Annotated in this window: 47 protein-coding genes (2 of these 47 cut by a window edge); 31 read left to right on the top strand and 16 right to left on the bottom strand. The window is 61.4% G+C overall.

Annotation, left to right across the window (positions count from 1 at the left end; genetic code table 11):
- The 3 genes in view from mfd to JMN22_RS11050 are tightly spaced (at most 11 nt apart) and all read left to right on the top strand, a layout consistent with a single transcriptional unit that may run on beyond the window.
- Positions 1 to 2526, top strand: the 3' portion of a protein-coding gene (gene mfd / locus JMN22_RS11060; protein WP_198797743.1) for a transcription-repair coupling factor. The gene continues 924 nt to the left of window position 1, outside the view; only the last 2526 of its 3450 coding nucleotides appear in the window; its start codon lies beyond the left edge, outside the window; its stop codon occupies positions 2524 to 2526.
- A gap of 10 nt (positions 2527 to 2536) precedes the next feature.
- Entirely contained in the window at positions 2537 to 3103 is a 567-nt protein-coding gene (locus JMN22_RS11055; RefSeq protein WP_030139958.1) for a CsiV family protein, read from the top strand.
- An 11-nt stretch (positions 3104 to 3114) separates the two neighbouring features.
- Positions 3115 to 5808 (top strand): DEAD/DEAH box helicase, encoded by a 2694-nt coding sequence (locus tag JMN22_RS11050; RefSeq protein ID WP_198797744.1) that lies wholly within the window; start codon positions 3115 to 3117, stop codon positions 5806 to 5808.
- A 118-nt stretch (positions 5809 to 5926) separates the two neighbouring features.
- On the opposite strand, the gene JMN22_RS11045 is transcribed toward JMN22_RS11050, so the two are convergent.
- From JMN22_RS11045 to JMN22_RS11035, 3 genes are all read right to left on the bottom strand, one after another.
- Entirely contained in the window at positions 5927 to 6667 is a 741-nt protein-coding gene (locus JMN22_RS11045) for an S-methyl-5'-thioinosine phosphorylase (RefSeq protein WP_198797745.1), read from the bottom strand.
- A gap of 10 nt (positions 6668 to 6677) precedes the next feature.
- Complete coding sequence (gene nagZ / locus JMN22_RS11040; protein WP_187293324.1) at positions 6678 to 7676, bottom strand: beta-N-acetylhexosaminidase; 999 nt, start codon at positions 7674 to 7676, stop codon at positions 6678 to 6680.
- Positions 7677 to 7858: 182 nt separating this feature from the next.
- Complete coding sequence (locus JMN22_RS11035; RefSeq protein ID WP_198797746.1) at positions 7859 to 8566, bottom strand: TetR/AcrR family transcriptional regulator; 708 nt, start codon at positions 8564 to 8566, stop codon at positions 7859 to 7861.
- Between the two features lie 240 nt (positions 8567 to 8806).
- On the opposite strand from JMN22_RS11035, the gene lexA reads away from it, so the two are divergent.
- Together lexA and sulA are read left to right on the top strand one after the other, a co-directional pair.
- Positions 8807 to 9415: a transcriptional repressor LexA gene (lexA, locus tag JMN22_RS11030; protein WP_030139954.1), complete on the top strand. Its 609-nt coding sequence runs from the start codon at positions 8807 to 8809 to the stop codon at positions 9413 to 9415.
- A gap of 10 nt (positions 9416 to 9425) precedes the next feature.
- The gene (gene sulA, locus JMN22_RS11025) at positions 9426 to 9899 is read left to right on the top strand and encodes an SOS-induced cell division inhibitor SulA (RefSeq protein ID WP_030139953.1); all 474 of its coding nucleotides are present in this window, start codon (positions 9426 to 9428) and stop codon (positions 9897 to 9899) included.
- Between the two features lie 72 nt (positions 9900 to 9971).
- Here the strand turns inward: sulA and JMN22_RS11020 are convergent, their stop codons facing one another.
- The 7 genes from JMN22_RS11020 to JMN22_RS10990 all read right to left on the bottom strand — a co-directional run bounded on the left by JMN22_RS11020 (position 9972) and on the right by JMN22_RS10990 (position 18389).
- Positions 9972 to 10205: a hypothetical protein gene (locus JMN22_RS11020; protein WP_122568400.1), complete on the bottom strand. Its 234-nt coding sequence runs from the start codon at positions 10203 to 10205 to the stop codon at positions 9972 to 9974.
- A 106-nt stretch (positions 10206 to 10311) separates the two neighbouring features.
- Positions 10312 to 10836 carry a DUF6586 family protein gene (locus JMN22_RS11015; protein ID WP_030139951.1) on the bottom strand — a complete coding sequence of 175 codons (525 nt, stop codon included), beginning with the start codon at positions 10834 to 10836 and terminating at the stop codon, positions 10312 to 10314.
- A 208-nt stretch (positions 10837 to 11044) separates the two neighbouring features.
- Complete coding sequence (gene topA, locus JMN22_RS11010) at positions 11045 to 13657, bottom strand: type I DNA topoisomerase (RefSeq protein ID WP_030139950.1); 2613 nt, start codon at positions 13655 to 13657, stop codon at positions 11045 to 11047.
- Between the two features lie 115 nt (positions 13658 to 13772).
- Positions 13773 to 14009 (bottom strand): DUF1653 domain-containing protein, encoded by a 237-nt coding sequence (locus tag JMN22_RS11005; RefSeq protein ID WP_025212748.1) that lies wholly within the window; start codon positions 14007 to 14009, stop codon positions 13773 to 13775.
- Positions 14010 to 14116: 107 nt separating this feature from the next.
- Positions 14117 to 15292, bottom strand: a complete 1176-nt coding sequence (gene fadA, locus JMN22_RS11000) for an acetyl-CoA C-acyltransferase FadA (RefSeq protein ID WP_198797747.1) — start codon at positions 15290 to 15292, stop codon at positions 14117 to 14119.
- Positions 15293 to 15322: 30 nt separating this feature from the next.
- Complete coding sequence (gene fadB / locus JMN22_RS10995; protein WP_030139948.1) at positions 15323 to 17470, bottom strand: fatty acid oxidation complex subunit alpha FadB; 2148 nt, start codon at positions 17468 to 17470, stop codon at positions 15323 to 15325.
- Positions 17471 to 17951: 481 nt separating this feature from the next.
- Positions 17952 to 18389, bottom strand: a complete 438-nt coding sequence (locus JMN22_RS10990) for a hypothetical protein (protein ID WP_198797748.1) — start codon at positions 18387 to 18389, stop codon at positions 17952 to 17954.
- A gap of 102 nt (positions 18390 to 18491) precedes the next feature.
- Between JMN22_RS10990 and JMN22_RS10985 the strand changes: the two genes are divergently transcribed.
- The gene (locus JMN22_RS10985; RefSeq protein WP_030139946.1) at positions 18492 to 18932 is read left to right on the top strand and encodes a universal stress protein; all 441 of its coding nucleotides are present in this window, start codon (positions 18492 to 18494) and stop codon (positions 18930 to 18932) included.
- 132 nt (positions 18933 to 19064) lie between these two features.
- On the opposite strand, the gene JMN22_RS10980 is transcribed toward JMN22_RS10985, so the two are convergent.
- Positions 19065 to 20984, bottom strand: a complete 1920-nt coding sequence (locus tag JMN22_RS10980) for an ATP-binding cassette domain-containing protein (protein WP_030140919.1) — start codon at positions 20982 to 20984, stop codon at positions 19065 to 19067.
- Between the two features lie 214 nt (positions 20985 to 21198).
- Between JMN22_RS10980 and JMN22_RS10975 the strand changes: the two genes are divergently transcribed.
- A complete protein-coding gene (locus JMN22_RS10975; RefSeq protein WP_030140918.1) occupies positions 21199 to 23127 on the top strand; it encodes a transglycosylase SLT domain-containing protein in 1929 nt (642 codons plus the stop codon).
- A 204-nt stretch (positions 23128 to 23331) separates the two neighbouring features.
- Here the strand turns inward: JMN22_RS10975 and JMN22_RS10970 are convergent, their stop codons facing one another.
- Positions 23332 to 25104 (bottom strand): ABC transporter transmembrane domain-containing protein, encoded by a 1773-nt coding sequence (locus tag JMN22_RS10970; RefSeq protein WP_030140917.1) that lies wholly within the window; start codon positions 25102 to 25104, stop codon positions 23332 to 23334.
- 258 nt (positions 25105 to 25362) lie between these two features.
- Between JMN22_RS10970 and JMN22_RS10965 the strand changes: the two genes are divergently transcribed.
- Positions 25363 to 25542, top strand: a complete 180-nt coding sequence (locus tag JMN22_RS10965; RefSeq protein ID WP_003199629.1) for a PA1571 family protein — start codon at positions 25363 to 25365, stop codon at positions 25540 to 25542.
- A 210-nt stretch (positions 25543 to 25752) separates the two neighbouring features.
- Here JMN22_RS10965 and pdxB read toward each other — a convergent pair whose 3' ends face one another.
- Complete coding sequence (gene pdxB, locus JMN22_RS10960) at positions 25753 to 26895, bottom strand: 4-phosphoerythronate dehydrogenase PdxB (protein ID WP_198797749.1); 1143 nt, start codon at positions 26893 to 26895, stop codon at positions 25753 to 25755.
- A gap of 293 nt (positions 26896 to 27188) precedes the next feature.
- On the opposite strand from pdxB, the gene JMN22_RS10955 reads away from it, so the two are divergent.
- Positions 27189 to 28592 (top strand): MATE family efflux transporter, encoded by a 1404-nt coding sequence (locus tag JMN22_RS10955; RefSeq protein ID WP_198797750.1) that lies wholly within the window; start codon positions 27189 to 27191, stop codon positions 28590 to 28592.
- Here the strand turns inward: JMN22_RS10955 and tusA are convergent.
- Both tusA and rlmM read right to left on the bottom strand, forming a co-directional pair.
- Positions 28589 to 28840: a sulfurtransferase TusA gene (tusA, locus tag JMN22_RS10950; RefSeq protein ID WP_030140914.1), complete on the bottom strand. Its 252-nt coding sequence runs from the start codon at positions 28838 to 28840 to the stop codon at positions 28589 to 28591. The two genes, JMN22_RS10955 and tusA, sit on opposite strands and share 4 nt — an antisense overlap.
- 188 nt (positions 28841 to 29028) lie before the next feature.
- Positions 29029 to 30102: a 23S rRNA (cytidine(2498)-2'-O)-methyltransferase RlmM gene (rlmM, locus tag JMN22_RS10945; RefSeq protein ID WP_198797751.1), complete on the bottom strand. Its 1074-nt coding sequence runs from the start codon at positions 30100 to 30102 to the stop codon at positions 29029 to 29031.
- Between the two features lie 172 nt (positions 30103 to 30274).
- On the opposite strand from rlmM, the gene acnA reads away from it, so the two are divergent.
- The 3 genes from acnA to JMN22_RS10930 all read left to right on the top strand — a co-directional run bounded on the left by acnA (position 30275) and on the right by JMN22_RS10930 (position 35561).
- Positions 30275 to 33016 (top strand): aconitate hydratase AcnA, encoded by a 2742-nt coding sequence (gene acnA, locus JMN22_RS10940; RefSeq protein WP_198797752.1) that lies wholly within the window; start codon positions 30275 to 30277, stop codon positions 33014 to 33016.
- 115 nt (positions 33017 to 33131) lie between these two features.
- Positions 33132 to 33920 carry a CPBP family intramembrane glutamic endopeptidase gene (locus JMN22_RS10935; protein WP_030140911.1) on the top strand — a complete coding sequence of 263 codons (789 nt, stop codon included), beginning with the start codon at positions 33132 to 33134 and terminating at the stop codon, positions 33918 to 33920.
- A gap of 75 nt (positions 33921 to 33995) precedes the next feature.
- The gene (locus JMN22_RS10930; protein WP_030140910.1) at positions 33996 to 35561 is read left to right on the top strand and encodes a methyl-accepting chemotaxis protein; all 1566 of its coding nucleotides are present in this window, start codon (positions 33996 to 33998) and stop codon (positions 35559 to 35561) included.
- A gap of 170 nt (positions 35562 to 35731) precedes the next feature.
- Here the strand turns inward: JMN22_RS10930 and JMN22_RS10925 are convergent, their stop codons facing one another.
- A complete protein-coding gene (locus tag JMN22_RS10925; protein WP_198797753.1) occupies positions 35732 to 36424 on the bottom strand; it encodes an alpha/beta family hydrolase in 693 nt (230 codons plus the stop codon).
- Positions 36425 to 36520: 96 nt separating this feature from the next.
- Here JMN22_RS10925 and ccoN (JMN22_RS10920) point away from each other — a divergent pair, with 96 nt between their 5' ends.
- From ccoN (JMN22_RS10920) to hemN, 19 genes are all read left to right on the top strand, one after another.
- A complete protein-coding gene (ccoN, locus tag JMN22_RS10920; protein WP_030140908.1) occupies positions 36521 to 37945 on the top strand; it encodes a cytochrome-c oxidase, cbb3-type subunit I in 1425 nt (474 codons plus the stop codon).
- Positions 37946 to 37955: 10 nt separating this feature from the next.
- Complete coding sequence (gene ccoO / locus JMN22_RS10915) at positions 37956 to 38564, top strand: cytochrome-c oxidase, cbb3-type subunit II (protein ID WP_003183469.1); 609 nt, start codon at positions 37956 to 37958, stop codon at positions 38562 to 38564.
- 3 nt (positions 38565 to 38567) lie between these two features.
- A complete protein-coding gene (locus JMN22_RS10910) occupies positions 38568 to 38768 on the top strand; it encodes a cbb3-type cytochrome oxidase subunit 3 (RefSeq protein ID WP_030140907.1) in 201 nt (66 codons plus the stop codon).
- Positions 38765 to 39718 (top strand): cytochrome-c oxidase, cbb3-type subunit III, encoded by a 954-nt coding sequence (ccoP, locus tag JMN22_RS10905; RefSeq protein WP_198797754.1) that lies wholly within the window; start codon positions 38765 to 38767, stop codon positions 39716 to 39718. The genes JMN22_RS10910 and ccoP (JMN22_RS10905) overlap by 4 nt, the downstream gene beginning before the upstream one ends.
- Positions 39719 to 40200: 482 nt before the next feature.
- A complete protein-coding gene (ccoN, locus tag JMN22_RS10900; RefSeq protein ID WP_030140905.1) occupies positions 40201 to 41643 on the top strand; it encodes a cytochrome-c oxidase, cbb3-type subunit I in 1443 nt (480 codons plus the stop codon).
- Positions 41643 to 42251, top strand: a complete 609-nt coding sequence (gene ccoO, locus JMN22_RS10895; protein ID WP_003199605.1) for a cytochrome-c oxidase, cbb3-type subunit II — start codon at positions 41643 to 41645, stop codon at positions 42249 to 42251. The genes ccoN (JMN22_RS10900) and ccoO (JMN22_RS10895) overlap by 1 nt, the downstream gene beginning before the upstream one ends.
- A 5-nt stretch (positions 42252 to 42256) precedes the next feature.
- Positions 42257 to 42442, top strand: a complete 186-nt coding sequence (locus JMN22_RS10890; protein ID WP_003183474.1) for a CcoQ/FixQ family Cbb3-type cytochrome c oxidase assembly chaperone — start codon at positions 42257 to 42259, stop codon at positions 42440 to 42442.
- Positions 42439 to 43422 (top strand): cytochrome-c oxidase, cbb3-type subunit III, encoded by a 984-nt coding sequence (gene ccoP / locus JMN22_RS10885; protein ID WP_030140904.1) that lies wholly within the window; start codon positions 42439 to 42441, stop codon positions 43420 to 43422. Before JMN22_RS10890 ends, ccoP (JMN22_RS10885) begins: the two co-directional genes overlap by 4 nt.
- 151 nt (positions 43423 to 43573) lie before the next feature.
- Positions 43574 to 43828: a type II toxin-antitoxin system Phd/YefM family antitoxin gene (locus JMN22_RS10880; RefSeq protein ID WP_181286928.1), complete on the top strand. Its 255-nt coding sequence runs from the start codon at positions 43574 to 43576 to the stop codon at positions 43826 to 43828.
- The gene (locus tag JMN22_RS10875; RefSeq protein ID WP_198797755.1) at positions 43829 to 44239 is read left to right on the top strand and encodes a type II toxin-antitoxin system VapC family toxin; all 411 of its coding nucleotides are present in this window, start codon (positions 43829 to 43831) and stop codon (positions 44237 to 44239) included.
- A 95-nt stretch (positions 44240 to 44334) separates the two neighbouring features.
- The gene (locus JMN22_RS10870; RefSeq protein WP_198797756.1) at positions 44335 to 48693 is read left to right on the top strand and encodes an RHS repeat-associated core domain-containing protein; all 4359 of its coding nucleotides are present in this window, start codon (positions 44335 to 44337) and stop codon (positions 48691 to 48693) included.
- Complete coding sequence (locus JMN22_RS10865; RefSeq protein WP_198797757.1) at positions 48694 to 49842, top strand: ankyrin repeat domain-containing protein; 1149 nt, start codon at positions 48694 to 48696, stop codon at positions 49840 to 49842.
- 31 nt (positions 49843 to 49873) lie between these two features.
- Positions 49874 to 50350, top strand: a complete 477-nt coding sequence (locus JMN22_RS10860) for an SMI1/KNR4 family protein (RefSeq protein WP_198797758.1) — start codon at positions 49874 to 49876, stop codon at positions 50348 to 50350.
- Positions 50351 to 50651: 301 nt separating this feature from the next.
- The gene (gene ccoG / locus JMN22_RS10855; protein ID WP_030140898.1) at positions 50652 to 52067 is read left to right on the top strand and encodes a cytochrome c oxidase accessory protein CcoG; all 1416 of its coding nucleotides are present in this window, start codon (positions 50652 to 50654) and stop codon (positions 52065 to 52067) included.
- A gap of 11 nt (positions 52068 to 52078) precedes the next feature.
- Positions 52079 to 52618 carry a FixH family protein gene (locus JMN22_RS10850; protein WP_030140897.1) on the top strand — a complete coding sequence of 180 codons (540 nt, stop codon included), beginning with the start codon at positions 52079 to 52081 and terminating at the stop codon, positions 52616 to 52618.
- Positions 52619 to 52775: 157 nt separating this feature from the next.
- The gene (locus JMN22_RS10845; protein WP_198797759.1) at positions 52776 to 55220 is read left to right on the top strand and encodes a heavy metal translocating P-type ATPase; all 2445 of its coding nucleotides are present in this window, start codon (positions 52776 to 52778) and stop codon (positions 55218 to 55220) included.
- Positions 55221 to 55244: 24 nt separating this feature from the next.
- Positions 55245 to 55463 (top strand): cbb3-type cytochrome oxidase assembly protein CcoS, encoded by a 219-nt coding sequence (gene ccoS / locus JMN22_RS10840; protein ID WP_030140895.1) that lies wholly within the window; start codon positions 55245 to 55247, stop codon positions 55461 to 55463.
- Positions 55456 to 56139 (top strand): sulfite exporter TauE/SafE family protein, encoded by a 684-nt coding sequence (locus JMN22_RS10835; RefSeq protein WP_030140894.1) that lies wholly within the window; start codon positions 55456 to 55458, stop codon positions 56137 to 56139. Before ccoS ends, JMN22_RS10835 begins: the two co-directional genes overlap by 8 nt.
- Before the next feature lie 310 nt (positions 56140 to 56449).
- Positions 56450 to 57671: the 5' portion of an oxygen-independent coproporphyrinogen III oxidase gene (gene hemN, locus JMN22_RS10830; RefSeq protein WP_030140893.1), read on the top strand. Its footprint extends 161 nt past the window's final position; 1222 of the gene's 1383 nt are visible here — the first part of the coding sequence; the start codon lies at positions 56450 to 56452; its stop codon lies off the right edge, out of view.

The raw sequence follows: 57671 nt of genomic DNA, 5'->3' as shown, positions 1-57671 counted from the left end.
CCGTCCCGTCCTTTATTGCCGCCCGCCGAGCTGTTCCTGCCGGTGGAGGACTGCTTCGCCCGGCTCAAGAGCTGGCCGCGCGTGGTGGCGAGCCAGCAGGACGTGGAAACCGGCGTCGGTCGTGAACGCTTCCCCGCCAAGCCCTTGCCGGACCTGGCGATCGAAGCCAAGGCCACGCAACCGCTGGCGGCCCTGGCCGGTTTCCTCGACGGATTCCCTGGTCGCGTGCTGTTTACCGCCGAGTCCGCAGGCCGCCGCGAAGTACTGCTGGAACTGCTTGATCGCCTGAAGCTGCGCCCGAAGACCGTCGACAGCTGGCCTGACTTTGTCGCGGGCAAGGATCGCCTGGCGATCACCATCGCGCCGCTTAACGACGGCCTGGTCCTTGACGATCCCGCCCTGGCCCTGGTGGCCGAAAGCCCGTTGTTCGGCCAGCGCGTGATGCAGCGTCGCCGCCGCGAGAAACGCGCCGACGCCGCCAACGACGCGGTCATCAAGAACCTCACCGAACTGCGCGAAGGTGCGCCGGTGGTGCACATCGATCATGGCGTAGGCCGTTACCTGGGCCTGGCGACCCTTGAGATCGAAAACCAGGCCGCCGAATTCCTCACCCTGGAATACGCCGAGGGCGCCAAGCTCTACGTGCCTGTGGCGAACCTGCACCTGATCGCCCGCTACACCGGCAGCGACGACGCCTTGGCCCCGCTGCATCGCCTGGGTTCGGAAACCTGGCAGAAGGCCAAGCGCAAGGCCGCCGAACAGGTGCGCGATGTGGCGGCCGAGTTGCTGGATATCTATGCCCGCCGTGCCGCGCGCGAGGGCTATGCATTCGCCGACCCGAAAGCCGACTACGAAACCTTCAGCGCCGGTTTCCCGTTCGAAGAAACCGTCGACCAGCAGACCACCATCGAAGCCGTGCGCGCCGACATGCTTGCGCCCAAGCCCATGGACCGCCTGGTGTGCGGCGACGTAGGCTTCGGCAAGACCGAAGTGGCGATGCGCGCCGCGTTCATTGCCGTGCACGGCGGCAAGCAAGTGGCGATCCTGGTACCGACCACCCTGCTCGCCCAGCAGCACTACAACAGTTTCCGCGACCGCTTCGCCGACTGGCCCGTGACCGTGGAAGTGATGAGCCGCTTCAAGTCCGCCAAGGAAGTGAACGCCGCCGTCGCGGACCTGGCCGAGGGCAAGATCGACATCGTCATTGGCACGCACAAGCTGCTGCAGGACGATGTGAAGATCAAGAACCTGGGGCTGGTGATCATCGATGAGGAACACCGCTTTGGCGTGCGCCAGAAAGAACAGCTCAAGGCCCTGCGCAGCGAAGTCGACATCCTGACCCTGACCGCCACGCCGATCCCGCGCACCTTGAACATGGCGGTGTCGGGCATGCGCGACCTGTCGATCATCGCCACACCGCCAGCCCGCCGCCTGTCGGTGCGCACCTTCGTCATGGAGCAGAACAAAAGCACGGTCAAGGAAGCCCTGCTGCGTGAGCTGCTGCGCGGCGGCCAGGTTTATTACCTGCACAACGATGTGAAGACTATCGAGAAATGCGCCGCCGACCTGGCCGAGCTGGTACCGGAGGCCCGCATCGGCATCGGTCACGGGCAGATGCGCGAGCGCGAGCTCGAACAGGTGATGAGCGACTTCTATCACAAGCGCTTCAACGTGCTGATCGCCTCGACCATCATCGAGACCGGCATCGACGTGCCGAGCGCCAACACCATCATCATCGAGCGCGCCGACAAATTCGGCCTGGCCCAGTTGCACCAGTTGCGCGGCCGGGTCGGACGCAGTCACCACCAGGCCTACGCCTACCTGCTGACACCGCCGCGCCAGCAGATCACCCCGGACGCGGAAAAGCGCCTGGAAGCCATTGCCAATACCCAGGACCTGGGCGCCGGTTTCGTGCTGGCCACCAACGACCTGGAAATCCGTGGCGCCGGCGAATTGCTTGGCGACGGCCAGAGTGGCCAGATCCAGGCAGTGGGCTTCACCCTGTACATGGAAATGCTCGAACGGGCGGTCAAGTCGATCCGCAAGGGCGAACAACCAAACCTCGACCAACCACTGGGCGGCGGGCCGGAGATCAACCTGCGGGTGCCGGCGCTGATCCCGGAAGATTATCTGCCGGATGTCCACGCACGCCTGATCCTCTACAAGCGCATCGCCTCGGCCACTGACGAGGAAGGCTTGAAGGATCTGCAGGTGGAAATGATCGACCGCTTCGGCCTGCTGCCGGAGCCGACCAAGAATCTGGTGCGCACCACGCTGCTCAAGCTCAAGGCCGAGCAACTGGGCATCAAGAAAGTCGACGGCGGGCCCAACGGCGGCCGTATCGAGTTCGAAGCCCAGACCCCGGTCGATCCACTGGTGCTGATCAAGCTGATCCAGGGCCAGCCCAAACGCTACAAGTTCGAAGGCGCCACGATGTTCAAGTTCATGGTGCCCATGGAACGCCCGGAAGAGCGTTTCAATACCGTAGAGGCGCTGTTCGAGCGCCTCACTCCGACCACTGCTTGAAGGACGCCCAATGCGCCTGTTTCACTCCTTGATGTTGTTGATGACCCTGGTTGCCCCCCTGGCGTTGGCCGACGATCTGTATCAGGTGGAAATGATCCTGGTCCGGCAGAATGCCGAGCCCACCATCATCAGCCGCGCCGCACCGGAAGACTGGGACGCCGGCGCACGACGCTTGGGCGCGGACAGCCTGCGGACACCGGCAATGGGCAATATCGTCGAAAAACTCAACGCCAGCGGCCAGTACACCGTGCTGATGCACAAGGCCTGGCAACAGAACCTGGGCGAACAAGGCAGCAAGATCGCGGTCAGCGACGGCGCCGAACAGTTCGGCCAGTTTCCCATCGAGGGCACCCTGGAGCTCAAGCTCGGCCGCTTCACCGACGTGGACGCCGACTTCTGGATCAACCAGATCGACGCCAATGGCCTGGTCACCGCCAGCGAACGCCTGAAACAGGAGAGCCATACCAAGAACGGCCAGTTGAACTTCCTCGATAACGGCCATCTCGGCTTGCTGATCAAGATCACCTCGTTGACCGCGCCGGCACCACGCCAGGCACCTGATGTCATTCCGGACTGATCGGCGCGCCTATGCCCTCGCCCCTGAGCAAACCCCTGGCACCTTCCTGGGTCAATCGATTCAAGGAACAAAGCCTGGAGCGTGGGCGCCGATACGCGTTGGAAAACCGCGTCAGGATCGTCGAAGCCGGCGACAGCACGATCATTGCCAGTTGCGAAGGCTCCGGTGGCAGCGTTTATCGTCAGACCATTCGTCTCAAGGAGTCAGCCAAGGGCACGTTGGTCCTGCTTGAAGCGGCGTGCTCCTGTCCGGTGCGCATCAATTGCAAGCATTGCGCGGCGGTGCTGCTGCAAGTCCAGGAAACCCTGGCCTACCCTGCCGCTGAAAAAGACGCCCAGATGCTGGAAAAACTCCAGGCGGTGCTGGACAGCCGCAGCCCCAAGGCGCCGCCGCAGGTCTTGGTGGACAACGTGCAACCGGTGCCTCGCCTGTGGCTGGCGAGCATTGAATTCAGCGCCTTCGAGCCGCGCAACGGCAAGATGCAGCGCTACATCCAGCACCGCGCCGCGCTGTCGTTCAGTTACCTGGACGAATACGTCAGCGGCCAGCGCAACACCGACGTACTGATTCGCCAGGAAACCCAGACGCTGCGGATAAAACGCCACACCGATGTGGAACAGTCCTACCGCGAACAACTGCGAATCCTCGGTTTCAAAATCGCGACCCGACAAAGCAAAGCCTTGCCGGAGAGCGCAGGCGAACTGTACGAAATGGTCAACGACAGTGCCTGGCTGACCTTTACCCTCAACGACCTGCCGAAACTGCGCACCCAGGGCTGGGAATTGCAGATCGATGAGGATTTCGGCTTCGACCTGACGGCGGTGGACGAATGGTACGCAACGGTCGAGGAAACGCCTGAGCGGGACTGGTTCGACCTGGAGCTGGGGATCATCGTCAACGGCGAGCGACTGAGCCTGCTGCCGATCCTGTTGAACCTGATGCGCTCGCACATCGAGCTGTTCAACCCGGAACGCCTGGCCAGGCGCCGCGATGACGAACTCATCCTGGTCAACTTGCCGCACCGTCCCAACTCGGAATTCGGCCCGCAGCAAGTGGCCCTGCCCTACGGGCGGTTGAAACCGGTGCTGGCGACCCTCGGCGAGTTCTACCTGCAAGAGCCCGGCACCACTAAGCTTCGGCTCAACAGCGCCGACGCCCTGCGCCTGAACCCGTTGCAGGACATGCCGCTGCGCTGGGAAGGTGGCGAACACATACGCAGCCTCGCCCAACGCCTGCGCGACATCAAGGACTACACCGCCACCGCCCCGAAGGGCTTGAATGCAACGCTGCGCCCCTACCAGCTCGAAGGCCTGAGCTGGATGCAGTCGCTACGGCAATTGGAGGTGGGCGGCATCCTGGCGGACGACATGGGCCTGGGTAAAACCCTACAGACCCTGGCGCACATTCTCAGCGAAAAACACGCAGGCCGCCTGGACCGCCCGTGCATGGTGGTGATGCCGACAAGCCTGATTCCGAACTGGCTCGATGAAGCATCGCATTTCACCCCGCAGCTCAAGGTGCTGGCCCTGTACGGTGCCGGGCGCAAGAAACACTTCGAGCGCCTGGCCGATTACGATCTGATCCTGACCACTTATGCGCTGCTGCCAAAGGACGTCGAACGCCTCAAGGCACAGCCGCTGCACGTACTGATCCTCGACGAAGCCCAGTACATCAAGAACCCCACCAGCAAAGCCGCCCAGGCCGCTCGCGAACTGGATGCCCGGCAACGGCTGTGCCTGTCCGGAACGCCATTGGAAAACCACTTGGGTGAACTCTGGTCGTTGTTTCATTTCCTGTTGCCGGGCTGGCTCGGCGACATCAAAAGCTTCAACCGCGACTACCGCGTGCCGATCGAAAAGCGCGGCAGCGACGTACGATTGCAACACCTCAACGGTCGGATAAAACCTTTCTTGCTGCGCCGCACCAAGGAACAAGTCGCGACCGAACTGCCGCCCAAGACCGAGATCATCCATTGGGTCGAACTCAGCGACGCCCAGCGGGACGTCTACGAGACCATGCGCCTGGCCATGGACAAGAAAGTGCGCGACGAGATCACCCGCAAAGGCGTGGCGCGCAGCCAGATCATCATCCTCGAGGCACTGCTGAAGCTACGCCAGGTGTGCTGCGACCTGCGCCTGATCAGCGATGCCGCCCTGCCGGCCCGAGGCAGCAGCTCGGGCAAGCTCGACAGCCTGATGGAAATGCTCGAGGAATTGTTTGAAGAAGGCCGGCGGGTGCTGCTGTTTTCACAGTTCACCTCGATGCTGGCGCTGATCGAAGAAGAACTGAAAAAGCGCGGCGTGGAATACGCCATCCTGACCGGCCAGACCAGGGACCGTCGCACACCGGTGAAGGAATTCCAGAGCGGCAAGCGTCAGATCTTTCTGATCAGTCTGAAAGCCGGTGGCGTAGGCTTGAACCTGACAGAAGCCGACACGGTGATTCACTACGATCCGTGGTGGAACCCCGCCACCGAAAACCAGGCCACCGACCGCGCCTATCGCATTGGTCAGGAAAAACCTGTTTTCGTGTACAAACTGATTGCCCGCGGCACGGTGGAAGAAAAGATCCAACTGCTGCAGAAAGAGAAATCCGACCTGGCGGCTGGCGTGCTGGACGGACGCGTGGCGGGAGATTGGAAATTGCAGAATGAAGACATCGAGGCGCTATTCGCGCCGTTGCCGGACAAGCTGGAGAAGCGCTAAAACCGTTTTCGTGTGGGAGCGAGCCTGCTCGCGAAGAGGCCGCCAGCCTTCAACATTCTCGCGAGCTGAGCCGCCGCCTTCGCGAGCAGGCTCGCTCCCAACTATTCCCCGGACTGTTTTAGCCCGCCATCAACACCCGCGCCAAGGTCGACTTCACTTTGCCCATTCCGTCATGCAAAGCCTGCTCGATCTCAGCCATGGTGATCACCGCAGTGGACTTGCCCGCCGCCGGATTCACTACTAGCGCCAGACAGGCGTAGTCCAACTCCAGCTCACGCGCCAGCGCCGCCTCCGGCATGCCTGTCATGCCGACGATATCGCAGCCATCGCGTTCCAGACGGGCAATCTCGGCCACGGTTTCCAGGCGCGGCCCCTGGGTGCAGGCGTAGACGCCGTGGCTGCTATAAGCGCAGCCTTCGGCGGCCAGGGCCGCAATCAATTGCTGGCGCAGCGATTCGCTGTAGGGATAGCTGAAGTCGATGTGGGTCACCGCCTCCAGGTCATCGGCGAAATACGTATGCTCGCGACCGCTGGTGTAATCGATCAACTGGTGGGGCACGCAAAAATGCCCAGTGCCCATCGCGGCGTGGATCCCGCCCACCGCGTTGACCGCCAGGATGGCTTCGGCACCGGCCTGCTTCAGGGCCCAGAGGTTGGCGCGATAGTTCACCTGGTGCGGCGGAAAACGGTGAGGATGACCATGACGCGCCAGGAACAGCACCTCGCGCCCGGCGTACTCGCCAATCTGCACGTCGGCCGATGGCGCGCCGTAGGGCGTCTCTACCGCGAGGGACTGGCGGATGGTCAAGCCTTCCAGCTGGGTCAGGCCGGTGCCGCCGATAATTGCGTAAACGGTCATACAAACGTCCTTAATCAATCAGTTGGGCGGCTTTCAACGCGCCGATGGCTGTCAACCAGCGTGGATCCTGGCGGTACTCGGTACTCGCATAGGCCTGGCCACGCATGCGGGCGATCCGCGCCGATGGCTTGACCTTCAAGCGCTGGGCAGCGCCCAAGGCCAATTCGGCCGCCGCGCGGTCGTTGCACACCAGGCCCATGTCACAACCGGCCGTCAGCGCGGCCTCGATGCGGTTGGCGGCATCGCCGACCACATGGGCGCCGGCCATGGAAAGATCATCACTGAAGATCACGCCATCGAACCGCAACTCGCCCCGCAGGATGTCTTGCAGCCAACGGCGGGAGAAGCCTGCCGGGCTGGCGTCCACCTGAGGATAAATGACGTGGGCCGGCATCACGGCCGCCAGTTGCTTGCCCAGCTTGGCAAACGGCACCAGGTCATGGGCGCGGATCTGTTCGAGACTGCGCTCGTCAGTAGGAATGGCAACGTGGGAGTCTGCCTCGGCCCAGCCGTGCCCAGGAAAATGCTTGCCTGTAGCCGCCATCCCCGCTGCGTTCATGCCACGAATGAAGGCTCCGGCCAACAATGCGGCACGCTCGGGATCACCTTCAAAGGAGCGGCTGCCGACCACGGCACTGCGCTGGTAATCGAGGTCCAGCACCGGGGCGAAACTCAAATCGAGACCGACCGCCAGCACTTCGGTCGCCATGATCCAGCCGCACTGTTCGGCGAGATATTCGGCGTTCGGGTTGTCGGCGATGGCCCGCATTGCCGGCAGGCGCACGAAACCCTGGCGCAGCCGCTGGACCCGCCCGCCTTCCTGGTCAACCGCCAGCAACAGGTCTGGGCGAATGGCGCGGATCGCCGCGCTCAGCTCGCGCACCTGGCGCGGGTGTTCGATGTTGCGAGCAAAAATGATCAAGCCACCCACTTCGGGTTGGCGCAACAGATGGCGATCCTCGGCCGTCAGCCAGGTACCGGCGACGTCGACCATCAACGAGCCTTGCAGGCCAGCGGTCATAGCAATTCCTTAATAACGATGGGCGCCCACGGCGACGCCTGCACGACGACACCGCCAGGCTGCATGCCCGGCAATTCGCGCATCGGCGATGAAAATTGAAACGAACTTGAAAGGAGAATCGGCATGGGCGGCTAGCTTAGCGGATGTAGCCAGCCACGCCCACCCGTCTGCTATGCCTTGGCGAGCGCCGGAGCCGACTTGCTGCGAGGACGCAATTGCGCTGCCGCCATTGCCTCGTCGGTGACACCGCTTTCGGCGCGCATGCCGGCGGCCAGGAAAGGCACCATCAGGCGCATCACTTGCTCGATCGACGTGTTCACACCGAAATCGGTTTCCGCGATGGCTCGCAGAGCCTTGATGCCGGACATGCTGAACGCCGCCGCACCGAGCATGAAATGCACGCGCCAGAACAACTCGATCGGTGGTATGCGCGGCGCAGCCTCATTGACCAGCAGCATGTAGCGGCGGAACACCTTGCCGTACATGTCTTCCAGGTAACGTCGCAGGTGGCCTTGGCTCTGGCTGAACGCCAAGCCCAGCAGGCGCATGAAAATAGACAGGTCGTTGCCGCTGCGTGGCTGAACCACGAGCGCCTGTTCGACCAGGATTTCAAGCAGTTCTTCCAGGGTTGGCTTGACGTCAGGCTTGGCCTGGCGTCGCTCCAGCTCGCGATCGAGACTCAGGCAGAACGGGCCGAGGAACCGAGAGAAAACGGCTTGGATCAGGGCTTTTTTCGAGCCGAAGTGATAATTGACCGCCGCCAGGTTTACCCCGGCCTTGCTGGTAATCAGACGCAAAGAGGTTTCAGCGAAACCTTTTTCCGCGAACAACTGCTCGGCAGCATCGAGAATGCGTTCAACGGTTTCCGACTGGGCCATGGCTACTCCGCCTGACAAACACTTGTTTGAAACATACGTTTCAGCCCTCGCGTTGTCAAGTCTGCCGGGACGTTTTGCGAACGACCGGTCAGCTATTTAACCACACCTTGCGCAGGCTGTAGCCATGCCTGTCCGAGCGGCCAAGCCAACCGTCTGGCGGCCTGCTGAAAAAGGATGATTGCCAAGCGCCGTTCACTGTATATAATCCCAGTCACTGTATAAAAAGACAGAGCGATCGATATGCTAAAGCTGACGCCACGCCAAGCAGAGATTCTGGCCTTCATCAAACGCTGCCTAGAAGACAACGGCTATCCGCCGACCCGTGCGGAAATCGCCCAGGAACTGGGCTTCAAGTCGCCCAACGCGGCCGAAGAGCACCTCAAGGCGTTGGCCCGCAAGGGTGCGATCGAAATGACGCCGGGAGCATCGCGCGGCATTCGCATCCCGGGCTTCGAAGCCAAGGCTGACGAAACCACACTGCCGATCATTGGTCGTGTAGCGGCCGGCGCTCCAATCCTCGCCCAGCAACACGTCGAGGAATCCTGCAACATCAATCCTTCCTTCTTCCATCCGAGAGCCGACTACCTCCTGCGCGTGCATGGCATGAGCATGAAGGACATCGGCATTTTTGACGGTGACCTGCTGGCTGTCCATACCACCCGCGAAGCCCGCAACGGCCAGGTCGTGGTAGCTCGAATCGGCGACGAAGTCACCGTCAAGCGCTTCAAGCGCGATGGCAGCAAGGTCTGGCTGATTGCCGAAAACCCGGAGTTCGCCCCCATCGAAGTGGACCTGAAAGATCAGGATCTTGTCATCGAAGGCTTGAGCGTTGGCGTCATTCGCCGCTAAAGGAGGCTTTATGCAATTTCCTCACACACCACAACACACACAACTTCCGCTGTTCGAGGCTTTCATGGCCCAACCGCTGGCTCCAGTCCTGAAAGAGGTCATCGAGTCGCCTTGGGGCGTCGAGCCCGAGGCGTTCAGCGAACTGTCGTTGCGTGGGGCGGCGGGGAATTGCCTGAACCTGCTGGCTCCGATCCTGAGGGAACTGAGCCAGGACCAGGATGCTCGCTGGTTGACGTTGATTGCGCCGCCTGCCAGCGTTACCCAGGCCTGGCTACGGGACGCGGGGCTTAATCGCGAGCGAATCCTGTTATTGCAACCTCGCGGCAGCCAGAGCGCGCAGCAATTAACCTGCGAAGCGTTACGCCTGGGTCGTAGCCATACGGTGGTTAGCTGGCTCAATCCACTGACTGCGACCGCTCGTCAGCAATTGATCAGCGCCGCTCGTACCGGGGACGCGCAGAGCCTGAACATTCGATTGGGCTAAGACAAACGCAGGGCTTCTCCAGGACAGAGAAGCCGGGTTGGTAAATCGACTTCAAAAAGCCGACAAACGGGGTCAATGAAGAACCCGTGGCCCCTCTTCCTTGCTGAATTCGCCTTCAACCAAGCGGCCCGCCATTTGCACGCCCACGCTAAGCATCGCCTTGGCGACTTCAACGTGCTGGCCTTGCAGGAACACCTTGGCATCTTCGGAAAAGTTCAGGGTAACCAGAGAACCCTCGTCTTCAGCCCTGCGCAGCTCGATGCGGCCGTCAGGAAGTTCGACGATTTCTAGAAAGGACGTTGGCATAAAAGTCTGTTCTCCACGAAAGGCGGGAATTATATAGTCATCGGTCAGGCTTCGCTCGGGATCTTGACCAAGTGTCGTTAGCGAACATTGCAAGCCGAGTGAAAACTCAGCATTCATTCAGCCCCTCTCGAAAGCGAATTGCCAGGCTTTTCAGGTTCTGGCGCCAGCTTTCCAGCTCCTCCCGGCTCAACGGCTGTTCGGACTCTTGTTCATCAAGATTGACCGCCATGATCAACGGCTGGGTCACGTCCCCCTTTGGCTGGCGAGGGGCCCGTGGTGGCTGGAACAGTGCCGCATGGGCCGCCAGCAGCTTGGCCAGCCAGGTTTCCGGGTTCTGGGCCAGCTCGACCATCTCAGCCAGTTCGGGGATCGCAACGGTTTCCAGCACCTCACGCGTCAACATCAGCTCGGCGCGCGAAGCACTTGCCTGGGGCAAGCGATAGAAACCGGCGATTTCATGGCAAAGACCCAACAGCGCGCCATACAGGTGAAACAGCACTGACTCACGCCCCGCCTGGATCAGCGCCGGGGAATTCATGGTGCGCCCCTCCTCGGCCCTGGCGAGCGCTTCAAGCGATAGGCCGGCGAAATAAATCTTCTGGTTGGTGCGGGTATAGAGTTCGTGGGCCATGGCGGCATTCTCCCCAACGAAATAAAAGCGTCACGCAGGTGCGACAGTGTCGTGGATGAACCAAAGCCACTGCAAGCCAAAAACAAGAAGGCCGCATGAAAACCTACGGGTTGTCATGCGGCCTTTTACTTGCCTGCAATTGCAAGGGACCGCTACGGCGTCCAACGGGAGCAAGCTCCCTCGCCATAAAACCCCTTACATCGCTCAGTCAGCGCTTGTCTTCAACGGTCCATTTACCGCCGTCGTAATACGCCTTCCAGCCGGTAGGCTTGCCGTCGACCTCGGTCTGCACATATTGCTCCTTGGTCTTGCGGCTGTAGCGAATCACTGCGGGGCGGCCGTCCGGATCCTTCTGCGGTGCGTCGCAGAGGAAATGATACTTCGGATCGATCTCGTCCTTGTGCGGCAGGATTTCAATCACCAACGGTGCCCGAGTCTCACGATTCTTCGGGAATTGGCTGGCGGCCAGGAACAGACCGGATGCACCGTCGCGCAGGATGTAGGTGTCGTTGACCTTCTCGCACTTGAGTTCGGGCATCTTCACCGGATCCATCTTCGGCGGCGCCGCGTCACCGCTCTTGAGCAGCTTGCGGGTGTTCTTGCAGGTCGGGTTGGTGCAGCCGAAGAACTTGCCGAAACGGCCGGTCTTAAGCTGCATCTCGCTGCCGCACTTATCACATTCCAGGCTCGGGCCTTCATAGCCCTTGATGCGATAAGTGCCCTCCTCGATCTCGTAGCCGGCGCAATCCGGATTGTTACCGCAGATGTGCAACTTGCGCTTTTCATCCAACAGGTAAGCATCCATCGCCGTGCTGCAGATCGGGCAACGGTGCTTGCCGCGCAGGACCAGGGATTCCGACTCACCCTCATCGTCCGCAGCGATTTCGTCACCCGGCACGAGGTTGACCGTCGCCTTGCAGCGCTCCTTCGGCGGCAGGCTGTAGCCCGAGCAACCGAGGAACACGCCGGTCGAGGCGGTACGGATCTGCATCGGGCGACCGCAGGTCAGGCACGGAATATCGGTCATGACCGGCTGGTTGGCACGCATGCCATCGTCCGGACTTTCGGCCACTTCGAGTTTTTTCTTGAAGTCGCCGTAGAACTCGTCGAGCACATTCTTCCAGTCCCGCTCGCCCTGGGCCACATCGTCCAGGTTCTCTTCCATGCCCGCGGTGAAACCGTAGTCCATCAGGTTCGAGAAGCTTTCGGAGAGACGCTCGGTAACGATGTCCCCCATCTTCTCCGAATAGAAACGACGGTTGTGCAACGTCACGTAGCCGCGATCCTGGATGGTGGAAATGATCGCAGCGTAGGTCGAAGGACGACCGATGCCACGTTTTTCCATTTCCTTGACCAGGCTGGCTTCCGAGTATCGTGCTGGCGGCTTGGTGAAGTGCTGCGTCGGATCCACCTTGATCAGCTTCATCACGTCGCCCTGGGCCATGTCCGGCAGGACATCGTCATCGCCTGGCTTGGTGATTTGCGGCATGACGCGGGTGTAACCGTCGAACTTCAGGATGCGGCCTTTGGCGCGCAGCTCGAAGTCGCCAGCACCGACGCTGACGGTGGTCGACAGGTATTGCGCTGGCAGCATCTGGCAGGCCAGGAACTGGCGCCAGATCAGCTCGTAGAGACGCTCGGCGTCGCGCTCCATGCCCGACAGCTTGCTTGGCTCGGTATTGGCATCGGATGGACGAATCGCTTCGTGAGCCTCCTGCGCGCCTTCCTTGCTGCTGTAGACGTTCGGCGTGTCCGGCAGGTATTTCTTGCCGAACTCGCTTTCTATATAAGTGCGCGCCATCGCCACGGCATCGGCCGAGAGGTTGGTCGAGTCGGTACGCATGTACGTGATGTAGCCCGCTTCGTACAGACGCTGGGCCATCATCATGGTTTTCTTCACACCGAAGCCCAGGCGGTTGCTAGCGGCCTGCTGCAAGGTGGAAGTAATGAACGGTGCGGAAGGCTTGCTGCTGGTCGGCTTGTCTTCGCGCTTGACGATGCTGTAGCTCGAAGCCTTGAGTTTCTCCAGCGCCGCCATGGCCTGGGCTTCGTTGAGCGGCTTGAAGGCTTCGCCTTTCTCGCGGGCCACTTCGAAGCGCACGGTAGCGCCCTTGGCGGTGCCGAGATCAGCGTGGACTTCCCAATACTCCTCTGGAATGAACGCGCGGATTTCCCGCTCGCGCTCCACCACCAGCTTCACCGCAACCGACTGCACGCGACCGGCCGACAGGCCGCGGGCGATCTTGGCCCACAACAAGGGCGAGACCATGTAGCCCACGACGCGGTCAAGGAAGCGACGCGCCTGTTGGGCGTTGACCCGATCGATGTCCAGCTCGCCGGGCTGGGAGAAGGCTTCCTGGATGGCCTTCTTGGTGATTTCGTTGAACACCACGCGCTTGTAGCGGCTGTCATCCCCACCGATGGCTTCGCGCAGGTGCCAGGCAATGGCTTCCCCTTCGCGGTCCAAGTCCGTCGCGAGATAGATGGTGTCGGCATCCTTGGCGAGCCGACGCAGTTCTTCGATGACCTTTTCCTTGCCTGGGAGGATCTCGTACTTGGCTTTCCAGCCATGTTCCGGATCGACCCCCATGCGCGAGACCAGCTGCTTGCGCGCCTTGTCTTTCGGCGACAGCGCCGGCGCTTCACCAGCGGCCGCCTTGCCGCGCTTGGCGGCAGGCTCCTTGCTGGCGCTAGCCGAACCGCTGGTGGGCAGGTCTCGGATATGGCCGATACTCGACTTCACCACGTATTGGTTGCCCAGATACTTGTTGATGGTCTTGGCCTTAGCCGGGGATTCCACAATGACCAGCGATTTGCCCATGGATCAGAAAATTCCTGAATTCTAAAAAGTGAAAGGCGGTTGGCGCCTGACGCGGCACCGCTATATATAGTGGCTGCAAGGTGAGGTCAAGGGCGGGGTCTCCCCCAGGTCGGCCTCAAGGCTTGGAAAAAATGCTCTCCTCGGCCTGCACCAAAGCAAAGCGTGGCACCTGTTCGCCGTCAACCTCGACCGACTCCTGGAACATGCTCAAGGGACGCACCCAAAAGCCGTAATCGCCATACAGGGCTTGATAGAAGACCACTTCTTCCTCGGTCTCGGAATGCCGCGCGATGCTGAAAACGCGGTACTGCGGACCTTTGTAATGTTGGTAGAGCCCAGGTTGTATCGGCATGCGTTGGCCCTCACTCAAATTTTTTCAAAATAAAAACAAAATCTTTTTTACTAAACCCGAAAAACAAAAACCGGGGCACTTGGCCCCGGCTTCCATCAACGCAACGCTTAGACGCGTTCGAAGACAGTGGCGATGCCCTGGCCGAGGCCAATGCACATGGTGGACACCCCAAGCGTGCCGCCGTTCTGCTTCATGACGTTGAGCAGCGTGCCGGAGATACGCGCGCCGGAGCAACCGAACGGGTGACCCAGGGCGATCGCGCCGCCGTGCAGGTTAACCTTCTCGTTCATCTTGTCGAGCACTTTCAAATCTTTCAGCACGGGCAAGGCCTGTGCGGCGAAAGCTTCGTTGAGCTCGAAGAAGTCGATATCGGTAATGCTCAGCCCCGCACGCTTCAAGGCTTTCTGCGTGGCCGGTACTGGACCATAGCCCATGATCGCTGGATCCACACCCGCGACAGCCATCGAACGAATCACTGCCATCGGCTGGATGCCCAGGTCCTGGGCACGCTGGGCCGACATCACGATCATGCACGAGGCACCGTCGGTGATCTGCGACGAAGTACCCGCCGTCACGGTGCCGCCCTTGGGGTTGAAGGCCGGCTTCAAGGTCGCCAGGCTTTCCAGGGTGGTCTCCGGACGAATGGTTTCGTCGTAGTCGAACAGCTTCAGGAAGCCGTTCTCGTCGTAACCCTGCATCGGGATGATTTCATCCTTGAACTTGCCTTCCACGGTCGCCTTGTGGGCGAGTTGGTGGGAGCGCACGCCAAAGGCGTCCTGCTGTTCGCGGGTAATGCCATGCATCTTGCCAAGCATTTCCGCGGTCAGGCCCATCATGCCCGAGGCTTTTGCCGCGTACAGCGACATGTGCGGGTTCGGATCGACACCGTGCATCATGCTCACGTGGCCCATGTGCTCGACACCGCCGACGACGAATACGTCGCCGTTGCCGGTCATGATCGCCTGGGCGGCAGTGTGCAGCGCGCTCATGGACGAACCGCACAGGCGGCTGACGGTCTGGCCAGCGGCGGTGTGAGGGATCTGGGTCATCAGCGAAGCCATGCGGGCGATGTTCCAGCCCTGCTCCAGGGTCTGGTTCACACAGCCCCAGATCACGTCCTCGACCTCGTTGGGGTCGACCTTGACGTTGCGTTCCAGCAGTTTGCTGATCAGGTGCGCCGACATGTCTTCGGCGCGGGTATTGCGGTGCATGCCGCCCTTGGAGCGGCCCATCGGCGTACGACCGAAGTCGACAATCACGACGTCTCTAGGATTCAAGCTCATAAATGTTCTCTCGCTCTAGTCGTTGGGCGCTTAACCGAAGAAGCTCTGGCCGTTCTTGGCCATTTCACGCAGCTTCGCGGTCGGGTGGTAGAGCGCGCCCAGATCAGCGTACTGGTCAGCCAGGGCAACGAACTCGGCCACACCGATCGAATCGATGTAGCGCAGCGCACCGCCACGGAATGGAGGGAAACCGATGCCGTAGACCAGACCCATGTCGGCCTCGGCGGCGGTTTCGACGATGCCATCTTCCAGGCAACGCACGGTTTCCAGGCACAGCGGGATCATCATCCAGTTGATGATGTCCTCGTCGGTGACTTCGCGCTGCTCGTAGACGATCGGCTTGAGCACTTCCAGCACCGACGAGTCGGCGACTTTCTTTTGCTTGCCGCGCTTGTCGGTCTCATAGGCGTAGAAGCCCTTGCCATTCTTCTGGCCCAGGCGCTTGGCTTCGTAGAGCACGTCGACGGCCGAACGGCGGTCGTCCTTCATGCGGTCCGGGAAGCCTTCGGCCATGACATCGCGACCGTGGTGGCCGGTGTCGATGCCGACCACGTCCATCAGGTACGCCGGGCCCATCGGCCAGCCGAATTTTTCCATGATCTTGTCGATGCGCACGAAGTCCACGCCGGCACTGACCAACTTGGCAAAACCGCCGAAATACGGGAACAGCACGCGGTTGACCAGGAAGCCCGGGCAGTCGTTGACGACGATCGGGTTCTTGCCCATTTTCTTGGCGTAGGCCACGGTGGTGGCGATCGCCAGTTCGCTCGATTTTTCGCCACGGATGACTTCCACCAGCGGCATCATGTGCACCGGGTTGAAGAAGTGCATGCCGACGAAGTTTTCCGGACGCTTGAGGGCCTTGGCCAACAGCGAAATGGAAATGGTCGAGGTGTTCGAGGCGAGGATGGTGTCCTCTTTGACTTTGTCTTCGACTTCAGCCAGTACCGCTTGCTTGACCTTCGGGTTCTCGACAACGGCTTCGACCACCAGGTCGACATGGCCGAAATCGCCGTAGGACAGCGTAGGACGAATGCCGTTGAGCACTTCAGCCATTTTCGCGGCGGTCATGCGGCCTTTGTCGACGCGGCCGACCAGCAGCTTGGCAGCTTCCGCCAGGCCTTGCTCGATGCCGTGTTCGTTGATGTCCTTCATCAGGATCGGCGTGCCTTTTGACGCCGACTGGTAGGCGATACCGCCACCCATGATGCCGGCGCCGAGCACGGCGGCCTGCTTCACGTCGCGGGCGATTTCGTCATAGGCCTTGGCCTTTTTCTTCAGTTCCTGGTCATTGAGGAACAGACCGATCAGGCTCTGCGCGGCGGAGGTCTTGGCCAGTTTCACGAAGCCGGCGGCTTCGACTTCCAAGGCCTTGTCGCGACCAAAGTTCGCGGCTTTCTGGATGGTCTTGATCGCTTCGACCGGCGCCGGGTAGTTCGGGCCCGCCTGACCGGCTACGAAACCCTTGGCGGTTTCGAAGGCCATCATTTGTTCAATGGCGTTGAGCTTGAGTTTTTCAAGCTTCGGCTGGCGCTTGGCCTTGTAGTCGAACTCACCGCTGATGGCGCGCTTGACAGTCTCAAGCGCCGCTTCCTGGAGCTTGCCTGGTTCAACCACGGCGTCTACGGCACCGACCTTCAGCGCGTCTTCGGCACGGTTTTCCTTGCCGGCGGCAATCCACTCGATGGCGTTGTCGGCACCAATCAGGCGCGGCAGGCGCACGGTACCGCCAAAGCCTGGGTAGATGCCCAGCTTGACTTCCGGCAGGCCGATCTTGGCCGTGGTGGACATGACACGGTAATCCGCCGCCAGGCACATTTCCAGGCCGCCACCCAGGGCGATGCCATTGATGGCCACGACGGTCGGTACGTTGAGGTCTTCGAAGTCGCTGAAGATACGGTTCGCTTCGAGGTTGCCAGCGATCAGTTCGGCATCGGGCAGCTTGAAGTTGTCGACGAATTCGGTGATGTCGGCGCCGACGATGAACACGTCCTTGCCACTGCTGACGATCACACCCTTGATCGAAGCATCTGCCTTGATAGTGTCCACGGCCTGACGCAATTCATTCAGGGTTAGACGGTTGAACTTGTTGACGGACTCACCCTTGAGGTCGAATTTCAATTCGACGATGCCACTTTCAAGAGCCTTAACCGTGATGGCTTTACCTTCGTAAATCATCAACTGATCTCCACGATATGGAAGCTGAACAGTACACGTTGGACGCTGACCACTGGTTGGGCATTGACATTACCGTCGATGCTACGCCAATCCGCCAGGCACACCCGTCAACGCGATAGTCGGGGTCTGTAGGAACGTTCCGATACAAACGCTCAATTCATACGCCCGTTTGATTTGGGTACGTCACCTTCACGGAATTTCCGACAATTGTCAATCGCCCTAAACAAGCGTTTGAACGGGACTCCCCGGTCATTTCCGTACCGCACGGATCCGCAACACGGCGCTGCATGAGCAACCATTCATAGAATCAATAATTAGAAAAGTCGCCCTAATTCCAACCGCAACGGATTCAACCGACTACGCTGGTGACAACACATTTGAGCGCTTTATGCGAAGGTCGTTTCGAATGAACGACCTGAAGAATTGTTTACCGGCCTGCCTGGCCATCCAGCCCGATGAGTCTGTCGGGCTTTTTTATGCGTCAAGCCAACGCCTTGAGCACCGCTGAAATGTCCTGCAAGACACTGGCGTCGCCTTTTTCGCCCCAGTACAGCGCAATCATCTGCCGGTCAGCCTCGACCTTGTAGACATTGGCCGGCAATGTCCTGAAATGACTGAGCAACGATTCATCCTGGCAGGTTTCCTGCCATTGATTCACCCACACACCAGGCGCCTTTTGCCAATAACTCCAACTGGCCGGCTGATTGCCCCGCCGGGCTCGGTGGTATTGCGCACACGGGTTTGGCGGCGGCTGGCCAAGCCAGTGAGGCCAGTCCTGTGGAGTCAATTGCATGGCCAGCCCGAGGCGTCGCGCCTCCATGCGAAGGGCCATGCGCCCGTTCTGTGCACGGGACGGCCGCAACCATGCCAGGGGGCTTAATACCACCAACAGGATTGACACCACTATCCAGACCGTCATATCTGTACTCCCGAATTCTGATGAGCCCGTTGACCTGCGTCGCCGTCAATGCGCTTGAAACCAGCCATACTTACCGTATCGCCATTCTCTGGAGTGCTTTCCATGTACTACGAACACATCCTGGTCGCCGTCGACCTTACTGAAGAATGCGATCCAGTCGTCAAGCGAGCTCTCGCCCTGTGCGAAGGCCGGGAAAACAAACTGTCGCTGGTGCATATCGTCGAACCGATGGCCATGGCCTTCGGCGGTGACGTTCCGATGGATCTTTCCCAGTTGCAGCAGCAACAGTTCGACCAAGCCAAGGAACGTCTTGACCGGCTGATCGTGAAATATCCTGCGTTGAAAAAGGAGAACAGCCACCTGACCTACGGCCAGCCGCGCCAGGAGATCCATCACCTGGCCAAGGAACAGGGCTGCGACCTGATCGTCGTCGGCAGCCATGGCCGCCACGGTTTGGCATTGTTGCTTGGCTCCACCGCCAACGATGTGCTGCATGGCGCGCCTTGCGATGTGCTGGCTGTGCACCTGATCAAGCGCACATAAACCCCAGACCCTGACCTTGTGGGAGCGAGCTTGCTCGCGATAGCGGTGTGACAGTCAGCATCAATGCTGCTGATCTACCGCTATCGCGAGCAAGCTCGCTCCCACAGGGACCGGGATTTCTATCTCAAGAGATCAAGCGTCCAGCTCGGCCCAGCGCTCGACCAATGCATCCAGCTCGGTCTGCAGCTGTTCCAACTGCGCGATAACCTTGGCGGTTTCGGCAGCAGGCCGCTGGTAGAATCCCGCGTCGGCCATCTCGGCCTCCACCGCGGCAATCTGCTGCTCCTTCGCGTCGATATCGCCTGGCAGGGCTTCCAGCTCACGCTGCAGCTTGTAGCTGAGCTTTTTCTTCGCCGGGACCGGCGCGGCAGCGGTGGCAACCGGCGCCGGCTCGGCCTTGACGACCGCCGAATTCAGGTCGGCCTTGCCCGACTTGCTCTCCGTCACGCCCAGCAGGCGCGGCGAGCCGCCCTGGCGCAGCCAATCCTGGTAGCCGCCGACATATTCGCGAACCAACCCTTCACCTTCGAACACCAGGGTGCTGGTGACCACGTTGTCGAGGAAGGCCCGGTCGTGACTGACCATCAGCACGGTGCCGTTGAAGGTCAACAGCACCTCTTCCAGCAGCTCGAGGGTTTCCACGTCGAGGTCGTTGGTCGGTTCGTCGAGTACCAGCAGGTTCGCTGGCTTGCTGAACAGCTTGGCCAGCAACAGACGGGCGCGCTCACCACCTGACAGTGCCTTGACCGGCGTACGGGCACGCTGGGGGCTGAACAGAAAATCGCCGAGATAACTCAATACGTGGCGGCTCTGGCCATCGATGTCGATGAAATCGCGACCTTCGGCCACGTTGTCGATCACGGTCTTTTCCAGGTCCAACTGATGGCGCAACTGGTCGAAGTAGGCGACATCGATCTTCGTCCCCTCTTCCACTTTGCCACTGGTCGGCACCAGGCCGCCGAGCATCAGCTTGAGCAACGTGGTCTTGCCGGTCCCGTTGGCACCAAGCAGGCCGATCCGGTCGCCGCGCTGCAGGACCATGGAGAAATCCTTGATCAGGAACGGGCCGTCCGGGTGAGCGAAGCTGACGTTCTCCAGCACCATGACCTGCTTGCCGGATTTATCTGCCGTTTCCAGCTGGATATTGGCCTTGCCGGTGCGCTCGCGACGTTCGCTGCGCTCCACACGCAACGCCTTGAGGGCACGCACGCGCCCTTCGTTACGGGTGCGTCGGGCCTTGATGCCCTGGCGGATCCAGACTTCTTCCTGGGCCAGGCGCTTGTCGAACAACGCATTGGCGGTTTCTTCCGCTGCCAGCGCCGCTTCCTTGTGCACCAGGAAACTGGCGTAGTCGCCATTCCAGTCGATCAGGCCGCCACGATCCAGTTCGAGGATGCGGGTTGCCAGGTTCTGCAGGAAAGAACGGTCGTGGGTGATGAACAGCACGGCCCCCTGGAAGTCTTTCAACGCTTCTTCAAGCCAGGCGATGGCGCCGATGTCCAGGTGGTTGGTCGGTTCGTCGAGCAGCAAAAGATCCGGCTCGGACACCAGGGCCTGCGCCAGCAGGACGCGACGACGCCAGCCACCGGACAGCTCCGCCAGGGTCTTGTCGGCGGGCAGTTGCAAACGGCTCAGCGTGCTGTCGACCAATTGCTGCAGGCGCCAGCCATCGCGGGCTTCGAGGTCGTGCTGGACATGCATCAATTTGTCCAGGTCGGCATCGGTGACGATGTTCTGGCTCAGGTGGTGATATTCGGCCAATAACGCGCCGACGCCATCCAGGCCCTCGGCGACCACGTCGAACACGGTCCGCTCGTCGGCCACCGGCAGTTCCTGGGGCAATTCGCCGATTTTCAGGCCGGGCGCGCGCCAGACAGAGCCGTCGTCAGGCTTCTGGTCGCCCTTGACCAGCTTCATCATGCTGGACTTGCCAGTGCCGTTGCGGCCGATGATGCACACCCGCTCTCCACGGGCGATCTGCCAGGACACCTTGTCCAACAACGGCATCGCGCCGAAAGCAAGGGACACATCGCTGAATTTGAGCAGGGTCATGAGCTTCTCCAAAAACTGGGCGCGCATTCTACCTGAGAAGAGACCTCAAAGGTCCGTCAATTTCGTCGCCGAAGCACTCTGTACAACAAATGTCGCGAAGTTTTGCCAACGGCCCCGCAAAGCTTTCGCCGGTTGCTGGCAAAAGGCTAAGCTACAGCCAGTTACCCTCGGTTTCCCCTTGGGCTTGTCATGTTTTTTTCTGCCCGGACGTATCATGCGCAGTCGCCTTTTCAGTGTCTTATCTTGTTTATTTGTGTGTGCCACTGCCGTTCAATCCGCCCAGGCGGTGGATATCTCTACCCAGCGCCAGTACTACGATGAGGCCAAGCGTGCCTTGGCCAAAGGTGATTCAGGCCCCTATTTTCGCTACAGCCAGGCCCTGCGCGATTATCCGCTGGAGCCGTACCTGGCCTATGACGAACTGACCGCTCGCCTCAAGAGCGCGAGCAATCCCGAAATCGAGAAATTTCTCGCCGAGCACGGCGACCTGCCCCAGGCCAACTGGATGAAGCTGCGCTGGTTGCGCTGGCTGGCGGAACGGGGCGACTGGGCGACCTTCGTCAAATACTACGACCCCAAGCTCAACTTCACCGAACTGGACTGCCTCAACGCCCAATACCAGCTCGAGCACGGGCAGAAGGCCGAAGGCTACGCCGCCACGGAAAAACTCTGGCTCAGCGGCAAATCCCAGCCAGCCACCTGCGATGCGCTGTTTGGCGTGTGGGCTGCACAAGGCCAACTGACCGAGCAGAAACGCTGGGAGCGAACCAAGCTGGCCGCCCAGGCGCGCAATTACCCCTTGGCCAACAGTCTGGTCAGCGGCCTGACCACCCTGGCTCCCCGGGGCAAATTGCTGGTCGACGTGGCGCAGAAGCCCGAGTTGCTCAACCAGCCTTCTCGCTTCACGCCCGCCGATGAGCCGATGTCCGACATCGTCAGCCTTGGCCTGCGTCGCCTGGCGCGCCAGGACCCGGAAAAAGCCATGACGCTGCTGGACGGCTACGCCAGCACCATGCGTTTCTCCCGGGATGAGAAAGTCGCCATTGCTCGGGAAATCGGCCTGACCCTGGCCAAGCGCTTCGACAGTCGCGCCTTGGACGTCATGACCAAATACGATCCGGAACTGCGGGACGACACCGTGTCGGAATGGCGCTTGCGCCTGTTGCTGCGCCTGGCCCGCTGGGACGATGCCTATCAACTGACCCGTCGCCTGCCCGAGTCGCTGGCCTCCACCAATCGCTGGCGCTACTGGCAGGCCCGCAGCCTGGAACTGGCGCAGCCGCAGAATCCCGAAGCGCTGACACTCTATAAACACCTGGCCCGCGAACGGGACTTCTATGGGTTCCTGGCCGCCGACCGCTCCCAATCACCCTACTCGCTGACCAACAAGCCACTGGTCATGAGCCAGGCGCTGATCAACAAGGTGCGCAATACGCCCGGCGTCCGCCGAGCGCTGGAGTTTCACGCCCGGGGCGACATCGTCGATGGGCGTCGCGAGTGGTATCACGTCAGCCGGCATTTCAACCGGGACGAAATGGTCGCCCAGGCAAAACTGGCCTACGACTTGAAATGGTATTTCCCGGCCATCCGCACCATCAGCCAGGCCAAGTACTGGGATGACTTGGACATCCGCTTCCCGATGGCGCACCGCGACACGCTGGTGCGCGAAGCCAAGATCCGCGGCTTGCATCCGAGCTGGGCGTTCGCCATCACCCGGCAGGAAAGCGCCTTCATGGACGACGCCCGCTCCGGTGTCGGTGCCAGCGGCCTCATGCAGTTGATGCCTGGCACCGCCAAGGAGACCGCACGCAAGTTCAACATCCCCCTGGCATCGCCCCAGCAAGTCCTGAACCCGGACAAGAACATCCAGCTTGGCGCGGCCTACCTGAGCCAGGTCCACAGCCAATTCAACGGCAACCGCGTCCTCGCCTCCGCCGCGTACAACGCCGGGCCTGGCCGCGTTCGCCAGTGGCTGCGCGGCGCGGACCACCTGAGCTTCGACGTCTGGGTCGAAAGCATTCCCTTCGACGAAACCCGCCAGTACGTGCAGAACGTACTGTCCTATTCGGTGATCTACGGCCAGAAACTCAACTCGCCGCAGCCGCTGGTGGACTGGCATGAGCGGTATTTTGATGATCAGTGAGTATTAGCGAGACGCTGTTCCTGAGAAGAAAAAATGCCCGCATCGAAAGATGCGGGCATTTTTGGTCGGTTACTTGGTCGGTTGCTGGACCTTGTGGGAGCGAGCTTGCTCGCGATGGCGTCGGCACCTTAAACATGGATGCAAGCTGACCCACCGCTATCGCGAGCAAGCTCGCTCCCACAGGGGATTCGTGTGGACGCGCGCTCAGTCGGCTGCCGAATCCAAGCCAACGTTGAACTGCAACGCCGCCAACCGCGCATACAACGCATTGCTGGCAACCAACTCCTGGTGGGTGCCCACGGCGACCACTTTGCCCTGGTCCATCACGGCGATCCGGTCGGCATTTTTCACCGTGGCCAAGCGGTGGGCGATGACCAGGGTGGTGCGGTTTTTCATCAGGCTGGGCAGGGCTTGCTGGATGAGATGTTCGCTTTGGGCATCGAGGGCACTGGTGGCCTCGTCCAGGAGCAGGATCGGCGCATCCACCAACAATGCCCGGGCGATAGCCAGGCGTTGGCGCTGGCCGCCGGACAATCCGAGGCCGCCATCGCCCAGGTGGGTCTGGTAGCCGTCAGGCATCTTTTCGATGAAGTCGTGGGCATGGGCGATCTGCGCCGCCTCGCGCACCTGCTCGGACGTCGCCTGCGGGTTGCCGTAGCGGATGTTCTCTTCCACCGTGCCGAAAAACAGCGCTGGATTTTGCGATACCAGGGCGAAATGACGGCGCAGGTCCAGCGGATCGACCAAGGTCAACGGCACGTCGTCGATGAGGATTTGCCCTTGCGCCGGATCGTAGAAGCGCAGCAGCAGGTCATACACCGTTGACTTGCCCGCGCCGGATGGTCCGACGAGGGCCAGGGTCTCGCCCGCCTTGATACTCAGGTCGAGACCATCGACCGCATAGCTGTCTGGCCGGGATGGATAGGAAAAACGCACGCCTTCGAGACGCAGGTCACCCCGGACCCGCTCGGGCAAGGTCACGAGACCGAAAGCCGGTGGCTGGATGATATTTTCCGAGCGCAGCAATTCGGCAATGCGCTCCGCCGCGCCGGCCGCCCGCTGCAGCTCGCCAATCACCTCGCTCAGGGTGCCGAAGGCGCTGCCGACGATGAGGCTGTAGAACACGAACGCCGCCAGCTCACCGCCGGAAATCCGCCCGGCGATCACATCCATGCCGCCGACCCAGAGCATCACCCCCACGGCCCCCAGCACGAGCACGATCACCAGCGTGATCAGCCAGGCACGCTGGGCGATGCGCTTGCGGGCCGTCTCGAAGGCCTGCTCCACGGTCACGGAAAATCGCTGCTCATCCTGGACTTGGTGGTTATAGGCCTGCACGGTCTTGATCTGGCCCAGGGTTTCGGAAACGTAGCTGCCGACGTCAGCAATGCGATCCTGGCTCTGGCGCGAAAGACTGCGCACTCGGCGGCCGAACACCAGGATCGGCGCCAGTACCAGTGGCAAGGCAATCACCACGATGCTGGTCAGCTTGGGGTTGGTGATGAACAGCAGCACGATGCCGCCAACCACCATCAAGGCGTTGCGCAAGAACAACGACAGCGAAGAACCGATCACCGATTGCAGCAAGGTCGTGTCGGCGGTCAGCCGTGACTGGATTTCCGAACTACGGTTGTTCTCGTAGAAGCCCGGGTGCAAATACACCAAGTGATTGAACACCTGCCGCCGGATATCGGCCACCACGCGCTCGCCAATCCATGACACCAGGTAGAAACGTGCAAACGTACCGATCGCCAGGCCAAGCACCAGCACCATGAACAAGCCGATGGACTGATTGAGCAGGTGCGGTGAACGGGTCATGAAGCCTTGGTCCACCAACAGACGGATCCCTTGACCCATGGACAATGTAATACCGGCCGTGACGATCAGGGCCAGTAACGCTCCGGCGACCTGCTTGCGATAGGGAGCGATGAAGCCGCTGGCCAGGCGTATGGCGCGGCGATGTCGGGAAGAAAGCATCAAGATCGTCCGATAATGGAGCACAAAGGAGGTCGGCCGAAAGCACCGAAGCGCAGCGGAACCAACGTGAAACGAAATGAGTCAGGTTAAATATGACCACCGATACTAATGCCTAGATGTTATCGGTCTAACGTCTGGCTGGAAACGCATGCGTGTTTCTGGTTGAGTGGGGCTGTCGTCATGAACCTTCAAGGAGTGTCATGGCTCGGTCACCTGGCGACACTACGATAGGCACGCAACCTGATGAGGAGACAGGCCATGTCCTTGCAACACAGCAGCGACGACAAGATTCAAGTGATCCGCACGCAACCGGACCAGTCCCTGGGCTGCTCGTTCATCGATGCCCAAGGGCGCGAGGTTCCGATCACCGAAGACATGATCCAGAAAGCCTGCAGCGAGCTGGAAAAACGACTGGTCAAACCTGCCGAACAAAAGTGATACAGCCCGTCTTCAATTGAACCCGACCTTGATGTCGGGTTTTTTATACCTGCTGATGTTGCAGATTCTTGTGGCGAGGGAGCTTGCTCCCGCTGGGACGGTCCGACGCTTCGGGCGAAGCAACCCCATTGCCTGGACGAGCGCCGAAAAGCGACGACTGCTTCGCAGCCGAACGGGAGCAAGCTCCCTCGCCACAAGAGCGCTCCACGCTTAAATGGCAGTAGCGCCCAGCGCCGTCGCGATCTGCTGCAAGGCCGCCGATTGCCCTTCGATACGCACCTTCAAGCTGTCGATCTCCCGACGTGGTGGGTAATGCTTGCGCAACGCATCAAAAGCACTGCGCTGTTCGGCCACCGTACCGATCAGGCTGCGGCGAAAATCTGCATCGTCACGGCGTGGGTCGTACACGCTCCGGCACAGCGCCGCCAGCGCCCAGGCCGGGTCGGTGTCGGCGTCAAGGGTGATGCCTCCAAGCCAGGGCCTGGGCAGCAGATCGGCCAGGCTGACTTCGACTGGCTGCCCAAGAAAATCGCACAAGGCCTGGTAGATCTGCGCCGTGCCGCGCTGGCGACCGTCAAGGCTGTAGCCGGCGATGTGCGGGGTGGCGATCACGCAGAGGTCGGCCAGGTCGACATCCACCGTCGGCTCCTGCTCCCACACGTCCAACACGGCCTGCAGGTCTTCACGCTCCAGCAGCACCTCGCGCAACGCGCTGTTGTCGATGACCGGCCCGCGCGCGGCATTGATCAGCCAAGTGCCCGGCTTGAGGCGGTTCAATCGTTGCTCGTCAAAAAGGTGCCAGGTCGGTTGCTCGCCATCGCGGGTCAAGGGCGTATGCAAGCTGATGACATCACATTGCTCGACGATCTGCTCCAGGCTCACATAATCACCGCCCTCCGCGGCCTGGCGAGGCGGATCGCAGACTTTCACAGTCCAGCCCAGGCCCTTGAGCACTTCGATCAACCGCCCACCCACCTGCCCCGCGCCGATTACGCCAAAAGTTCGCTGCGCAAGATCCGCGCCTTCGATTTCCGCCAGGGTCATGAGGCTGCCCAGCACATAGTCCACCACCCCACGGGCGTTGCAGCCCGGGGCACTGGCCCAGCGAATACCAGCCTCGGCCAGATAATCCAGGTCCAGATGATCAGTGCCGATCGTGCAGGTGCCAACGAAACGCACCTGGCTGCCTTCCAGCAGCGCCCGATTGACCTGGCTGACCGAACGCACCAGTAACACATCGGCGTGCTCGACCATCGACCGATCGATCCCTCGGCCCGGCACCCGGCGGATCTCACCGAAGCCTTGGAAAAACGCATCGAGCAAGGGAATATTTTCGTCGGCAACGATCAGCATGGCGGAGCTCCTTTGGCGGGATGGGCAGTGTAGGCGTTCCTCGCCTCGATGGGCCAGCCCATTGCTTCATTGTGGCGAGGGAGCTTGCTCCCGTTCGGCTGCACAGCAGTCGTCAAGGTAATCGGGCCTGCTTCGCAGTCCAGCGGGAGCAAGCTCCCTCGCCACAAGGTATTCACCCGCCAAATCCTCCCAAGAGAGAGTGATTACAAATCCCCAACACAGGTTTTTTCCTGACCACTGCGTCAAGGCGTAGAATTCGCCGCCTTGTGTTCAATCTTTCGGACGCTGCGCCTGTGAATCCCGTCATCGAAACCCCCAACGCCCTCTCCCGCCCGGCCCGGGTTCGCCTGGAGCTCAAGACGCTGCTCGCCCTGGCCTTGCCGATCATGGTGGCGCAATTGGCGACCACCGCCATGGGTTTTGTCGATGCGGTGATGGCCGGCCGCGTCGGCCCACGGGACCTGGCGGCAGTGGCGCTGGGTAATTCGATCTGGGTGCCGGTGTTCCTGCTGATGACCGGCACGCTGCTGGCAACCACACCGAAAGTGGCCCAGCGCTTCGGCGCCGGTACGTTCGACGAGATCGGACCGCTGGTGCGCCAGGCGCTGTGGCTGGCGCTGGTGGTGGGATTGATCGCGACCCTGGCCCTGTTTAGCGCCGAGCCGATCCTGCACATCATGAAAGTCGATCCGGAACTGATCGGCCCTTGCATGGAATACCTGCGGGGCATCGGCACCGGTCTGCCGGCGGTGGCGCTCTATTACGTGCTGCGCTGTTTCAGCGACGGCTTGGGTCGTACGCGACCGGCAATGGTGCTGGGGCTATGCGGATTGGGCCTGAACATTCCGCTCAATTACATCTTCATCTATGGACACCTGGGCGTCCCGGCCATGGGCGGGGTCGGTTGTGGCTGGGCCACGGCCATCGTGATGTGGTTCATGGCGGCGGGCATGGCGGTCTGGACATTCCGGGCCCCGGCCTATCAATCGAGCCGCTTGTTCACTCGTTTCGACTGGCCGCAATGGTCGGTGATCAAGCGTCTGCTGGGCATCGGCCTGCCGATTGGCATCGCGGTGTTCGCCGAATCGAGCATTTTCGCTGTGATCGCCCTGCTGATCGGCAGCCTCGGCGCCACGGTGGTGGCCGGGCATCAGATCGCGCTGAACTTCAGCTCGCTGGTGTTCATGATCCCCTACTCCCTGGGCATGGCCGTGACAGTACGGGTAGGCCAGGCGCTGGGGCGCAGCCAGCCCCGGGAAGCGCGTTTCGCCGCAGGCGTCGGCATGGGCACGGCCCTGGCGTACGCCTGCCTGTCAGCGAGCCTGATGTTCGCGCTGCGTGAGCCTATCGCCGCGATCTACACCGCCGATCCGAGAGTGATCGAAGTGGCGTCGATGCTGATCGTGTATGCGGCGCTGTTCCAGTTTTCCGATGCGATCCAGGTCACGGCGGCGGGTGCATTGCGCGGCTACCAGGACACCCGGGTGACGATGATCCTGACCCTGTTCGCCTATTGGGGCATCGGCCTGCCGGTGGGTTACGCCCTGGGCCTGACCGACTGGCTCGGCGCCCCCAGCGGCCCGAGCGGATTGTGGCAAGGCTTGATTGCAGGCTTGAGCTGCGCGGCGCTGATGCTGTCGATCCGCCTGGCACGCAGCGCGCGCAAGCAGATCCGCTTTAGCCGCTCGACGGGTTAAGCGAGCTTCTTGCGGATCCAGTAGAGATAGGTGCCGGCGCTCTCCTGCTGGGCCACCAGTTCGTGGTCCAGGAACACGCAAAACTTGGGGATGTCGCGGCGCGTCGAGGGATCGGTGGCGATGACTTTCAGCAGGCCACCGGGGGCCAGGTCGCGGATGTGCTGGTGCAGCATCATCACCGGCTCCGGGCAATTGAGGCCCGTGGCATCCAGCGTACCGTCGACCGGCGTGTCGTTCATTTCACTCATGTTCTACTCCTGGAACTGGCCGGCATTGTCGCGCAATGTCGGCGCTCGGTCACCCCTGGTTCGACACTGCACCCTGTGGGAGCGAGCTTGCTCGCGATGGCGTCGACACATTTAACATTGATGCAAGCTGACCCACCGCTATCGCGAGCAAGCTCGCTCCCACAGAGGATTTCACTGGCTTCAAAGGATTAGCGGGACTTCGGCTTCTTGGTATCCAACCGCCGCAGATGGCACGTCACCTCTTCACGGTCGTGGTACAGCTGCTTGCAGCCGATTTCGACCTTGATGCCCCGGGCCTTGAAGCCCTCGGCGATGCGTTCGAGCAGGCGCTTGACCTCGGCGTAACGCTGTTTCATCGGCAGCTTGAGGTTGACCACGGCCTCGCGGCAATGCCCTTCGCCAATCCACTCCTCCAGCATCGCCGCGTTGCGCGCCGGCTTCTCGACGATGTCGCAGACCATCCAGTCCACCGGCTGCTTGGGCTTGAACGTGAAACCGTCCGCCATCAAGTGCTGCACCAGGCCGGTGTCCATCAGGCTTTCGGCCATCGGGCCGTTGTCGATGGCCGTGACCAACATGCCGCGATTGACCAATTGCCAGGTCCAGCCACCCGGCGCGGCGCCAAGGTCCACGCCCGTCATGTCGCTGTGCAAACGCTCGTCCCACTGGTCCCGAGGAATGAAATGATGCCAAGCCTCTTCGAGCTTGAGCGTCGAGCGGCTTGGCGCTTCCCGGGGGAACTTCAAACGCGGGATGCCCATCGGCCACATGGCCGAGTTATCCGCTTGCGCCAGGCCGAGGAACACTTCGCGACCGCTCTTGAAAGTCAGCAGCAGACGCGGCTTATGCGGGTCGTCCACCAGCTTGCCGGCCCCGATCAAGGCCTTGCGCAGCGGGCCTTCGAATTTCTTGCAGAAGTTCGACAGCTCCTTGCCGTCGTTGGTGTCAACCACTTCCAGCCACAGGCTGCCGCACGTCGGGAATGCCGCCATGTTGGCCAGGATGACACTGATGCGGTCGGTTTCCGGCAACTCGATGAACGTGCCGCGGGCCCACTGGCGCGGGAAAATCAGCTCGGCAAAACGCTGTCCCCGCATCAGCCGCTCGGCGCCATCCTCTTCCGTGCAGACAAATTCGGCGCAGGCACTGGCCGGCTTGGCCTTGGCGTAGCCTGCCACGTTGAGCCGCGCGGCATGTTCGGCGATCTCGGAACAGACCTCGCCTTCGAAGCCGGGCCGGCAGTGCATAAAAAGCGTATTCATTGAAACCCCGTAGCAAAGCCTGTCACGAAAACCGGCGCATGATAGCGGAGTTCGGAACCGCGAACCTTCCAATAGAGTCCAGTGATTAGTCATACGCTCAAAACAGGGCTAGGTTAAAGGCTCTGTCCGTTCCGTCAGTCCGTAGCCGTGCGGACTCAAAGGAGTGATTTCAATGCCGTCCCTCGATAGCCTGAAAACCCTTAAGACACTGCAAGTCGATGCCAGGACCTACCATTATTTCAGCCTGCCGGATGCAGCGCGAAACCTGGGCGACCTGGACAAATTACCCATGTCCCTCAAGGTGCTGCTGGAAAACCTGCTGCGCTGGGAAGATGAAAAAACCGTCACCGGCACCGACCTCAAGGCCCTGGCGGGCTGGCTCAAAGAGCGTCGTTCCGACCGCGAGATCCAATACCGCCCGGCGCGGGTGCTGATGCAGGACTTTACCGGCGTCCCCGCGGTGGTCGACCTGGCCGCCATGCGCGCCGCCGTGGAAAAGGCCGGCGGCGATCCCCAGCGGATCAACCCGCTGTCACCGGTTGACCTGGTGATCGACCACTCGGTGATGGTGGACAAGTTCGCCAGCCGACAGGCATTCGAGCAGAACGTCGACATCGAAATGCAGCGCAACGGTGAACGCTACGCGTTCCTGCGCTGGGGCCAGAGCGCCTTCGACAATTTCAGCGTGGTGCCACCTGGCACCGGTATCTGCCACCAGGTCAATCTCGAATACCTGGGCCGCACCGTCTGGACCAAAGAAGAAGACGGCCGCACCTACGCCTTCCCCGACACCCTGGTAGGCACCGACTCCCACACCACCATGATCAACGGCCTCGGCGTGCTGGGCTGGGGTGTCGGCGGGATCGAGGCGGAAGCGGCGATGCTCGGCCAGCCGGTGTCGATGCTGATCCCCGAAGTCATCGGCTTCAAACTGGTCGGCAAGCTGCGCGAAGGCATCACCGCCACCGACCTGGTGCTGACCGTCACGCAGATGCTGCGCAAGAAAGGCGTGGTGGGCAAATTCGTCGAGTTCTATGGCGATGGCCTGGCCGACCTGCCCCTGGCCGACCGCGCCACCATTGCCAACATGGCCCCGGAATACGGTGCCACTTGCGGCTTTTTCCCGGTGGACGATGTGACATTGGACTACTTGCGCCTGTCCGGCCGTCCGACGGAAACCGTGAAGCTGGTGGAAGCCTATTGCAAGGCCCAGGGGCTGTGGCGCCTGCCCGGTCAGGAACCGGTGTTCACCGACACGCTGGAATTGGACATGGGCAGCGTCGAAGCCAGCCTCGCCGGCCCCAAGCGTCCACAGGACCGAGTGGCACTGCCGAATGTCGGCCAGGCCTTCAGCGACTTCCTCGGGTTGCAAGTCAAACCCACCAGCAAGGAAGAAGGTCGCCTGGAAAGCGAGGGCGGCGGAGGCGTCGCGGTGGGCAACGCCGATCAGGTGGGTGAAGCGGAGTATGAATTCGAAGGCCAGACCCATCGGCTGAAAAACGGCGCGGTGGTCATCGCGGCGATTACGTCCTGCACCAACACCTCTAACCCCAGCGTGATGATGGCCGCCGGGTTGCTGGCGAAAAAAGCCGTGGAAAAAGGCCTGGTCCGCAAGCCTTGGGTCAAGAGTTCCTTGGCGCCGGGCTCGAAGGTGGTCACCGATTACTACAACGCCGCGGGCCTGACCGAATACCTCGACAAGCTCGGTTTCGACCTGGTGGGTTACGGTTGCACGACCTGTATCGGCAACTCAGGGCCCCTGCCCGACCCGATTGAGAAAGCCATCCAGAAAGCAGACCTGACCGTGGCGTCGGTGCTGTCGGGCAACCGCAACTTCGAAGGCCGTGTGCATCCGCTGGTGAAAACCAACTGGCTGGCTTCACCGCCGCTGGTCGTCGCCTACGCCCTGGCCGGCACCGTGCGCATCGACATCAGCAGCGAACCGCTGGGCAATGATCGCGACGGCAACCCTGTCTACCTTCGGGACATCTGGCCGAGCAGCAAGGAAGTCGCCGACGCCGTGGCCAAGGTCGACACCGGCATGTTCCACAAGGAATATGCCGCCGTGTTCGCCGGCGACGAACAATGGCAAGCGATTGAAGTGCCACAAGCCGCCACGTACGTCTGGCAAGCCGACTCGACCTATATTCAACACCCACCGTTTTTTGATGACATTGGCGGCCCACCACCCGCCGTCAAGAATGTCGAAGGCGCGCGGGTGCTCGCGCTGCTGGGAGACTCGGTGACTACCGACCATATCTCCCCGGCCGGCAATATCAAGGCGGACAGCCCGGCCGGCCGCTACCTGCGTGAACAGGGCGTGGAGCCTCGGGACTTCAACTCCTACGGCTCGCGACGGGGCAACCACCAGGTGATGATGCGAGGTACCTTTGCCAATATCCGTATCCGCAACGAGATGCTCGGCGGGGAAGAAGGCGGCAACACGGTCTATATCCCCAACGGCGAACGCATGTCGATCTATGATGCCGCAATGTTGTACCAGGCGACCGGCACGCCATTGGTGGTGATCGCCGGACAGGAATACGGCACCGGCTCGAGCCGGGACTGGGCCGCCAAAGGCACTAACCTGCTCGGGGTCAAGGCGGTGATCGCCGAGAGTTTCGAGCGCATCCACCGTTCCAACCTGGTGGGCATGGGCGTATTGCCACTGCAGTTCAAGCTTGATCAGAATCGCAAGAGCCTGAACCTCACCGGCAAGGAAACCCTGGACATCCTCGGCCTGAGCGACACCGAGCTGACGCCGCGCATGAACCTGCCCGTGGTCATTACCCGCGAAGACGGCAGCCAGGAGCGGATCGAAGTGCTGTGCCGGATTGATACTTTGAACGAGGTGGAATATTTCAAGGCCGGCGGGATCCTGCACTTTGTCCTACGGCAATTAATTACAGGATAAAAAGAAGCGTCTTACGAAAACACCGTCTCATTTGGGCGGTGTTTTCGTATGGGTCTGCCTATAATCCCGCCGGCGTCGACAAGCCTCGACAGTTTTCCGCCTCAAAGGATTTGATATGCCCGCCCTACCTTGGCCGTACCTGGCCCTTCTCTCGGCCGGCTATGCCATGGCCCTGGCCTATGGTCATCTCACCTGGACTGCAGCCATCTCAATCGCGCTGTTGCTGTTCGCCGGGTATGCGGTTCGCCAACAAAAGATGCCCGTCGGGCAGTTTCTCGGGCATTGTTTGTTCCTGGTGTTGGCGATCGCGCTGGCGCTGCACTGGATGCCGGGTTTTTTCAACGGGCGGGCCATCGCAGCACAACGTTTGACCGATGACGCCACACGGTTTGCCATGTATTTGAACCAGGACAAGCCGCTGATCGGCTTCTGGCTGCTGCTGGCCTGCCCGTGGATCGTCGGCCGGCGGCCGTTTCGCGGGTTCGTCTACGCCACGGTGCTCGGGCTATGCTTGAGCACCACGCTGGCCTTGGGTGGGGCCCTGCTGCTGGGCATGATCGAATGGGCGCCGAAGTGGCCGGACCAGGCCTGGCTCTGGGTACTCAATAATCTTTTATTGGTGACCTTGGTGGAGGAGGCGCTGTTTCGTGGCTACATTCAAGGAGGCCTGAGCCGGTGCTTCAAGCTTCTACGTCATGGCGAATCCCTGGCGCTGATCCTGTCCTCGTTGTTGTTCGGCCTGGTGCATGCTGGCGCGGGATGGCACTGGGTGTTGTTGTCGGGCCTGGCCGGGATCGGTTATGGACTGGCCTACCGATTCGGCGGCCTGGGCGCCGCGATTGCCACGCACTTTGGCTTGAACCTGCTTCATTTCGCCCTATTTACCTACCCGATGCTGGCGTGATACCGCCGGGCAGAATTATTTCAATTAAAAGCTGACGGTGCCGACAACCTCTCAAAGCCTTGCGGACTACATACCATGCGTAACAACCAGCCTGTCACACAACGCGAAAGGACTTTCGCGGCCCAGCAGCGATTGATTTCCACCACCAATGCCAAGGGTGTGATTACCTACTGCAACGACGCGTTCGTTGAAATCAGTGGGTTTTCCAAGGAAGAGCTGATCCATGCACCGCACAATCTGGTGCGCCACCCCGACGTCCCGTCAGCCGTGTTCGCACACATGTGGAACACCCTGAAACAGGGATTACCCTGGATGGGCATCGTCAAGAATCGCTGCAAGAATGGCGATCATTACTGGGTCAACGCCTACGTCACGCCGATTTTCGAGGGCAACCAGGTGGTCGGCTACGAGTCGGTACGGGTCAAGCCGACGGCCGAGCAGATCACCCGGGCCGAAGCACTCTATCGACGCATCAACCAGGGCAAGTCCGCGGTTCCGAGCAGCGATAAATGGGTACCGATGCTGCAAGACTGGCTGCCATTCATCCTCGTCAGCCAGTTGAGCTTCGTCGTCGGTGCTTTCCTTGACTCTTCCTGGGGCTTTGCCCTGGCCGCCCTGCTATCCGTGCCGCTGGGGCTGTTGGGCTTGCAATGGCAGCAACGTGGGATCAAGCGCCTGTTGCGCCTGGCCGAGCAAACCACTTCCGATCCGCTGATCGCGCAGATGTACACCGACAGCCGCGGCGCCCAGGCACGCCTGGAAATGTCGATCCTCAGCCAGGAAGCCCGTCTGAAAACCTGCCTCACCCGCTTGCAGGACACCGCCGAGCATCTCAATGCGCAAGCCCGGCAATCCAATACCCTGGCCCACGACAGCTCCAGCGGCCTGGAACGCCAGCGCGTGGAAACCGAACAGGTCGCCACTGCCGTCAACCAGATGGCCGCCACCACCCAGGAAGTCGCCAGCCATGTGCAGCGCACCGCCGATGCCACCCAGGAGGCCAATCGCCTCACGGGGCGTGGTCGCGACATCGCCGGGGAAACCCGCGAGGCCATCGAGCGCCTGTCGGTCGTGGTAGGCGAGACTGGACAGACCGTGACCCAACTGGCCAAGGACAGCGATGAAATCGGTGGCGTGGTTGATGTGATCAAGGGCATCGCCGACCAGACCAACCTGCTGGCCCTCAACGCCGCCATCGAAGCGGCCCGGGCCGGCGAGATGGGACGCGGTTTTGCCGTAGTCGCCGATGAAGTGCGTCAACTGGCCCAACGCACCAGCGAGTCCACCGGGCAGATCCATGCCTTGATCGCCAAGCTGCAACAGACCGCCAACAATGCCGTGCAGACCATGGACGCCGGTCACCGCCAGGCTGAAGAAGGCGTGGCGCGGGTCATGGAAGCCGACCAGGCGCTGGTGGGCATCAGCGAAGCGGTGGCGCATATCACCGACATGACCACTCAGATTGCTGCAGCGACCGAGGAGCAGAGTTCGGTGGCCGAGGAGATCAGCCGCAACATCAGCAACATCTCGGAACTGGCCGACCAGACCTCAGGCCAGGCCCACAGCTCGGCGCTGCTCAGCGAGGAGCTGACCCGCACGGCCAACACGCAGTATTCGTTGGTGGAGCGGTTCAACCGCTGATTTCAATTGGCAACTGAAAACCCGGATAGCGAAAGCTTCCGGGTTTTTTGTCGTCTGGCAGGCCGCTATCGCGAGCAAGCTCGCTCCCACAGGGGTTCTAGGCGGCTCATTGAAATGCATTCCAATTGTGGGGAGCGAGCCTGCTCGCGAAGAGGCCCGCACGAGCGCCATCAATCTTGAGACAAGAACCCAGCCACTCCCTGCGCCGCCGCGTCCAAATGCTGCTCATGGCTAACCCCCGAAACCTTCAGCGGTTTCAGATCATGATCCCCCGCCACGAGCCACATCACCTCGATGCTCGGTGACAAGGGATAGCCCTGCACCGCCTCTCGATTCCCCAACGCATCCCGCTCGCCCTGGACGATCAAGGTTCGCGTCTTCAATGCCGCCAAATGCTCGACCCGTGGTTTTTCCGGCTTGCCCACCGCATAGAAGGGATAGCCCAGGCAGACCAGCGCCTCGGCGCCCAGCTCATCGGCCAGCAGGCTCGCCATGCGCCCGCCCATGGACTTGCCACCAATGGCCAGCCGCCCAGCGACATAAGGCCGCACCGTGGCGTACACCTCTCGCCAGCATTCGAGCAGTTTGGGGGCCGGATTGGGTGGGCGCTTGCCGCCGTCCAGGCGCCGCTGGGCCATGTAGGGAAACTCGAAGCGCAACACACTGACGCCATGTACGGCAAGGCGCGCGGCCATTTCCTCCATGAAACCGCTGTCCATCGGTGCACCGGCACCATGGGCTAGGATCAGGGTCGGCGACTCGGTGCCAGCGCCCGGTTTCGCCGCCGTCCACAACCAGCCACGTTCCGCCACGCATCGCGCCCATTGATCCCCGTCAATACTGGCCTTGTGCTGTTTGTCCATGCTTGCCTCGCTTTTAGTCTGCCTATAACTCCAGGCGAAGAACGCCGCCTTGCCTTGCGCAGGCGCTCACTTCGGCTGAACCGTGGATGGGGAACCATGAACACTTCTATCAGTACCGCCTACAACTACAAGGTGGTCCGCCAATTCGCCATTATGACGGTGGTGTGGGGCATCGTCGGCATGGGGCTCGGGGTTTTTCTCGCGGCCCAATTGGTCTGGCCACAGCTCAACTTCGATTTGCCCTGGACCAGCTTCGGCCGCCTGCGCCCGCTGCACACCAACGCGGTGATCTTCGCCTTCGGTGGCTGCGCCCTGTTCGCCAGTTCGTTCTACTCAGTGCAACGCACCTGCCAGACCCAGCTGTTCGCGCCGAAACTCGCTGCGTTCTGCTTCTGGGGCTGGCAACTGGTGATCCTGCTGGCGGCCATCAGCCTGCCGCTGGGCTACACCAGTTCCAAGGAATACGCCGAGCTCGAATGGCCGATCGACATCCTGATCACCATCGTCTGGGTCGCCTACGCCATCGTGTTCTTCGGCACCGTGGCCAAGCGCAACACCAAGCACATCTACGTCGGCAACTGGTTCTTCGGCGGGTTCATCCTGACCGTGGCGATTCTGCACATTGTGAACAACCTGGAACTGCCGGTGAGCTTCACCAAGTCCTACTCGGTGTACGCCGGGGCCACGGATGCAATGGTGCAATGGTGGTACGGCCACAACGCCGTGGGCTTTTTCCTCACCGCCGGCTTCCTGGGGATGATGTACTACTTCGTGCCGAAACAGGCCGAACGCCCGGTGTACTCCTATCGCCTGTCCATCGTCCACTTCTGGGCGCTGATCACCCTGTACATCTGGGCCGGCCCACACCACCTGCACTACACCGCGCTGCCGGACTGGGCACAGTCGCTGGGCATGGTGATGTCGCTGATCCTGCTGGCGCCAAGCTGGGGCGGCATGATCAACGGCATGATGACCCTCTCGGGCGCCTGGCATAAGTTGCGCAGCGACCCGATCCTGCGGTTCCTGGTGGTGTCCCTGGCGTTCTACGGCATGTCGACCTTCGAAGGTCCGATGATGGCGATCAAGACCGTCAACGCCCTCTCCCACTACACCGACTGGACCATCGGCCACGTACACGCCGGCGCGCTCGGCTGGGTGGCGATGATTTCCATTGGTGCGCTGTATCACATGATTCCGAAGGTCTTCGGTCGGGCGCAGATGCACAGCATTGGCCTGATCAACGCGCATTTCTGGCTCGCGACCATCGGCACCGTGCTCTACATCGCCTCGATGTGGGTCAACGGCATCGCCCAAGGCCTGATGTGGCGTGCGGTGAACGAGGACGGCACGCTCACCTACTCCTTCGTCGAAACCCTGGTGGCCAGCCACCCTGGCTTCATCGTGCGACTGGTAGGCGGGGCGATCTTCCTCAGCGGCATGCTGCTGATGGCCTACAACACCTGGCGCACCGTGCGGGCCTACCAGCCTGCCGAAGCCGCCGCTGCCGCGCAGATGGCTTGAGGAGTCCGCCATGAAACACGAAACAATCGAAAAAAACGTCGGCCTGCTGATGCTGTTGATGGTGCTGGCCGTGAGCATCGGCGGCCTGACCCAGATCGTGCCGCTGTTCTTCCAGGACGTGACCAACAAACCGGTGGACGGCATGAAGCCCTACACCGCCCTGCAATTGGAAGGCCGCGATATCTACATCCGCGAAGGCTGCGTCGGCTGCCACTCGCAGATGATTCGTCCGTTCCGCGCCGAAACCGAGCGCTACGGCCACTACTCCGTGGCTGGCGAAAGCGTCTGGGACCACCCGTTCCTGTGGGGCTCCAAGCGCACCGGACCGGACCTGGCCCGCGTCGGCGCGCGTTACTCCGATGACTGGCACCGCGCGCACTTGTACAACCCACGTAACGTCGTGCCCGAGTCGAAAATGCCGGCCTACCCATGGCTGGTGACACAGGCAGTCGACAGCAGCCACACCGAAGGCAAGCTGCGCGCCATGCGCACCCTCGGCGTGCCGTACACCGATGACGATATCGCGGGCAGTGTCGCCTCGCTCAAAGGCAAGACCGAAATGGACGCGCTGGTCGCCTACCTGCAAGTGCTCGGCACTGCCATCAAGAGCAAGAGGTGAGCCATGGTGCTTGAAATGAGTACTGGCATGATCCGCGGCCTGGGCACCGTCGTGGTGTTCATCGCCTTCATCGGCCTGATCCTGTGGGTGTACAGCAGCAAGCGCGGGCCGGAATTCGCCCAGGCGCGCCTGCTGCCGTTCGCCGACGAACCGCCCGCCGACATTACCCCCCAAGACCCCGCACCAAGGAGTACCCGGTCATGACCACTTTCTGGAGTACGTGGATCTGCGTACTGACCATTGGCAGCCTGATCGGCCTGACGTGGCTGCTGATCGGCACCCGCAAGGGCGAGACCAAGGGCAGCGTCGACCAGACCATGGGCCACAGCTTCGACGGCATCGAGGAATACGACAACCCGCTGCCGCAATGGTGGTTCCTGTTGTTCGCCGGCACGTTGGTGTTTTCCGTTGGCTACCTGGTCCTTTACCCGGGCCTGGGCAATTGGAAAGGCATCCTGCCCGGCTACGACAACGGCTGGACCGGCGCCCATGAATGGGAAAAGGAAATGGCCAAGGCCGACGCCAAGTTCGGGCCGATCTTCGCCAAGTTCTCGGCGATGCCTGTAGAGGAAGTCGCCAAGGACCCACAAGCCTTGAAGATGGGAGGTCGCCTGTTCGCCTCCAACTGCTCGGTCTGCCACGGCTCGGACGCCAAGGGTGCCTTCGGCTTCCCGAACCTGGCCGACAGCAACTGGCGCTGGGGCGGCGCGGCCGACACCATCAAGACGACCATCATGGGTGGCCGCATGGCGGCGATGCCGGCCTGGGGCGAAGTGCTGGGGGACGCCGGGGTCAAGAACGTGGCCGCGTATGTGCGCCACGACTTGGCGGGCCTGCCCTTGCCGGCGGACAGCGGTGCCGACCTGCAAGCCGGCCAGCAAGCGTTCAACACCACCTGCGTCGCTTGCCATGGCGCCAATGGCCAGGGCACCGAAGCCATGGGCGCGCCGAACCTGACGCAACCGGCCGGTTTCATCTACGGCACCAGCCTGGCCCAGTTGCAGCAGACCATTCGCCATGGACGCCAAGGCCACATGCCGGCGCAAAATGAGCTGCTGGGCAATGACAAGGTGCAGCTGCTCGCGGCCTACGTCTACAGCCTGTCCCACAACGCCAGCACCGAACGCCTGCAAGCTGAACACAAAAGCGAATAAATCCTGACCACACGAACAGCCGCATTCATCTGGATGCGGCTGTTCCGTTCCCCTGCGCGACGCATTGTCGCACCCTCCCATCGTCTTCCTTTCGGTTCTCTGGAATCGGGTCTAAGCTTGCCTTTGCGTGCACTGGCGACTGCCGGTTTCAGGTCAATCCTGACCCGATGCGTTCGACAATCGTTCGTTCAAGAGGCCGCAAACGCAGGTGAATACCGGCTGTTGCGACAGTTGCCTGGCATCCCCCGAACGCCGTGTTTGAACACACCCCGTTACAACCGACCTGACCCCCTCGCCTCCTTCCTTCGTCGAGACATTTTGCCGTGGGCCAATTTTGTCCCTACAGAGAACATGGAAAGGCCGCAGAATCAGCTTTGGAAAGCATTGACCCAGGTCATGGCGCGTTGCAATGACCCCCCGCTTTCTCCATACTTGCGACCGATTTTTATCCTAATAAAACACCCAAACCGTGGAACCTTAGAATGAGCACAGCAATCAGTCCGACTGCTTATAACTATAAGGTAGTCCGCCAGTTCGCCATCATGACGGTGGTCTGGGGGATCCTTGGCATGGGGCTCGGTGTCTTCATCGCCTCGCAACTGGTCTGGCCGGAGTTGAACTTCGATCTGCCATGGACGACATTTGGACGCCTGCGCCCGCTGCACACCAACCTGGTGATCTTCGCCTTCGGTGGTTGTGCGTTGTTTGCCACTTCTTACTATGTCGTGCAGCGAACCTGCCAGACGCGACTGATTTCCGACAGCCTCGCGGCCTTCACCTTCTGGGGTTGGCAAGCGGTGATCGTCGGCGCGATCGTGACCTTGCCCATGGGTTTCACCACCACCAAGGAATACGCCGAGCTGGAATGGCCCCTGGCTATCCTGCTGGCCATCGTCTGGGTGACCTACGGTCTGGTGTTCTTCGGCACCATCGTCAAGCGCAAGACCAAGCACATCTACGTCGGCAACTGGTTCTACGGTGCCTTCATCGTCGTGACCGCCATGCTGCACATCGTCAACCACGCCTCCCTGCCGGTCAGCTTCTTCAAGTCGTACTCGGCCTACTCGGGCGCGACCGACGCGATGATCCAGTGGTGGTACGGCCACAACGCCGTGGGTTTCTTCCTGACCACGGGTTTCCTGGGGATGATGTACTACTTCGTGCCGAAACAGGCCGAGCGTCCGATCTATTCCTATCGCCTGTCCATCGTCCACTTCTGGGCGCTGATCACCCTCTACATCTGGGCCGGTCCGCACCACCTGCACTACACCGCGCTGCCGGATTGGGCGCAGTCCCTGGGCATGGCGATGTCGATCATCCTGCTGGCGCCAAGCTGGGGCGGCATGATCAACGGCATGATGACCCTGTCGGGCGCCTGGCATAAGCTGCGCACCGACCCGATCCTGCGCTTCCTGGTGGTATCGCTGGCGTTCTACGGCATGTCGACCTTCGAAGGCCCGATGATGGCCATCAAGACCGTCAACTCCCTGAGCCACTACACCGACTGGACCATCGGCCACGTACACGCCGGTGCACTCGGCTGGGTAGCGATGATCTCCATCGGCGCCATCTACCACATGATCCCGAAACTGTTCGGCCGTGCGCAGATGCACAGCACCGGCCTGATCAACGCGCACTTCTGGCTCGCGACCATCGGCACCGTGCTCTACATCGCCTCGATGTGGGTCAACGGTATTACCCAGGGCCTGATGTGGCGTGCGATCAACGACGACGGCACCCTGACCTACTCGTTCGTCGAAGCGCTGCAAGCCAGCCATCCTGGTTTCATCGTGCGTGCCCTGGGCGGCGCGTTCTTCGCCAGCGGCATGCTGTTGATGGCCTACAACGTGTATCGCACCGTTCGTGCCTCTGACCCGGCTGAAGCTGAAGCCGCCGCCAAGATCGCCGTAGTTGGAGCTCACTGATGAAGCACGAAGCAGTAGAGAAGAATATCGGCCTGCTGGCCTTCTTCATGGTCATCGCCGTCAGTATCGGCGGCCTGACCCAGATCGTTCCGCTGTTCTTCCAGGACGTGACCAACAAGCCGGTCGAGGGCATGAAGCCGCGCACCGCCCTTGAACTGGAAGGCCGCGACATCTACATCGCCAACGGCTGTGTCGGCTGCCACTCGCAGATGATCCGTCCGTTCCGTGCCGAAACCGAACGCTACGGCCACTACTCCGTTGCCGGCGAAAGCGTCTGGGACCACCCGTTCCTGTGGGGTTCCAAACGTACCGGCCCGGACCTGGCCCGCGTTGGCGGCCGCTACTCCGACGACTGGCACCGTGCGCACTTGTACAACCCGCGCAACGTCGTGCCTGAGTCGAAGATGCCGGCCTACCCGTTCCTCGTAGAAAACAAGCTCGACGGCAAAGACACCGCCAAGAAAATGGAAGTCTTGCGTACCCTGGGCGTGCCTTACACCGATGAAGACATCGCCGGTGCCAAGGATGCCGTCAAGGGCAAGACCGAAATGGACGCGCTGGTGGCCTATCTGCAAGGCCTGGGCACCATCATCAAAAGCAAACGGTGATTTGGATGGATATCGGGATGATTCGTGGCCTGGGTACCGTCGTCGTGATGGTGGCCTTCATCGGCCTGGCGCTGTGGGTATTCAGCCCCAAGCGCAAGTCGGAGTTCGACGACGCGACCTTGCTGCCGTTCGCGGATGATCCCGAAGCCATCAAGCACGTCGAGCAAGCTTCTAGGAGTAACAAAGAATGACTACATTCTGGAGTCTGTACGTCACAGTCCTCAGCCTGGGAACGATCTTCTCCCTGACCTGGCTGCTGCTGTCGACCCGCAAGGGCCAGCGCAGCGAAGCCACCGAAGAGACGGTCGGCCACTCCTTCGACGGGATCGAGGAGTACGATAATCCGCTGCCGAAATGGTGGTTCATGCTGTTCGTGGGCACCATCATTTTCGCCCTTGGCTACCTGGTCCTCTACCCTGGCCTGGGCAACTGGAAAGGCCTGCTGCCAGGCTACAACTACCTGGACACCGAAAAGCAGACCGCCTTCGCCAACGGCCAGACCGGCTGGACCGGCGTGCACGAGTGGGAAAAGGAAATGGCTCGCTCGGACGCCAAGTTCGGTCCGATCTTCGCCAAATTCGCCTCCATGCCGATCGAAGAAGTCGCCAAGGACCCGCAAGCGTTGAAAATGGGCGGTCGCCTATTTGCTTCCAACTGCTCGGTCTGCCACGGTTCCGACGCCAAGGGTGCCTACGGATTCCCCAATCTGACCGACGCCGACTGGCGCTGGGGCGGCGAGCCGGAGACCATCAAGACCACCATCATGGGCGGTCGTCACGCCGTGATGCCGGGCTGGGCCGCCGTGGTCGGCGAGCAAGGCGTGGCTGACGTGGCTTCCTACCTGGTGACCAGCCTGCACGGTCGCAAGCTGCCCGAAGGCGCCAAGGCCGATCCAGCCAATGGCCAGAAACTGTTCGCAGCCAACTGCGTGGCCTGCCACGGTCCAGCCGGCAAGGGCACGCCCGCCATGGGCGCTCCCGACCTGACGCACCCGGCCGGCTTCATCTATGGTTCGAGCTTCGCCCAGCTGCAGCAGACCATCCGCTACGGTCGCCAGGGCCAGATGCCGGCCCAGGCTGACCTGCAAGGCAACGACAAGGTCCACCTGCTGGCAGCCTATGTCTACAGCCTGTCGCACGGCGAAAAGGCTCCGGCCGCTGACGCTCAGTAAGGCGAGTCACTGGTACACGGAAGGCCCCGCCAATCTGATTGGCGGGGCCTTTTTTTTCGACCGTCGAAACATCACGAGCCTGTTTCCCCTTGCCTGCACCCTGGCGCCAGTAGTAACGTGCCTACATTCGATTTTCTTGGGGGACGCCAGCATGTCCGTCACCACTATTTCCAGCCGCGAATTCAACCACGACACAAGTGGTGCCAAAAAAGCCACCCGTGAAGGGCCGGTCATCATCACCGACCGTGGCAAGCCGGCCCATGTGCTGCTAAGCATTGAGGAGTACCAGAAACTGACCGGCGTTGGCGCCAGCATTGTCGAGTTGCTGGTCATGCCCGATGCGCCGGATATCGACTTCGATACCGAGCGTGCCGTCATTACGCCCCGCTCGGTGGACCTGTCCTGAATGTTTCTACTCGATACCAATGTCATCTCGGAGCTGCGCAAACCCCAGGCCGATAAAAACGTGCAGGCCTGGGCGCGCAGCGTGCCCGCCCCCAGCCTCTACGTCTCGGCGATTACCGTACTGGAACTGGAAACCGGCGTCTTGCGCTTCGAGCGCAAGGATCCGGTGCAAGGCAGTCGCCTGCGTGCGTGGCTGGACAACCACGTCATGCCCACGTTTGCCGGCAGGATTCTCGCCGTCGACCGCGCCGTGGCGCTTCGCTGCGCGCGTCTTCATGTTCCCGACCGCAGCAACGAATGCGATGCGTTGATTGCCGCCACCGCGCTGGTCCACGGGCTGACCGTGGTGACGCGCAACGTGACGGATTTCCAGAGCAGCGGCGTGGCATTGCTCAACCCTTGGTCAAGCTGATATCACGACGGACCCGTAACTTACCGCCAGGGAGACAGGCGCAATGAAACGCATCGAACCACTCCAGCACACAAGCATCGGCCTGGGCTTCGCGCATGTCTGACGCGCTCTGGGCTGCCCGCCTGGGCGATGCACTCAACCACACCTCGATGATGGCCGACGTCCTTGGCGGCGTGCTGGAGGTGGCGGCGAACATTGCGATTACTGCCGTGGCGACCGCCGCGGTGGTCGCGGCCACGGGCATTACCGTGGTCACCGGCGGCCTGGGCTGCTTCGTGCTCGGACTGGTGGTGGGAACGGTGGTCGGGCTTGCCATGAGCAAGACCGGGGCCGACAAAGGGTTGAGCAATATATGCGAGGGCATCGGCAACGCCCTCTTTCCGCCCACGGTCCAGGCCAACATCCTCACCGGCTCCACTGACACCCTCACCAATAACATCCCCGCAGCCCGCGCCGCCGGGGCGATTGAGTCCCACGTCGCCCCGGCCGGCACCGAGCTTGAAGCGCCCGAGCCTGAAGAAGAACCCAGCTACCTGGCCATGGCCGGGGAGTTTTTCTCGCAAATGTGGCGCCCCACCGTCGCCACGCCCGCCCCCGGCGCCGTGCCCAAGCCGGAGGACCTGGTCATCTGCATGAAGCATCCGCCGATGCCACCGCAGTTCATGGCCGAAGGTTCGGACAAGGTCACCATCAACGGCCAGCCCGCCGTACGCAGCGGCGACCGCAGCACCTGCGATGCAACGGTGGTGTCGTCCGGGCTGATTTCACCCAACGTGACCATTGGCGGCGGTTCGGTGGTGGTGCGCGAGATCCGCAGCGGCAAGACCCCGGGTGTTGGCCTGGCGGTCACAGCCCTGTTGATGCTCAAGGGCGGCAAGGGCAAATTCTTCAGCAAGCTGCCGTGCATGCTGGTGGGCGGCGCGGTGTCCATGGCCGCCAGCAGCGCGGCGAACGCAGCCGCCAACGCGGCCCTGGGCTCATCCAATCCGGTGCACGCCGCCACGGGCGCCAAGGTGCTTGGCGGTGGTGAAGAGCTGGATTTCGTCTTGCCCGGCATCCTGCCGATCGACTGGCAACGCTTCTACAACAGCCGTGACGAGCGTCGCGACAGCCTGTTCGGTGCCGGCTGGAGCGTGACCTATGAGGTACGGGTCGACATCCTGCCCCACCCCGACGGCGGCGAAACCCTGGTCTACACCGACGAACAGGCGCGCCCCATCGATATGGGCTCCATCCCGTTGGGCGGCGCCGTATTCAGTGCCGGCGAAGGCCTGGCGGTGCGCCGCCATACAAGTGGGCAATTGCTGATCGAGAGCGATGACGGCCTGTACCGTTTGTTCGAACCCACGCCGGCCAACCCATCCCACTTGCGCTTGAGCCAACTGGGCGACCGCAACGACAACCGTATCCACCTCGACTATGACGAGGGCGGACGCCTGGTGCGGCTGCGCGACACCTTCGATCTGGTGCAGGTCGAGCTGATTCGAGAAGGCGAACGCGTCAGCCAGATTCAACGGCTCTACCCTGATCAATCGCGGGAAGTGCTGGTCAGCTACGCCTACGACGCATCGGGCAATCTCGCCGAAGTACGCGACGCTGGCAACCAGATGCAACGGCGCTTCAGCTATGACGCTGGACGGCGGATGGTCGAGCACCAACTGCCCACCGGCCTGCGCTGCTTCTACGAATGGGCCTTGATCGATGACCAGGAATGGCGCGTGGTCCGGCACTGGACTGATGAGGGTGATGCCTACCAGTTCGACTATGACTTGCAAGCCGGCATCACCCGCATCAGCGATAGCCTGCAACGCACCAGCATCCGTCACTGGAACAGCCAGCACCAGATCATCCGGTTCAGCGACAACCTCGGCCAGACGTGGCTGTTCGAATGGAACGATGAGCGCCAGTTGCTCAGTGCTACCGATCCGCAAGGCGGCCAGTACTCATTCAGCTACGACGACGCCGGCAACCTGATCAGCGAAACCGACCCGTTGGGCCGCAGCGAGTCCACCCTCTGGCTCGGACATTGGGCCCTGCCGCTGGTGGACACTGATGCCGCCGGCAATAGCTGGACGTACCGCTACGATCAACGCGGCAACTGCACGGCGGAGACCGACCCGCTGGGCCATCGCACCCGCTACCGCTACGACGCCCACGGCCAGGTGGTAGAAATCATCGATGCCACCGGCAAAAGCAAGAAGCTGCGCTGGAACCCGTTCGGCCAACTGGTCGAACACGTCGATTGCTCGGGTTACCCGACACGCTTCAGTTATGACGCGCGCGGTTACCTGCAAACCATCACCGACGCCCTCGGCGAGCGCACCCAATTCAGCTACGACGCCCAAGGCCGGCTGCTGAGCAGCCAATTACCGGACGGCCGCACCGAGCATTATCAGCGCGACAGCGCCGGCCAGCTCACCGGCTACACCGACCCGGCCGGACACACCACGCACTACCAGCACAACCGCCGCGGCCAGGTCCGCCAACGCACCGATGCCCAGGGCCGGCAGGTGCAATTTGCCTACGACAGCTTTGGCCGGCTGCAAGCGCTGACCAACGAGAATGGCGAGAGCTACCGGTTTGCCTGGGACGCTGGGGATCGGTTGAGCGAGCAACAAGACCTGGATGGCAGCGCCAAACGCTACGACTACGACCGCCTCGACAACGTCGCGGCAGTGACGGCGATGCCTGCACCGTACGGCACGGGCCTGGCGCTCATTCCCGAAATACCGCCGGCGCCCATCGTCCATTGCCTGGAACGCGATGCCGTGGGCCGCCTGATCGCCAAAGTCACCGACGACGGCCGCACCGAATACCGCTACGACCCGCTGGACCAACTCACCGCCGTCACCTTCACCGACCTGCAAGGCAACGCGCAAACCCTGAGCTTTACCTACGACGCCCTCGGCCAGTTGCTCGCCGAAAACGGCGCCGCCGGCAGCCTGCAACACCACTACGACGAACTCGGCAACCTGATCCAGACCCAACTGCCCGATGGCCGCTGGGTCAACCGCCTGTACTACGGCAGCGGCCACCTGCACCAGATCAACCTCGACGGCCAGGTCATCAGCGACTTCGAACGCGACCGCCTGCACCGCGAAGTGCTACGCACCCAAGGCCAGATCAGCACCCGCAGCGAATACGACCGCAGCGGCCGCCTGCGCACGCGACAACGCCGCCACAGCGGCCAACCCTCGCTGCTGCCGGCGGCGGTACAAAAACACTTCGAGTACGACCCCGCCGACAACCTCATCGGCAAGCTCGACCAGCAACCCGCCGCGCAACAGCGCCAATTGCTGCACTACGACGCCACCGGCCGCATCATCGCCAGCCAGGACAGCCTGCACGGCCAGCGCGAAACCTTCAGCTACGACGCCGCCGCCAACCTGCTGGACGGCCCCACCCCAGGCGCCGGACTGGTGGTGCACAACAAACTGCTGACCTACCAGGACAAGCGCTACCGCTACGACGCCTTTGGCCGGATGATCGAAAAGCGCAGCGCCAAACGCGGCGTGCAGCGCTTCGCCTACGACGCCGAAAGCCGCTTGATCGAAGTGCGCAACGACGACGGCAGCGTGGTAAACATGGCCTACGACCCGCTCGGCCGGCGCATCGCCAAGACCGAGCAGGACAACAAAGGTTACCCGCTGGGTGAAACCCGCTTCACCTGGGACGGCCTTCGCCTGTTGCAGGAACACCGCCACCAGCAAACCAGCCTGTACCTCTACGAAGACGAAGGCTACGAACCCCTGGCCCGCGTCGACGGCAGCGGCCCGCTGCAAAAGATCCGCTACTACCACAACGACCTCAACGGCCTGCCGGAACAACTCACCGAAGCCGACGGACACAACGTTTGGCAGGCTGCGTATCGGGTATGGGGCAACACGCTGGAAGAGGTGCGCGAGCCGTACTACATCGAAGAGCAGAATTTGCGGTTCCAGGGGCAATACCTGGATCGGGAAACGGGGCTGCATTTTAATACGTTCAGGTTTTATGATCCGGATGTGGGGCGGTTTACTACGCCGGATCCGATTGGCTTGGCAGGTGGGTTCAACCTCTATCAATACGCACCGAATCCTATTGGGTGGGTGGATCCGTGGGGTTGGGAAGTTTGTCGACTCAGCGCCTCACAGAAGAGAGCGATGGGGCCTGCGCCTAAGGGTATGGTGAAGCCGCATTACCATCATATCGTCCGCGAAAAAGCTCCGAAAAGCTGGAGAGCGCAAAATCGAAAATACATTACCGACTCGCAAAAAATTCTGACCAAACACAAAATCGGCCTGAACGACGATCCGCGCAACTTCACTTGGGCCCAAAATGGTGGGGGAAATCACTCGGTAGCCAGCGCGAAAAAAGTTTATGAAATTCTTCAGAAAGCGGACATCGGTGGGACGGCCAGTGTCGAAAACGCATTGAAAAAAATGGGTGATCAAATGGCAAAAGGAATTTTTTAAATGACCAACCCAGAAGAAATTTATGAAAAGAACATCAAGGCTTTATCCGCCATTCATGCCGACATCGCCTCGGGAAATGAAGCCTCGCTAAAAAAGCGCCTGGAGGAAAATCCCGCTCTATTGCATCTACCCCTGTATGGCCTTGAGGGGCAGGAGACGTTGCTGCACATGGCTGCCGAACAGGGTCAAACCGAAGTTTGCCGCTTATTGGTGGCTTTAGGTATTGCACTGGACCAGCCTGCCCCGAGTTCTGGTAATAGCACCCCCCTTGCCGCCGCCGCCGGCAACGGACATCTACAAACATGCCAATGGTTTCTGGAGGCAGGTGCCTTGGTGGACGGTTGGCCTGACAGCATAACCACCCCGCTGATTGACGCGATCACCTCCGGGCACCAGCACATCGTCAATCTTCTTATAGAACACCATGCCGACATCAATCGACTGCACACCCGGCTGAATAACGCGCCGTTGGACATCGCCAATACGTGGGGATTTACAGACATTGCGGCCGTCTTAAGAAAAGCCGGGGCGGTCAGTATCATGGACGTTATTGAGAACCCGGCCGAAGAATTCGGCGGACCTATAGCCACTTTCGTGCACAACACAGCAGGTTGGGTTTTACCCGCGCAGCTAAGTCCCTTCAGTAATGAAGCGGGGCTGGAGCTGCGTATCAGCTGCATCGAGGGTAAGAACAAGTTCAAGTTACTCTTCACCATCGGACTTTTTGCCAAAAGCCCTCATACCGAATTATTCGTATGTTTGCCCGGTGACTGGCCTCTCACGCAGCAAGGTTTTCCCCCGCACAGTCCTTGGGTTTTCCCGGTTGAGTTGCTGTCCCTGCTCGCTCGCCACACGTTCGATAACGGCCCCTTGTCGGAAGGCCAGATCATTTCAAAAATAGATAAAGACTTCGCCCAGCTCAGCTGGCCGAGCGATACCGACGCGCTGTTGGTCGTGGACAAAATTTGGAACACCACCGAAGAACCCGTGGATGAACACCATGAGGACTCGGTAAAGCTCTACGTTCTGGTTCCCTTCAAGCTGCCGAAGAAAGGGCTGCCTGAGGGTGACGCTTTAGCCTCGCTCTTGGAAAAAAAACGAAAGGCGAGCTGGAAAAGTATCGCGTTGACTTCTCCGCTACAAAGTTAACGCGTAGAGGATGAATCTCCGGAGGGCAGTGATGCTTGAAAATAAATTTCCAGACCCTGAAACGGCCGTTACCTCGATGGACCTGGATCGTTTGGAATCTATCATTGGCAAGCGTCTACCGGCTCCCTTTCGGAGCCATTACCTCAAGTACAACGGTGGCGTACCGGAGCGCACCTACTGGCTCGGCGACGATTTCGACGAGCCATTGGAAGTGGCTGCCTTCAAGCCAATTGCTGGTAGTGATTCCACGGTGTTATCCACCTACCAGCTAATGCTAAAGAAACAGCTACTTCCTGCGAATTTATTACCTTTCGCAAATGACTGGGGTGGCAACTTCTTTTGCCTGAACCTTGATACCGAAGCCGTTAGCTATTTCACAACTGATAGCTTTGATAGCGGCCGGAGCCCTGAAGAGAACCAGACTCACTCCGAGAGACCTGTTTGTTCCAATTTCCTCCGTTTCGTCCAAGGCCTGATCCATGAAGATGACCTGGACGAGGAAGAATGAGCCAATACCACAACGTTTGATCCAAAACGGAAAGTCCCGTGGCGAGGGGGCTTGCTCTCGCTGGGCGGCGAAGCCACCCCCATCCAATCTCTGCCAACGCCATACCCTGTCTATAGTCAATTGATCCAGGTCATGACTTGTTACATCCGCTACACCATTCGGCCCATACACCCAACGCGACCAAAGGTCGCACCCTTGACCTAGAGCGACAGGCGTATCATTGCGCCACTGCAACACCCTTTCTGACCGTAGCCGGCACGTACTGGCCTCGGCGTTTTTCCACTGCCGTGGGATGCATTTGATGAGCAACCAGATTCCGGTACATGACGTTACCCCGCCTGCCAAGGACGCCAACAAAAGCGTCGACCTGTATGCCTCTCGGGAAAAAATCTACACCCGCGCCTTCACGGGCCTGTTCCGCAACCTGCGAATGGTTGGCGGAGCCTTCCTGTTCCTGCTGTATTTCGGCACGGTCTGGTTGAATTGGGGCGGTCACCAGGCTGTCTGGTGGAACCTGCCGGAACGCAAATTCTTTATTTTCGGCGCCACCTTCTGGCCCCAGGATTTCATCCTGCTGTCAGGGATGTTGATCATCGCCGCCTTCGGCCTGTTTTTCATCACGGTGTATGCCGGTCGGGTCTGGTGCGGCTACACCTGCCCGCAAAGCGTCTGGACCTGGATCTACATGTGGTGCGAAAAGGTCACCGAGGGTGACCGCAACCAGCGCATCAAGCTCGACAAGGCGCCCATGAGCGCCAACAAATTTTTGCGCAAATTCGCCAAGCACAGCCTCTGGCTGCTGATCGGTTTCGTCACCGGCATGACCTTCGTCGGCTATTTCACGCCGATCCGCGAGCTGGTCTTCGAGTTCTTTACCGGCCAGGCCGATGGCTGGTCGTATTTCTGGGTCGGTTTCTTCACCCTCGCCACCTACGGCAATGCCGGCTGGCTGCGTGAACAAGTGTGCATCTACATGTGCCCTTACGCCCGCTTCCAGAGCGTGATGTTCGACAAGGACACCCTGATCGTTTCCTATGACCCACGTCGCGGTGAAAGCCGTGGCCCGCGCAAGAAAGGTATCGACTACAAGGCCCTGGGCCTCGGCGACTGTATCGACTGCACGATGTGCGTCCAGGTCTGCCCCACCGGCATCGACATCCGCGACGGCTTGCAGATCGAATGCATCGGTTGTGCAGCCTGTATCGATGCCTGCGACAACATCATGGACAAGATGGACTATCCGCGTGGCCTGATCAGCTACACCACCGAACACAACCTTTCGGGGCAGAAAACCCATAAACTGCGCCCGCGCCTGATCGGTTATGCCTTGGTGCTGCTGGCGATGATCAGCCTGCTGGTCACGGCGTTCTTCATGCGTTCGCTGGTGGGTTTCGACGTCAGCAAGGACCGCGTGCTGTATCGAGAAAACGCCGAAGGCCGGATCGAGAACGTCTACAGCCTGAAGATCATGAACAAGGACCAACGCGACCATACGTACGTGTTGGAAGCCGCCGGCTTGCCTGATCTCAAGCTGCAAGGCCGTCGCGAAATCAAGGTTGCCGCAGGCGAGATCTACAGCCAGCCGGTTGAACTGTCCAGCGCACCGGAACAACTGCCGTCGAGCACCAACGAGGTGACGTTCATCCTCAAGGATGCCGATGACGACAGCGTCCATGTTGAAGCCAAGAGCCGGTTCATCGGCCCACAGACTCGTTGAGAGAAATGCCCATGCCTGCAGCAACCGCCACCAGCCCTTGGTACAAGCACCTCTGGCCGTGGATCATCATCGGGATCCTCGCCTGCTCGGTAACGCTGAGCCTGACCATGGTGACCATTGCGGTGAAGAATCCGGACAACTTGGTCAACGACAACTATTACGAGGCTGGCAAAGGCATCAATCGCTCGCTGGAGCGCGAACTGCTGGCCCAGACCCTGCAATTGCATGCCAATGTGCAATTGGACGACCTTACCGGTGAAGTCAACCTGCGCCTGAACGGCAACAGCCGGCCCCAGACCGTGGAACTGAGCCTGATCTCGCCGACGCAGCCGGAGAAGGACCGCAAGATTGTCCTGACCCGCAACGACAGCGAACCGGGGCGCTATGTTGGCCAGTTGGCGGACAAGATCGAAGGTCGGCGCTTTGTCGAATTGCTCGGTGTGGAGAACGACAAGACCTGGCGGCTGTTCGAAGAAGAGCAGGTCAATCACAACCAGGACATCCTGCTGGGCGATGAGCCGCTGCAAGGCGCTGAAGACCTGAAGAAATAAGCTGCTTTTGTGGCGAGGGAGCTTGCTCCCGCTGGGTCGCGAAGCGGCCCTGTTTTTGATCCGACATTCCTCGGGCATATTACGTATTGAAACACGACTGCTGCGCAGCCGAGCGGGAGCAAGCTCCCTCGCCACAAAAGGCCTTCACCCGACAACCATGACCACCCCACAACCCTGCTACCACTGCGCCCTGCCCGTCCCTCCCGGCAGCCGCTTCACCGCCGTTGTCCTCGGCGAGACCCGCGAGCTGTGCTGCCCGGGCTGCCAGGCGGTAGCCGAGGCGATCGTCGCCGGCGGGTTGGAAAGTTACTACCTACATCGCAGTGAAGCGTCGGCCAACCCCGAGACCTTGCCCGTCCAGTTGACCGATGAGCTGGCACTGTACGATCGCCAGGACGTGCAGCAATCGTTCGTCCGCCATGAAGGCGACCTGTCCGAGACCACCCTGCTCATGGAAGGCATCAGTTGCGCGGCCTGCGGCTGGCTGATCGAAAAACACCTGCGCACCTTGCCGGCCGTGGCCGAGGCGCGGCTGAACCTGTCCAACCATCGCCTGCACGTCCGCTGGGCCGATGCTCAATTGCCGCTGAGCACATTGCTCGCCGAACTGCGCCAGATCGGCTACGCCGCGCACCCCTACCAGGCCGATCAGGCCAGCGAACAGCTCGCTGCGCAGAACCGCCTGGCCCTGCGCCAATTAGGGGTGGCGGGGTTGTTGTGGTTCCAGGCGATGATGGCGACCATGGCCACCTGGCCGGAATTCAACATCGACCTGAGCCCTGAGATGCACACCATCCTGCGCTGGGTCGCGCTGTTCCTGACGACGCCGATCGTGTTCTACAGCTGCGCACCGTTTTTCAAAGGCGCCATGCGCGACCTGCGCACCCGCCACCTGACCATGGACGTTTCGGTGTCCCTGGCCATTGGCAGTGCCTACATCGCCGGAATCTGGACGTCCATCACCGGCGCCGGCGAGTTGTACTTCGATGCCGTCGGCATGTTCGCCCTGTTCCTGCTGGCCGGCCGCTACCTTGAACGGCGGGCCCGGGAACGCACCGCTGCCGCCACCGCGCAATTGGTCAACCTGCTGCCCGCCTCGTGCCTGCGCCTGGATGATCACGGCCAGAGCGAGCGCATCCTGCTCAGCGAACTGCGCACCGGCGACCGGGTATTGGTCCAGCCCGGCGCGATCCTGCCGGCCGACGGCCGGATTCTCGACGGCCAGTCCAGCGTCGATGAATCGCTGCTGACCGGCGAATACTTGCCACAACCCCGCCAGGCCGGCGACGCGGTCACTGCGGGTACGCTGAATGTCGACGGCGCCCTGACCGTCGAAGTGCAAGCGCTGGGCCATGACACCCGGCTGTCAGCCATCGTGCGGCTGCTGGAACGGGCCCAGGCCGAAAAGCCACGACTGGCGGAAATCGCCGACCGCGCAGCCCAATGGTTCCTGCTGTTTTCCTTGATTGCCGCAGTCGCCATCGGCCTGCTGTGGTGGTACCTGGACGCATCCCGCGCCTTCTGGATCGTCTTGGCAATGCTGGTCGCCACCTGCCCTTGCGCGCTCTCGCTGGCGACGCCGACTGCCCTGACCGCCGCCACTGGGACCTTGCACAAACTCGGACTGCTGTTGACCCGAGGTCATGTGCTGGAGGGCCTGAACCAGATCGACACGGTGATTTTCGACAAGACCGGGACCCTGACCGAAGGCCGCCTGGCGTTGCGCGCCATTCGACCGCTCGCCGCACTCGACAGCGACCAGTGCCTGGCCTTGGCCGCGGCGTTGGAAAATCGCTCGGAACATCCTATTGCCCGTGCCTTCGGTCGCGCCCCGCTGGCCGCCGAGCACGTCCAAAGCTTCCCGGGCCTGGGCCTGGAGGGTTCAGTGGGCGAGCAGCGACTGCGCATCGGCCATCCAGTGTTCGTCTGCGAACCGAGTGGCGCCGCGGTACCGTTGATGCCGGACGAACCCGGGCAATGGCTGCTGTTGGGGGATGATGTCGGACCCCTGGCCTGGTTTATCCTCGACGATCGTTTGCGCACGGATGCCCCGGCGCTGCTGGCCGCCTGCAAGGCGCGGGGCTGGCGGACACTGCTGCTGTCCGGCGACAGCTCGCCGATGGTTGCCAGCGTCGCCGCCGAACTGGGCATCGATGAAGCCCGCGGCGGCTTGCGTCCGGACGACAAGCTGGCAGTGCTCCAACAATTGCATCAGCAAGGCCGCAAGGTGCTGATGCTCGGCGATGGCGTGAACGACGTGCCGGTATTGGCGGCGGCGGACATCAGCGTCGCCATGGGTTCGGCCACCGACCTGGCCAAGACCAGCGCCGACGCGGTGCTGCTGTCCAATCGCCTGGATGCCTTGATCCATGCCTTCAGCCTGGCCCGGCGCACCCGTCGGGTGATCATCGAGAACCTGGTCTGGGCAGGGCTGTACAATGGGCTCATGTTGCCGTTCGCCGCCCTCGGCTGGATCACGCCGGTGTGGGCCGCGGTCGGCATGTCCATCAGTTCGCTGACCGTGGTGCTGAATGCGCTGAGGCTGACCCGTCAACCGCAGGCGCTCGACGCCACACCCGATACCCGCCCGCTGCCGGCCTGAGCCGCGCGGGCATGGAGTTCCGACATGCCAGCTCTCTACGTAATGATCCCGGCCGCGCTGCTGATCGTGGCCATCGCCGTGTACATTTTTTTCTGGGCCGTGGACAGCGGACAGTACGACGACCTTGACGGTCCGGCCCACAGCATCCTGTTCGACGACCAGGACCCGAACCACAAGGCGGCGGTGGACGAAGCCAGCGGCGAGGTCCAGAAACCGGACGACAAGGCGCCGCCCCATGCTTGACCTGGCACCGCTGCTGGTTTCAGCCGTCATCCTGGGTCTATTGGGCGGCGGCCATTGCCTGGGCATGTGTGGCGGCCTGATGGGCGCCCTCACCCTGGCGATTCCCAAGGACCAACGCAGCCGCCGCTTTCGGCTGTTGCTGGCGTACAACCTCGGACGGATCCTGAGCTACGCCACCGCTGGCTTGCTGATCGGCCTGGCCGGCTGGGCCGTCGCCAACAGCCCGGCGGCGATGATCATGCGCGTGCTGGCCGGTTTGCTGCTGATCGCCATGGGCCTGTACCTCGCCGGATGGTGGAGCGGCCTGACCCGCATCGAAAGTATCGGTCGTGGTTTGTGGCGACATATCCAGCCTGTCGCCAACCGCTTGCTGCCAGTGTCGAGCGTGCCTCGGGCCTTGCTGCTCGGCGCATTATGGGGCTGGTTGCCGTGCGGATTGGTCTACAGCACCCTGCTGTGGTCCGCCAGCCAGGGCAATGCGCTGGACAGTGCGCTGTTGATGCTCGCCTTCGGCCTCGGCACCTGGCCGGTGCTGCTCGCCACCGGCCTGGCGGCCGAGCGCGTCACCGCGCTGCTGCGCAAACGCAGCGTACGCATGGCCGGGGGATTGTTGGTGATTGTCTTCGGTATCTGGACGCTGCCAGGGCCGCATCAGCATTGGCTCATGGGGCACTGAGCGAATCGCCATCTTCGCCAGCCATTCAGAGAGAATGAACTCAACCACCGCAACAGCCCCCGTGGCGAGGGAGCTTGCTCCCGCTGGCCTGCAAAGCAGGCCCCTACGATCTTCAGGCAGAACGCATCTAGCTGATATTGCGTCTGCTGCGCAGCCGAGCGGGAGCAAGCTCCCTCGCCACGGGTCTTGAGTGGTCTGGACAGACGTCGCCCCTCGACGACTGCTGATGCGCCGTTGACGCAAATCAACACCCCCCTCCCCACGCCCCCATAGACTCCCGACCATGCCAGCCTATCCGGGGAACGCCCGCATGCTCGACGCCATTCGTTGGGACTCAGACCTGATCCGCCGCTACGACCTGGCGGGACCACGCTACACCTCGTACCCGACCGCGGCACAGTTCGGCAGCCAGGTGAGCTCGTTCGACCTGCTTCACGCCCTGCGCGATAGCCGCAAGGCGCTCAAGCCGCTATCGCTGTATGTGCACGTGCCGTTTTGCGCGAACATCTGCTACTACTGCGCCTGCAACAAGGTCATCACCAAGGACCGCGGTCGCGCCCATGCCTACCTGCAACGCCTGGAGCAGGAAATCCAGCTGATCGGCTGCCATCTCGACCCCGCCCAGCGCGTCGAACAACTGCATTTGGGCGGTGGCACCCCGACGTTCCTCAGTCACGACGAGCTGCGCCAGTTGATGGCCAAGCTGCGCCAGCACTTGAACCTGATGGACGACGATTCCGGCGACTACAGCATCGAGATCGACCCTCGCGAAGCCGACTGGTCGACCATGGGCCTGTTGCGGGAATTGGGTTTCAACCGGGTCAGCGTCGGCCTGCAAGACCTCGACCCGGCCGTCCAGCGCGCCGTCAATCGCCTGCAAAGCCTGGAAGAAACCCGTGCCGTGATCGAAGCGGCGCGGACCTTGCAGTTTCGCTCGATCAACATCGACCTCATCTACGGCCTGCCCAAGCAGACCCCGGACAATTTCGCGCGCACCGTCGAGGAAGTCATCAACCTGCAACCGGACCGCCTCTCGGTGTTCAATTACGCCCACCTGCCGGAACGCTTCATGCCCCAGCGGCGCATCAACAGCCTGGACCTGCCAAACCCCGAGCAGAAACTCGCCATGCTGCAAGGCACCGTTGAACAACTGACCACCGCCGGATACCGCTACATCGGCATGGACCACTTTGCCCTGCCCGACGACGAACTGGCGATCGCTCAGGAAGAGGCGACATTGCAGCGTAACTTCCAGGGCTACACCACCCATGGCCACTGCGATCTGATCGGCCTAGGGGTGTCGGCCATCAGCCAGGTCGGCGACCTGTACTGCCAAAACAGCAGCGACCTGAACCATTACCAGAACACATTGGCCGATGGGCAACTGGCAACCAGTCGCGGGCTGGTGTGCAACGCCGACGACCGAGCGCGTCGAGCGGTGATCCAGCAACTGATCTGCCACTTCATCCTGGCGTTCGCCGAAATCGAGCAACGCTTCAACATCGATTTCCGTGACTATTTTGCGTCGTCAT

Source organism: Pseudomonas sp. HB05 (assembly GCF_016756915.1).
GTDB lineage: Bacteria > Pseudomonadota > Gammaproteobacteria > Pseudomonadales > Pseudomonadaceae > Aquipseudomonas > Aquipseudomonas alvandae.
The sequence above is the reverse complement of the archived record's forward strand: the minus strand, read 5'-3'. Positions and strand labels throughout refer to the sequence as shown.

What these genes read in the sequence shown, in the direction of transcription:
- ccoO (WP_003199605.1), top strand. Translation starts at nt 41,643, where the DNA reads ATGAAGCACGAAGCAGTAGAGAAGAATATCGGCCTGCTGGCCTTCTTC.
- JMN22_RS10845 (WP_198797759.1), top strand. Translation starts at nt 52,776, where the DNA reads ATGACCACCCCACAACCCTGCTACCACTGCGCCCTGCCCGTCCCTCCC.
- ccoS (WP_030140895.1), top strand. Translation starts at nt 55,245, where the DNA reads ATGCCAGCTCTCTACGTAATGATCCCGGCCGCGCTGCTGATCGTGGCC.
- JMN22_RS11015 (WP_030139951.1), bottom strand. Translation starts at nt 10,836, where the DNA reads ATGGCCCACGAACTCTATACCCGCACCAACCAGAAGATTTATTTCGCC.
- JMN22_RS10925 (WP_198797753.1), bottom strand. Translation starts at nt 36,424, where the DNA reads ATGGACAAACAGCACAAGGCCAGTATTGACGGGGATCAATGGGCGCGA.
- lexA (WP_030139954.1), top strand. Translation starts at nt 8,807, where the DNA reads ATGCTAAAGCTGACGCCACGCCAAGCAGAGATTCTGGCCTTCATCAAA.
- JMN22_RS10875 (WP_198797755.1), top strand. Translation starts at nt 43,829, where the DNA reads ATGTTTCTACTCGATACCAATGTCATCTCGGAGCTGCGCAAACCCCAG.
- ccoN (WP_030140908.1), top strand. Translation starts at nt 36,521, where the DNA reads ATGAACACTTCTATCAGTACCGCCTACAACTACAAGGTGGTCCGCCAA.
- JMN22_RS10975 (WP_030140918.1), top strand. Translation starts at nt 21,199, where the DNA reads ATGCGCAGTCGCCTTTTCAGTGTCTTATCTTGTTTATTTGTGTGTGCC.
- tusA (WP_030140914.1), bottom strand. Translation starts at nt 28,840, where the DNA reads ATGAGTGAAATGAACGACACGCCGGTCGACGGTACGCTGGATGCCACG.
- JMN22_RS10865 (WP_198797757.1), top strand. Translation starts at nt 48,694, where the DNA reads ATGACCAACCCAGAAGAAATTTATGAAAAGAACATCAAGGCTTTATCC.
- JMN22_RS11020 (WP_122568400.1), bottom strand. Translation starts at nt 10,205, where the DNA reads ATGCCAACGTCCTTTCTAGAAATCGTCGAACTTCCTGACGGCCGCATC.
- JMN22_RS10870 (WP_198797756.1), top strand. Translation starts at nt 44,335, where the DNA reads ATGTCTGACGCGCTCTGGGCTGCCCGCCTGGGCGATGCACTCAACCAC.
- JMN22_RS10910 (WP_030140907.1), top strand. Translation starts at nt 38,568, where the DNA reads ATGGTGCTTGAAATGAGTACTGGCATGATCCGCGGCCTGGGCACCGTC.
- rlmM (WP_198797751.1), bottom strand. Translation starts at nt 30,102, where the DNA reads ATGAATACGCTTTTTATGCACTGCCGGCCCGGCTTCGAAGGCGAGGTC.
- sulA (WP_030139953.1), top strand. Translation starts at nt 9,426, where the DNA reads ATGCAATTTCCTCACACACCACAACACACACAACTTCCGCTGTTCGAG.
- ccoP (WP_198797754.1), top strand. Translation starts at nt 38,765, where the DNA reads ATGACCACTTTCTGGAGTACGTGGATCTGCGTACTGACCATTGGCAGC.
- JMN22_RS11050 (WP_198797744.1), top strand. Translation starts at nt 3,115, where the DNA reads ATGCCCTCGCCCCTGAGCAAACCCCTGGCACCTTCCTGGGTCAATCGA.
- topA (WP_030139950.1), bottom strand. Translation starts at nt 13,657, where the DNA reads ATGGGCAAATCGCTGGTCATTGTGGAATCCCCGGCTAAGGCCAAGACC.
- JMN22_RS10990 (WP_198797748.1), bottom strand. Translation starts at nt 18,389, where the DNA reads ATGACGGTCTGGATAGTGGTGTCAATCCTGTTGGTGGTATTAAGCCCC.
- JMN22_RS10970 (WP_030140917.1), bottom strand. Translation starts at nt 25,104, where the DNA reads ATGCTTTCTTCCCGACATCGCCGCGCCATACGCCTGGCCAGCGGCTTC.
- JMN22_RS10985 (WP_030139946.1), top strand. Translation starts at nt 18,492, where the DNA reads ATGTACTACGAACACATCCTGGTCGCCGTCGACCTTACTGAAGAATGC.
- JMN22_RS11055 (WP_030139958.1), top strand. Translation starts at nt 2,537, where the DNA reads ATGCGCCTGTTTCACTCCTTGATGTTGTTGATGACCCTGGTTGCCCCC.
- JMN22_RS10890 (WP_003183474.1), top strand. Translation starts at nt 42,257, where the DNA reads ATGGATATCGGGATGATTCGTGGCCTGGGTACCGTCGTCGTGATGGTG.
- JMN22_RS10835 (WP_030140894.1), top strand. Translation starts at nt 55,456, where the DNA reads ATGCTTGACCTGGCACCGCTGCTGGTTTCAGCCGTCATCCTGGGTCTA.
- fadB (WP_030139948.1), bottom strand. Translation starts at nt 17,470, where the DNA reads ATGATTTACGAAGGTAAAGCCATCACGGTTAAGGCTCTTGAAAGTGGC.
- acnA (WP_198797752.1), top strand. Translation starts at nt 30,275, where the DNA reads ATGCCGTCCCTCGATAGCCTGAAAACCCTTAAGACACTGCAAGTCGAT.
- pdxB (WP_198797749.1), bottom strand. Translation starts at nt 26,895, where the DNA reads ATGCTGATCGTTGCCGACGAAAATATTCCCTTGCTCGATGCGTTTTTC.
- ccoO (WP_003183469.1), top strand. Translation starts at nt 37,956, where the DNA reads ATGAAACACGAAACAATCGAAAAAAACGTCGGCCTGCTGATGCTGTTG.
- ccoN (WP_030140905.1), top strand. Translation starts at nt 40,201, where the DNA reads ATGAGCACAGCAATCAGTCCGACTGCTTATAACTATAAGGTAGTCCGC.
- JMN22_RS10965 (WP_003199629.1), top strand. Translation starts at nt 25,363, where the DNA reads ATGTCCTTGCAACACAGCAGCGACGACAAGATTCAAGTGATCCGCACG.
- JMN22_RS11045 (WP_198797745.1), bottom strand. Translation starts at nt 6,667, where the DNA reads ATGACCGTTTACGCAATTATCGGCGGCACCGGCCTGACCCAGCTGGAA.
- ccoP (WP_030140904.1), top strand. Translation starts at nt 42,439, where the DNA reads ATGACTACATTCTGGAGTCTGTACGTCACAGTCCTCAGCCTGGGAACG.
- ccoG (WP_030140898.1), top strand. Translation starts at nt 50,652, where the DNA reads ATGAGCAACCAGATTCCGGTACATGACGTTACCCCGCCTGCCAAGGAC.
- JMN22_RS10930 (WP_030140910.1), top strand. Translation starts at nt 33,996, where the DNA reads ATGCGTAACAACCAGCCTGTCACACAACGCGAAAGGACTTTCGCGGCC.
- JMN22_RS10860 (WP_198797758.1), top strand. Translation starts at nt 49,874, where the DNA reads ATGCTTGAAAATAAATTTCCAGACCCTGAAACGGCCGTTACCTCGATG.
- fadA (WP_198797747.1), bottom strand. Translation starts at nt 15,292, where the DNA reads ATGAGCTTGAATCCTAGAGACGTCGTGATTGTCGACTTCGGTCGTACG.
- JMN22_RS11035 (WP_198797746.1), bottom strand. Translation starts at nt 8,566, where the DNA reads ATGGCCCAGTCGGAAACCGTTGAACGCATTCTCGATGCTGCCGAGCAG.
- JMN22_RS10935 (WP_030140911.1), top strand. Translation starts at nt 33,132, where the DNA reads ATGCCCGCCCTACCTTGGCCGTACCTGGCCCTTCTCTCGGCCGGCTAT.
- JMN22_RS10850 (WP_030140897.1), top strand. Translation starts at nt 52,079, where the DNA reads ATGCCTGCAGCAACCGCCACCAGCCCTTGGTACAAGCACCTCTGGCCG.
- JMN22_RS11005 (WP_025212748.1), bottom strand. Translation starts at nt 14,009, where the DNA reads ATGCCGATACAACCTGGGCTCTACCAACATTACAAAGGTCCGCAGTAC.
- JMN22_RS10980 (WP_030140919.1), bottom strand. Translation starts at nt 20,984, where the DNA reads ATGACCCTGCTCAAATTCAGCGATGTGTCCCTTGCTTTCGGCGCGATG.
- JMN22_RS10880 (WP_181286928.1), top strand. Translation starts at nt 43,574, where the DNA reads ATGTCCGTCACCACTATTTCCAGCCGCGAATTCAACCACGACACAAGT.